47 protein-coding genes (1 of these 47 running past the window's edge) are annotated in these 52,915 nt (G+C 67.8%); 19 read left to right on the top strand and 28 right to left on the bottom strand.

Annotated elements, in window-relative coordinates; all coding sequences use genetic code 11:
• The 4 genes from EB75_RS19165 to EB75_RS19150 form a co-directional block, all read right to left on the bottom strand.
• Nucleotides 1-2,038, bottom strand: a 2,038-nt coding sequence (locus EB75_RS19165) for an acyltransferase domain-containing protein (RefSeq protein WP_073696900.1), incomplete at its 3' end; no start/stop codon positions are given.
• Nucleotides 2,038-3,366: a beta-ketoacyl [acyl carrier protein] synthase domain-containing protein gene (locus tag EB75_RS19160; RefSeq protein ID WP_073696899.1), complete on the bottom strand. Its 1,329-nt coding sequence runs from the start codon at nt 3,364-3,366 to the stop codon at nt 2,038-2,040. The genes EB75_RS19165 and EB75_RS19160, both read right to left, overlap by 1 nt.
• On the bottom strand, nt 3,356-4,114 hold the full coding sequence (locus EB75_RS19155) for a thioesterase II family protein (protein ID WP_073696898.1): 759 nt from the start codon (nt 4,112-4,114) through the stop codon (nt 3,356-3,358). The genes EB75_RS19160 and EB75_RS19155 overlap by 11 nt, the downstream gene beginning before the upstream one ends.
• Complete coding sequence (locus tag EB75_RS19150) at nt 4,111-7,602, bottom strand: non-ribosomal peptide synthetase (RefSeq protein WP_353651655.1); 3,492 nt, start codon at nt 7,600-7,602, stop codon at nt 4,111-4,113. Before EB75_RS19150 ends, EB75_RS19155 begins: the two co-directional genes overlap by 4 nt.
• Nucleotides 7,603-7,706: 104 nt before the next feature.
• Between EB75_RS19150 and EB75_RS19145 the strand changes: the two genes are divergently transcribed.
• Genes EB75_RS19145 through EB75_RS19135 form a run of 3 tightly spaced genes read left to right on the top strand, consistent with a single transcriptional unit; the run spans nt 7,707 to nt 11,445 of the window.
• Complete coding sequence (locus EB75_RS19145) at nt 7,707-9,341, top strand: (2,3-dihydroxybenzoyl)adenylate synthase (RefSeq protein WP_073696896.1); 1,635 nt, start codon at nt 7,707-7,709, stop codon at nt 9,339-9,341.
• 36 nt (nt 9,342-9,377) lie between these two features.
• The gene (locus EB75_RS19140) at nt 9,378-10,043 is read left to right on the top strand and encodes a VC0807 family protein (protein ID WP_073696895.1); all 666 of its coding nucleotides are present in this window, start codon (nt 9,378-9,380) and stop codon (nt 10,041-10,043) included.
• A 43-nt stretch (nt 10,044-10,086) separates the two neighbouring features.
• Nucleotides 10,087-11,445: an acyltransferase family protein gene (locus tag EB75_RS19135; RefSeq protein ID WP_073696894.1), complete on the top strand. Its 1,359-nt coding sequence runs from the start codon at nt 10,087-10,089 to the stop codon at nt 11,443-11,445.
• Here EB75_RS19135 and EB75_RS19130 read toward each other — a convergent pair.
• From EB75_RS19130 to hemW, 5 genes are all read right to left on the bottom strand, one after another.
• Nucleotides 11,383-12,096 (bottom strand): VldE C-terminal domain-containing protein, encoded by a 714-nt coding sequence (locus EB75_RS19130; protein ID WP_286150248.1) that lies wholly within the window; start codon nt 12,094-12,096, stop codon nt 11,383-11,385. The genes EB75_RS19135 and EB75_RS19130 overlap by 63 nt on opposite strands.
• A gap of 100 nt (nt 12,097-12,196) precedes the next feature.
• Nucleotides 12,197-13,540 (bottom strand): salicylate synthase, encoded by a 1,344-nt coding sequence (locus tag EB75_RS19125; RefSeq protein ID WP_073696892.1) that lies wholly within the window; start codon nt 13,538-13,540, stop codon nt 12,197-12,199.
• 97 nt (nt 13,541-13,637) lie between these two features.
• The gene (locus EB75_RS19120) at nt 13,638-14,096 is read right to left on the bottom strand and encodes a hypothetical protein (protein WP_073696891.1); all 459 of its coding nucleotides are present in this window, start codon (nt 14,094-14,096) and stop codon (nt 13,638-13,640) included.
• Nucleotides 14,090-14,380 carry a hypothetical protein gene (locus tag EB75_RS19115; protein WP_073696890.1) on the bottom strand — a complete coding sequence of 97 codons (291 nt, stop codon included), beginning with the start codon at nt 14,378-14,380 and terminating at the stop codon, nt 14,090-14,092. The genes EB75_RS19120 and EB75_RS19115 overlap by 7 nt, the downstream gene beginning before the upstream one ends.
• 470 nt (nt 14,381-14,850) lie before the next feature.
• Nucleotides 14,851-15,993, bottom strand: coding sequence for a radical SAM family heme chaperone HemW (gene hemW, locus EB75_RS19110; protein ID WP_073696889.1), 1,143 nt, complete (start codon nt 15,991-15,993; stop codon nt 14,851-14,853).
• Nucleotides 15,994-16,059: 66 nt separating this feature from the next.
• Between hemW and EB75_RS30200 the strand changes: the two genes are divergently transcribed.
• From EB75_RS30200 to epsC, 7 genes are all read left to right on the top strand, one after another.
• Nucleotides 16,060-16,212, top strand: coding sequence for an Ms4527A family Cys-rich leader peptide (locus tag EB75_RS30200; protein ID WP_353651656.1), 153 nt, complete (start codon nt 16,060-16,062; stop codon nt 16,210-16,212).
• A 123-nt stretch (nt 16,213-16,335) separates the two neighbouring features.
• Entirely contained in the window at nt 16,336-18,000 is a 1,665-nt protein-coding gene (locus tag EB75_RS19105) for a nitrite/sulfite reductase (RefSeq protein WP_142239704.1), read from the top strand.
• An 8-nt stretch (nt 18,001-18,008) separates the two neighbouring features.
• Nucleotides 18,009-18,710 (top strand): phosphoadenylyl-sulfate reductase, encoded by a 702-nt coding sequence (locus EB75_RS19100; RefSeq protein WP_073696907.1) that lies wholly within the window; start codon nt 18,009-18,011, stop codon nt 18,708-18,710.
• A gap of 7 nt (nt 18,711-18,717) precedes the next feature.
• Nucleotides 18,718-19,431 carry a sirohydrochlorin chelatase gene (locus tag EB75_RS19095; protein ID WP_073696888.1) on the top strand — a complete coding sequence of 238 codons (714 nt, stop codon included), beginning with the start codon at nt 18,718-18,720 and terminating at the stop codon, nt 19,429-19,431.
• Nucleotides 19,432-19,733: 302 nt separating this feature from the next.
• The gene (locus EB75_RS19090; protein ID WP_073696887.1) at nt 19,734-21,650 is read left to right on the top strand and encodes a potassium transporter Kup; all 1,917 of its coding nucleotides are present in this window, start codon (nt 19,734-19,736) and stop codon (nt 21,648-21,650) included.
• Between the two features lie 151 nt (nt 21,651-21,801).
• Nucleotides 21,802-22,737: a cysteine synthase A gene (cysK, locus tag EB75_RS19085; RefSeq protein WP_073696886.1), complete on the top strand. Its 936-nt coding sequence runs from the start codon at nt 21,802-21,804 to the stop codon at nt 22,735-22,737.
• Between the two features lie 4 nt (nt 22,738-22,741).
• A complete protein-coding gene (gene epsC / locus EB75_RS19080) occupies nt 22,742-23,338 on the top strand; it encodes a serine O-acetyltransferase EpsC (protein ID WP_073696885.1) in 597 nt (198 codons plus the stop codon).
• Nucleotides 23,339-23,493: 155 nt separating this feature from the next.
• Here the strand turns inward: epsC and EB75_RS19075 are convergent, their stop codons facing one another.
• From EB75_RS19075 to EB75_RS19055, 6 genes are all read right to left on the bottom strand, one after another.
• The gene (locus tag EB75_RS19075; RefSeq protein ID WP_073696884.1) at nt 23,494-24,555 is read right to left on the bottom strand and encodes a sulfate/molybdate ABC transporter ATP-binding protein; all 1,062 of its coding nucleotides are present in this window, start codon (nt 24,553-24,555) and stop codon (nt 23,494-23,496) included.
• 23 nt (nt 24,556-24,578) lie between these two features.
• Nucleotides 24,579-25,391 (bottom strand): sulfate ABC transporter permease subunit CysW, encoded by an 813-nt coding sequence (cysW, locus tag EB75_RS19070; RefSeq protein ID WP_073696883.1) that lies wholly within the window; start codon nt 25,389-25,391, stop codon nt 24,579-24,581.
• Nucleotides 25,388-26,266, bottom strand: a complete 879-nt coding sequence (cysT, locus tag EB75_RS19065) for a sulfate ABC transporter permease subunit CysT (protein ID WP_073696882.1) — start codon at nt 26,264-26,266, stop codon at nt 25,388-25,390. Before cysT ends, cysW begins: the two co-directional genes overlap by 4 nt.
• A complete protein-coding gene (locus tag EB75_RS19060; protein ID WP_061006468.1) occupies nt 26,263-27,303 on the bottom strand; it encodes a sulfate ABC transporter substrate-binding protein in 1,041 nt (346 codons plus the stop codon). The genes cysT and EB75_RS19060 overlap by 4 nt, the downstream gene beginning before the upstream one ends.
• A gap of 119 nt (nt 27,304-27,422) precedes the next feature.
• Nucleotides 27,423-27,515 (bottom strand): Ms4533A family Cys-rich leader peptide, encoded by a 93-nt coding sequence (locus EB75_RS30195; protein ID WP_353651654.1) that lies wholly within the window; start codon nt 27,513-27,515, stop codon nt 27,423-27,425.
• A gap of 121 nt (nt 27,516-27,636) precedes the next feature.
• Nucleotides 27,637-27,831 (bottom strand): hypothetical protein, encoded by a 195-nt coding sequence (locus EB75_RS19055; RefSeq protein ID WP_020102126.1) that lies wholly within the window; start codon nt 27,829-27,831, stop codon nt 27,637-27,639.
• 111 nt (nt 27,832-27,942) lie between these two features.
• Here EB75_RS19055 and EB75_RS19050 point away from each other — a divergent pair, with 111 nt between their 5' ends.
• Complete coding sequence (locus EB75_RS19050) at nt 27,943-29,979, top strand: glycoside hydrolase family 15 protein (RefSeq protein ID WP_142239703.1); 2,037 nt, start codon at nt 27,943-27,945, stop codon at nt 29,977-29,979.
• 61 nt (nt 29,980-30,040) lie between these two features.
• On the opposite strand, the gene EB75_RS19045 is transcribed toward EB75_RS19050, so the two are convergent.
• The gene (locus tag EB75_RS19045; protein ID WP_142239702.1) at nt 30,041-31,279 is read right to left on the bottom strand and encodes a thioester domain-containing protein; all 1,239 of its coding nucleotides are present in this window, start codon (nt 31,277-31,279) and stop codon (nt 30,041-30,043) included.
• 326 nt (nt 31,280-31,605) lie between these two features.
• Between EB75_RS19045 and EB75_RS19040 the strand changes: the two genes are divergently transcribed.
• The 3 genes from EB75_RS19040 (at nt 31,606) to mddA (ending at nt 35,356) form a co-directional block, all read left to right on the top strand.
• A complete protein-coding gene (locus EB75_RS19040; RefSeq protein ID WP_020102129.1) occupies nt 31,606-32,529 on the top strand; it encodes a family 2A encapsulin nanocompartment shell protein in 924 nt (307 codons plus the stop codon).
• Nucleotides 32,516-34,315, top strand: a complete 1,800-nt coding sequence (locus EB75_RS19035) for a family 2A encapsulin nanocompartment cargo protein cysteine desulfurase (protein WP_073696881.1) — start codon at nt 32,516-32,518, stop codon at nt 34,313-34,315. The genes EB75_RS19040 and EB75_RS19035 overlap by 14 nt, the downstream gene beginning before the upstream one ends.
• Before the next feature lie 276 nt (nt 34,316-34,591).
• Nucleotides 34,592-35,356 carry a methanethiol S-methyltransferase gene (gene mddA / locus EB75_RS19030; protein WP_073696904.1) on the top strand — a complete coding sequence of 255 codons (765 nt, stop codon included), beginning with the start codon at nt 34,592-34,594 and terminating at the stop codon, nt 35,354-35,356.
• Nucleotides 35,357-35,412: 56 nt separating this feature from the next.
• Here the strand turns inward: mddA and lepA are convergent, their stop codons facing one another.
• Nucleotides 35,413-37,260, bottom strand: coding sequence for a translation elongation factor 4 (gene lepA / locus EB75_RS19025; RefSeq protein ID WP_073696880.1), 1,848 nt, complete (start codon nt 37,258-37,260; stop codon nt 35,413-35,415).
• 94 nt (nt 37,261-37,354) lie between these two features.
• On the opposite strand from lepA, the gene EB75_RS19020 reads away from it, so the two are divergent.
• Both EB75_RS19020 and EB75_RS19015 read left to right on the top strand, forming a co-directional pair.
• Nucleotides 37,355-37,969, top strand: a complete 615-nt coding sequence (locus EB75_RS19020) for a type II toxin-antitoxin system PemK/MazF family toxin (RefSeq protein ID WP_073696879.1) — start codon at nt 37,355-37,357, stop codon at nt 37,967-37,969.
• Between the two features lie 162 nt (nt 37,970-38,131).
• The gene (locus tag EB75_RS19015) at nt 38,132-38,740 is read left to right on the top strand and encodes a GNAT family N-acetyltransferase (protein WP_073696903.1); all 609 of its coding nucleotides are present in this window, start codon (nt 38,132-38,134) and stop codon (nt 38,738-38,740) included.
• A gap of 112 nt (nt 38,741-38,852) precedes the next feature.
• On the opposite strand, the gene EB75_RS19010 is transcribed toward EB75_RS19015, so the two are convergent.
• The 4 genes from EB75_RS19010 to EB75_RS18995 form a co-directional block, all read right to left on the bottom strand.
• Nucleotides 38,853-39,284: a CBS domain-containing protein gene (locus tag EB75_RS19010; protein ID WP_073696878.1), complete on the bottom strand. Its 432-nt coding sequence runs from the start codon at nt 39,282-39,284 to the stop codon at nt 38,853-38,855.
• A 67-nt stretch (nt 39,285-39,351) separates the two neighbouring features.
• A complete protein-coding gene (locus EB75_RS19005; protein WP_073696877.1) occupies nt 39,352-40,191 on the bottom strand; it encodes a transglutaminase family protein in 840 nt (279 codons plus the stop codon).
• Nucleotide 40,192: 1 nt separating this feature from the next.
• Complete coding sequence (locus EB75_RS19000) at nt 40,193-41,164, bottom strand: alpha-E domain-containing protein (RefSeq protein WP_073696876.1); 972 nt, start codon at nt 41,162-41,164, stop codon at nt 40,193-40,195.
• Nucleotides 41,164-42,831 carry a circularly permuted type 2 ATP-grasp protein gene (locus tag EB75_RS18995; protein WP_502689384.1) on the bottom strand — a complete coding sequence of 556 codons (1,668 nt, stop codon included), beginning with the start codon at nt 42,829-42,831 and terminating at the stop codon, nt 41,164-41,166. Before EB75_RS18995 ends, EB75_RS19000 begins: the two co-directional genes overlap by 1 nt.
• A gap of 227 nt (nt 42,832-43,058) precedes the next feature.
• Between EB75_RS18995 and rpsT the strand changes: the two genes are divergently transcribed.
• Complete coding sequence (rpsT, locus tag EB75_RS18990; protein ID WP_064860034.1) at nt 43,059-43,319, top strand: 30S ribosomal protein S20; 261 nt, start codon at nt 43,059-43,061, stop codon at nt 43,317-43,319.
• A gap of 149 nt (nt 43,320-43,468) precedes the next feature.
• Here the strand turns inward: rpsT and holA are convergent, their stop codons facing one another.
• The 4 genes from holA to EB75_RS18970 all read right to left on the bottom strand — a co-directional run bounded on the left by holA (nt 43,469) and on the right by EB75_RS18970 (nt 48,175).
• Complete coding sequence (gene holA, locus EB75_RS18985; RefSeq protein WP_168176071.1) at nt 43,469-44,410, bottom strand: DNA polymerase III subunit delta; 942 nt, start codon at nt 44,408-44,410, stop codon at nt 43,469-43,471.
• 64 nt (nt 44,411-44,474) lie between these two features.
• On the bottom strand, nt 44,475-45,833 hold the full coding sequence (locus EB75_RS18980; protein WP_073696873.1) for a type I glutamate--ammonia ligase: 1,359 nt from the start codon (nt 45,831-45,833) through the stop codon (nt 44,475-44,477).
• A gap of 30 nt (nt 45,834-45,863) precedes the next feature.
• Complete coding sequence (locus tag EB75_RS18975) at nt 45,864-47,360, bottom strand: ComEC/Rec2 family competence protein (protein WP_073696872.1); 1,497 nt, start codon at nt 47,358-47,360, stop codon at nt 45,864-45,866.
• Entirely contained in the window at nt 47,357-48,175 is an 819-nt protein-coding gene (locus tag EB75_RS18970) for a ComEA family DNA-binding protein (RefSeq protein WP_073696871.1), read from the bottom strand. The genes EB75_RS18975 and EB75_RS18970 overlap by 4 nt, the downstream gene beginning before the upstream one ends.
• A 179-nt stretch (nt 48,176-48,354) precedes the next feature.
• Here EB75_RS18970 and EB75_RS18965 point away from each other — a divergent pair, with 179 nt between their 5' ends.
• Complete coding sequence (locus EB75_RS18965) at nt 48,355-49,416, top strand: NAD(P)H-dependent amine dehydrogenase family protein (protein ID WP_073696870.1); 1,062 nt, start codon at nt 48,355-48,357, stop codon at nt 49,414-49,416.
• Between the two features lie 12 nt (nt 49,417-49,428).
• Here the strand turns inward: EB75_RS18965 and EB75_RS18960 are convergent, their stop codons facing one another.
• The 3 genes from EB75_RS18960 to EB75_RS30010 all read right to left on the bottom strand — a co-directional run bounded on the left by EB75_RS18960 (nt 49,429) and on the right by EB75_RS30010 (nt 50,892).
• Entirely contained in the window at nt 49,429-49,623 is a 195-nt protein-coding gene (locus EB75_RS18960; RefSeq protein ID WP_073696869.1) for a hypothetical protein, read from the bottom strand.
• 148 nt (nt 49,624-49,771) lie between these two features.
• Entirely contained in the window at nt 49,772-50,458 is a 687-nt protein-coding gene (locus EB75_RS30015; RefSeq protein WP_286150247.1) for an NAD(P)/FAD-dependent oxidoreductase, read from the bottom strand.
• Nucleotides 50,353-50,892, bottom strand: coding sequence for an NAD(P)-binding domain-containing protein (locus tag EB75_RS30010; RefSeq protein WP_286150246.1), 540 nt, complete (start codon nt 50,890-50,892; stop codon nt 50,353-50,355). The genes EB75_RS30015 and EB75_RS30010 overlap by 106 nt, the downstream gene beginning before the upstream one ends.
• Before the next feature lie 70 nt (nt 50,893-50,962).
• Between EB75_RS30010 and EB75_RS18950 the strand changes: the two genes are divergently transcribed.
• Nucleotides 50,963-52,915, top strand: partial view of a helix-turn-helix transcriptional regulator gene (locus EB75_RS18950; protein WP_073696868.1) — the 5' portion only. The gene runs 648 nt beyond the window's last position; 1,953 of the gene's 2,601 nt are visible here — the first part of the coding sequence; it begins with the start codon at nt 50,963-50,965; the stop codon falls past the right edge of the window.

Here is a 52,915-nt window from a genome sequence, read left to right as displayed (position 1 = left end):
GCCCGGGGGCCCCCGCCCGCGGGGGGGGGCGGCCCCCCGCCGCGGCAAGGGTCCGCGCGAAATGCAGGCCGACCGCACCGTTGCCGCCGGTGATCACGACGTTGTCCAGCAGACCGGGCGCCGGTGCATCCGCATCCGGCAGGGTCTCAAAGCCTCGTCGGTACTGTTGCGAATCCCGCAGGGCCACTTCTGTACCGGTGCCCAGCATGGTCTCGACGACGGCGGACGCCCCGGGCACGTCGAGTTCCCAGGACGCCAGGTCCAGATGGCGGAAGGACTGGTCGGGATGGTCGAACCCGATGCCGCGGTGCATGGCGGCGAGGGCCGCCTGGGCCGGCAGCGCCACCGGCTCGTCGTCGCGCACGTGCTCGCCGCCGACCGTCACCAACCACACTTCGGTGCATTGCGGCCCAATGGCGTTCGGATAGTCGCACAGACCGTCGCCGATCAGCTCGGCGAGGTCGGTGATCGCCGCCTCGGTATCGGGGTGGTCGAGCATTGGTGCGACGACGATGAGCAGATCGGCGTCGGCCGGCTCGACCAGCACCGTGCCGAGATTGGCCCGCACGCCGTCGCGCAGATGGTCGGCGAGCTCACCGCGCGGTCCCGGCAACTCGAGTACCGCGGCGCGCCGGATGATCAGCGGCACGGTCTCGTCCGGCTGTGGCAGCCACTGCTCGGCGCTGACCGTCAGCCCGGCCACCGGGGGCAGCGGTTCGGGCGTGGCCCAGAGGTGCATCGCCGCCATGGGCGCATGCGGAAATCTGTGCAGCATGGGTTGATTCGGCTCGATGTGCCCGGCCCAGTCGTAACCGGGGTCGGACACGGCCACCGTGGCGATGTTGTCGGACAGCACGTCGGCGAGGTTTTCGTCGCGGCGTCCCGACCCGACGATGACCGGCGCATCGGTATCGGCGAGCGCGTGCAGCAGCGCCGGGTGTGCCGACATCTCGACGAAGGCCTCGACGCCGTTGTCGCGCGCGGCGGCGGCGGCCCGGTCGAAGCGGACGGTGTGCCGCAGGTTCCGGTACCAGTACTCGCCGAATTCCGTACCCGCCACGATGGTCGCGCCGGTCACCGATCCGATGAATGGCACTGTCCCGGCACGGAACTGACCCGCAGGCACACCGGCCAGCAGCTGTGCCCGCAGCGGTTCCAGCGCACTGGTGTGGGCGGGGAAGCTCATGGCGATGACGCGCGCGAAGCGGCCGCGCGATTGCAGGTCGGACACCAGGTCTGCGACCGCGCCGCGGTCCCCCGACACCACCACCGAGGCCGACGAGTTGACCACGGACAGTTCCATCCAGCCGGCGGCGTCCGAAACCGCTTGCAGCGCTTCGTCGACACTCACACCCAGGCTCGCGGCACCGAAATCACCGGCCAGGCTGTCCAATGCGCCCGCCCGGGCGATGACCACGGCGACGGCTTCCGCGAGCGTCATGGCACCGGCGACATATGCCGCGGCGATCTCGCCGAGGCTGTGCCCCAGTGTGACGTCGGGCTCGATGCCCAGGGCCTTCCACACCGACGCCAGGCCCACGGCGTGCGTGAACTGCGCGCTCTGACTGTGGATTTGCGTCCACTCCCGGTCGACCGGGTCCACCAGGAAGGCCAGCGGCGAGTCGATGCCTGCCGCGACGAACGCGTCGGCACACCGGTCGACCGCGGCCCGGTACACCGGCAACTGCCGGTATGCGTCGGTGCCCATCGACGGCCACTGGCCGCCGTTGCCCGGGAACACGAAAGCCGTCCGCGGCGCTGCGGTCCGCGAGGAGACCGCGACCAGGGGATGCTCCTCCCCTGCCGCCAGTGCCCGCAGCGCGGCGGCCAACTCGGCGGCGTCATGGGCCCGCACCACGGCCCGGAACCGGCGTCGACGACGGAGCCGCAACAGCATCGCGGCCACCGCACCCATGCCCACAGCACCGGCCCGGTCCAGGTAGTCGGCGACACCGGTCGCCTCGGCGGCCAGGAGTTCTTCGGTGTGCGCGCTGAGCAGGACGGGTACGCGGCCGTCGGGAAAGCGGGAAAGGCTCATCACGCCACCTGCTCCTCTATCTGGACGGGCATCGCGACGACGACGTGCGCGTTGGTGCCGCTCATGCCGAAAGCCGAGACCGCGGCGAGGCGCTCCCCGTTGACAGCGGGCCAGGGGGTGTGATCGGTGGCGAGCCGCAGTCCCTGTGCGCTCCAGTCGATTTCGGCGCTGGCCTGCGCGGTGTGCAGGCTTGCCGGGATGGTGGCGTGCTCGGCGGACACCAGAACCTTGGCCAGGCCGAGCGCACCAGCGGCGGCCTGGCTGTGTCCGACATTGGATTTCACCGAACCCAGGACCGCGCCCTGGCCGGGTGCGGTGGCACCGTAGGTCTGGGCCAGCGAGTTCAATTCGGTCCGGTCCCCGAGTTTGGTCCCGGTACCGTGCCCTTCGATCATCCCGATCTGGTCGGGCCGGGCGCCGGCGAGATCGAGCGCGCGGCCGAACAGCCGCGCCTGCGCCGGCCCGCTCGGCGCGGTCAATCCGGTGCTGCGCCCGTCCTGATTGAGGCAGCTGGCCCGGACCTCCGCGAGCACGCGGTGACCGCCCCGCTGCGCCACCGACTTTCGTGCCAGCACGAACATGCCGGCGCCTTCGGCCCACACGGTGCCGCTGGCCTGCGCGCTGTACGGCCGGCAGTGTCCGTCGTCCGAGAGGGCGTGCTGCTTGGCGAATTCGACGAAGTAACCCGGCGATCCCATCACGCATACGCCACCGGCCAGCGCCATGCTGCAGTCTCCCGAGCGCAGTGCCTGCACGGCGGTGTGGAACGCGGTCAGCGCCGACGAGCACGACGTGTCGATCGTCAGCGCCGGCCCATCGAGGCCCAGCAGGTAGCCGATCCGTCCGGAGATCACCCCCAGCGACGTCCCGGTGATCAGGTGCCCGGTCAGGTCGGAGTATTCAGCGAGATCGGGGCCGTATCCGGCGCCCGAGGCGCCGATGTAGCAGCCGACGTCATGCCCGGCCAGATCATCGGGGTTGATGCCGGCGTTTTCCAGCGCCCGCCACGTCACGCGCAGCGCGACGCGCTGCTGCGGATCCATGGCCACCGCCTCCCGCGGCGAGATACCGAAGAAGGCGGGATCGAACAGTGCTGCACCGGCCAGGAATCCGCCGCGGTTGTGGATGCGCTTGAACCCGTCGCGGCGTGAGCCCGCGAGCAGGTCGCGCACGGCCCAGCCGCGGTCCTCGGGGAAGGTGCTCAGTGCCTCGCGCCCGGAAGACAGCAACTGCCAATAACTTTCGGCGCTGTCCACGTCGCCCGGGGCTTCGACCGCCATCCCGACGATGACCACCGGATCGTCCGTACTGATCGAGTCAGCCCGCACTGATCACGTCCGCGATCGCATCCAACTGGTCGTTGAGGTAGAAGTGGCCGCCGTCGAACTCCGCGAGGGTGAAGGCACCCGACGTGTGATTCTCCCAGCGCTGCAGCATCTCCCGGTCGATGCGGTGGTCGTCACGTCCGCCGAGGGCATGGATGTCGGCAGCGATGCGGCCGCCGCCCACATACCGGTTGAGGGCTTCGTAATCAGCACCCACGGCCATCAGCAGCAGTTCCACGAAATCCGGGTCGGCCAGCAGCCGTGGGTCGGTGCCGCCGAGATCGACCATCTCGGCGAGCATCTCGCGCGGCCCGGTCGGCAGCGGCGGAGCGTCGACCACGTCGCACGGCGCCTGCCCGGCGGATGCCCACAGGCTGTGCACGGCGGCGCCGTTCTGTTCGGCGACGCGCGCGAACTCGAAGGCCACCACCGCACCCATGCAGTGCCCGACGAGCCGCAGCGGGCCTGCGCCCGCCCAATCGCCCGCGGCGAACAGATCGGCGGCCAACTGTTCGACCGTCGGGTGCGCCGGATGCGCCAACCGGTCGGCGCGGCACGGGTACTGCACGACGTACGTGTCGATGCCCTTGTCCGACAAGGTGGTTGCCAGATCCCGGTAGGCCACCGCGGCGCCGCCGGCGTGCGGGAAGACCACCACGGACCCGGTACCGCCGGAGCCCGGGTAGTGCTTGATCCAAGGCGCAAAGGCGCCAGTGGACTCAGTCGCGGAAGCGGTATCGATCTCGGTCATGACACGGCCGCCGGATCGAGCGCGGTGAGCACGTCGGCGTGGTTCATCTCAGCGATCTCCAGGTAGAGCTCGGCGACCAATTCCAGTCGCCCACTTTCGTCCTCGCGGCCGACGAGCCGCTGGGCCAGCGCCCGCACGGTCCGGGCGGCGAAAATGTCGGGCACACCCACGGTCGGGGTGTCGAGCCACTTGCGAATGCGCGCCACGGTGGCGGTGGCCAGCACCGAGTCGCCGCCGAGCTCGAAGAAGTCGTCGTCAACGCCGGCCTCGGCCGTGAGCAGCTCGGAGACGATGGCCACGAGCGCCCTCTCGAGCATCGTTTCCGGCAGCGCCCGTCCCGCGCCTTCGGCCGACGACACGAGAGCCGCCAGTTGTCCGGCCGCGGCGCGGCGGTCCGTCTTACCTCCGACGGTGAACGGGATCGCCGCAACCACCTGCAGCTGCCGCGGAATCATGTGCGGCGGCACGAGTTCGGCCACCGCCGCTGTGATGCGCTCGATGGTGAGGTCCGGATCGTCGACCGAAACCAGGGCCGCCAGTACGTCGTGGCCGCGCTCGCCTCCCGAGACCACGCCGGCCACTGCCGCGCGGACGCCGGGAACCCGCTGCAGCGCGGCCTCGACATCACCGAGCTCGATGCGGTAGCCGCTGATCTTCACGCGGTGGTCGGCACGCCCGACGAACTCCAGGATGCCGTCCGGCCGGTAGCGCGCCAAATCTCCAGAGCGGTACCAGGTTCGGCCCGCGTAGCGCACGAAGCGGTCGGCGGTCAGGTCGGCCCGGCCGCGGTAGCCCGAGGCGATGCCGCGCCCGGTAAACCACAGTTCGCCGGCCACCCAATCGGGGCAGTCCTGGCCCGCCTCATTGACCACGCGGCACGCGTTGTTGGTGAACGGCACGCCGTAGGGCACCGCCGACCAGGAGTCAGGCAGCTCGCCGGCCTCGAAAATGGTTGCGTGGATGGCGGTTTCGGTAGCGCCGCCGAGGCCGGCCACGCGCACGCCGGGGGCCTGCGCCTGCAGGTGCCGAACCATGGCGGTCCGAACCCAGTCGCCGCCGGTGAGCACGACCCGGACGGTGTCCAGCCGCCCGGCACCGACCTCTACGAGCATCTCCAGCCAGCCCGGCAGGAAATTGAGCACCGTGACGCCGTGTTCGGCGATGAGGGCGGCCCAGCGGTCGGGATCGCGCCGGTACGGCTCGTCGACCACGACGATGCTGCCGCCGGTGGCCAGGGTCGCGAACATGTCGAGCACCGACAGGTCGCATTCCAAGGTGGCCAGCGCCAGGCAGCGGTCCTCCGGCCCGATGTTGAAGTGCCCGTACAGGAATTCCACGGTGTTCATCGCCGCGTCGTGCGTGACCTCGACGCCCTTGGGCTCACCGGTGGAGCCGGACGTGAACAGCACGTAGGCCAGCTCGTGCGGATCGGTGGCGGCCGGGATGAACGGCCCGGCTGCGCGGCGCCCGATGCGCAGCGCCTCGGTCACGGTCAGCGACGGCTTCCAGGACGGCGTCAGATCGCCGCAGTACAAAGCCATCCGGACCCCGCCGGTGGCCAGGATCTTCTCGGTGCGGTCGGCCGGCTGGTCCACGCCGATCGGCAGGTAGACGCCACCCGCCGCGAGGATGGCGAGCAGCGCGATGATCTGGTCGGCGCCCTTGGGACCGAGCACGGCGACGGTGTCCCCCGGCACGATGCCGGCGACCTGCAACGCCGATGCGACGGCCGAAACTTCCTCAGCCAGTTCGGCATACGTCCACTGCCGGGCCTCGGCGATCATCGCCGTGGCAGCCGGCCGGGCGGCAGCCGAAGCGAAGAAGCCGGTGTGCAGTGCCGCGCCGCTCGGCGCCGCGGTGCGGCTGTTGGCCGCATCGCGGACTATGCGCTGCGCCGCCGACATCGGTTCCGGCGTGGGCGCCTCCCATGCGGCGTCGTCGGTGGCCAGGCGCTCCAGTTCGGCGATGTGCCGGGCGAACATGGCGTCGATGACGCCGTCGGGGAAGGCGTCCTCGCGCACGTCCCAGTTCACCAACACGCCACCGTTGAACTCGGTGACCTGGGCATCCAGCATCACCTGCGGCCCTTGGGAATTGATCCAGCCCGGGGTGCCGAACGTCTCGATGACCGCCGAGCCGAACAGTTCGCCGAGGCCCAGTGCGCTGGTGAACACCACCGGCGCGAGCACCTGGGTGCCGCGGTGCCGGCTCAGATCGCGGAGCACCTCGAGTCCGGAGTACTCGGAATGCGCTGCGGCACTGCGGAAGCTCTTCTGCAGCACGCCGCAGCGCGCCGTGGCGGTGGTCGCACCGGTCAGGTCGACGTCCAGCAGCAGCGACGACGTGAAGTCGCCCACGAGCCGGTCGACGTCGGCATGGCGTTGGTCGCGCCCGAACAGCGGCACATTCAGCAAGAAACGTTGCCCGGCCGACCAGCACGCCAGGGCGTCGGAGAATGACGCTGCCAGCGCCATCGCCGGTGTGATGCCGCGCCGGCGAGCGGCGGCATACAGCGCGTCCCGCACGTCGGGGGCCAGCCAGTGAAAACGGCGGGTGGTGTGCCGCGGGTCGTCCTGCTCGGCGACCGGTACCAGCGGCAGCCGGGGCGGGTCAGGCAGTTCGGGGAGTCGATCAGCCCACCACTGCCGGTCCGCGTCGGCCTTGGGGTTGGGCGACGAGGCCGATTGCGCCACGGCCGTGCGGTATTCGCGGTACGTGTAGGCCAGCGGAGTGAGGTCGGCGCCGCCGTACAGCGCGGCGAGATCGGCCATCAGGGTGCGGTAGCTCATCGCGTCGGCGGCCTGCATGTCCAGGTCGACGTGCAGGCGGGTCTTGCCATCCGGGAGCAGGGTCAGGGTCAGTTCGAAGACCTGGTCGGTCAACTGCTGATGCGCCTTGCGACGCTGGGTGGCGGCCAGCTGCGCCGCGATCTGGTCCGCCGGCAGGTCCCGCAGGTCGGTGACCGTCACCGGGAAGTCACCGTCGAGCGCACCGATGCGCTGCGTGCCGTCGGGCAGAAACTGCACCCGTAGCATGGGGTGCCGGGCCGCCAATGCCGTTGCGGCAGCGGTCAATCGCCGAGCGTCCACGCCGTGGCCGTCGAATTCCACGTAGAGATGCCCGGCGACGCCACCCAATTGCTGGTCGTCTTCCCGGCCGATCCACATGGCGTGCTGCATCGGGGCCAGGCCGAACGGCTGGTCGTGTTCCGCATCGGTCCGCGAATCAGATTGCGCTGCGGCCGAATCCGCGCTGTGCAGCCCACCCGCCGCGGACAGCAGCCCCGACCACGCGGCGATGGTGGGCTCCGCAGCCAGCGCCGCGAAATCGATGTCGATGCCCTGCTTACGCCAGCGGCCGGCCAACGACATCATCCGGATGGAGTCCAGCCCCTGGCCGATCAGGTCGGCGCCAGGGTCAAGGGAGTCGGTACGGACACCGAGCAGTTCGGCGACCTCCTCGCGGATGGCCTGCGAATTCACTGCCACGACGCCCACAACACCCTCCCGAATCATTAAAGACAGGCTGTCCTAATTTTGATTAGGCTACCCTATATTGCTGCTACCTCCACGACTACCCCGAGGGATCCGCCGTGACGCGCACCACCGTCTCCACCGAGGCCGATCAGCATTTGCTGAACGGATTCGTTCCGTTCCCGCACGATCGCGCCGAGCGTTACCGCGAGGCGGGCTACTGGGTCGGTAAACCCCTGGACATCCTGCTGACCAATGCCGCACACCAGTGGCCGGACCGCACCGCCGTCGTCGATCCGCGCACGTCACACACGTTTGCTCAACTCGATCAGCTGGCTTCAGAAGCAGCCGCCGGGTTCGCCGCTCTCGGCATCGAGATCGGCGACCGGGTGTTGCTGCAACTGCCCAACACCGCCGACTTCGCCATCGCCCTCTTCGGACTGCTGCGCGCGGGTGCGGTACCCGTGATGTGCCTGCCCGCCCACCGCCGCGCCGAGCTCAGCCATTTCGCGACGGTCAGCGGCGCGGTCGCCCTCGTCATCGCCGACCGGTTCGGCGGCTTCGACTACCGGGACATGGCGCGCGAACTGGTCATCGACCACCCGGCGCTCCGGCAGGTGATCGTCGACGGCGAGGCCGGTGAATTCACCAGCTGGACTTCACTTTTCGGGCGGGCTCCGGTACCCGCACCGACAATCACCACGGCAGAACCCGCGCTGCTCCTGGTATCCGGCGGCACCACGGGTGCACCGAAACTGATCCCGCGCACCCACGACGACTACTACTACAACGCCACCGCCAGCGCCGCCCTGTGCGAAATGACCGGCGACGACGTATATCTGGCGGTCTTGCCGGCAGCACACAACTTCCCGCTGGCCTGCCCGGGCCTGCTCGGCGCCATGTCTGTCGGCGCCAGCACCGTCTTCACCACCGACCACAGCCCTGAGTCCGCGTTCGCCACCATCGCGCGGCACAGCGTCACCGTCTGCGCACTGGTCCCCGCGCTGGCCAACCTGTGGACGCAGGCCTGCGACTGGGAACCGCAGCGCCCCACCACGTTGCGGCTCCTGCAGGTCGGCGGCGCCAAGCTCTCCGCGCCGGATGCCGCAGCCGCCCGCGCCGCTCTGACCCCTGGTCTGCAACAGGTCTTCGGCATGGCCGAGGGCCTGATCAACTACACCCGTCCCGGCGACGATCCCAAACTGCTGGATCACACCCAGGGCGCACCGCTGTGTCCCGACGACGAACTGCGCATCGTCGACGAAGACGGCGTCGACGTTCCTGTCGGCGGCGAAGGCGAACTCCTGGTGCGCGGGCCGTACACGCTGGGCGGCTATTACCGCGCCCCGTCCGACAACGAGCGGTCCTTCAGCCCCGATGGTTTCTACCGCAGCGGAGACCGGGTGCGCCGCCGGTCCGACGGCTATCTCGAGGTCACCGGACGCATCAAGGACGTCATCCACCGGGGCGGGGAGACCATCTCGGCGCTCGATCTCGAAGAACACCTCCTCACGCACCCGTCGATCCGGGCCGCTGCCGCGGTGCCGCTGCCCGACCCGTATCTGGGCGAAAAGATCTGCGCGGTGGTCGTTTTCAGTGGACCAGCCGTCAGCCTCAGCGACCTCAACAGCCATCTCGACGACCGCGGTGTCGCCGTGCACAGCCGGCCCGACACCCTGATCGCGCAGCCGTCACTGCCCGTGACCGCGGTCGGCAAGGTCGACAAGAAAGCCATCATCGCGACCCTCGCCTGACCCTCGACCACCCCCAGCAGCAAGGAGCCAGCCTCAATGTCCGACACCCCGAAGACCCTGCGCGAGTACATCGTCAACACCGCGATCAACACCGTGCCGCCGCTGATCGCGTACTACGTGCTGCGCATGTTCGACTTCGAGCCGTACCTGGCGCTGGTCGGCGCCATCATCACCGCCGCCGCGCAGGGCGCGCTGACCATGGTGCGCAAACGGCAGGTCGAGCCCGCCAACGTCATGGTGATCGTCGGCGCCGTGTGCTCGCTGACCATCGCGCTCACCACCAGGAACCCGCGCATCGTCCAGGCCCTCGAACTCGTCCCCATGTCGCTGCTGGTCTGGTCGTTCGCCATCAGCGGGCTGCTGCGCAAGCCGAATTCGAAGAAGGTCGCCGGCGTCATCTCCCCCGCCCTCGCCGAGGCGGTCCTGCCCGACCGGGGCTGGACCGAGCAGAGCATCCAGGAATGGCACAGCCTGCACACCCAACTGTGCGTCGGACTCGGGCTCCTCTGCGGGTTCTATCCCGCCTTCGCGCTGTACATGATCTTCAACTACCCGGTCGACCTCTCGCAGTTCGTCATCGTCGCGACCGGCCCCACCCTCGTGGTGCTCTGCATCGTGTTCGCGGTGGCCCGCATCCGCCGATTCGTCGGGCAGCACGACGCTGCCGTCGACGCCGTGGCGGTATCCACGGGTTCTGAGTAGTCACACTCATCCGCGCCGCGCTGCGCTGGGGCATCATCAGCTCATGCCGAAACTCCTGCCCGACTTCCGCACCGTGATCGACGGCACCGCGCCCGACCGTGACCGCAGCATCGATGTGGCGCGGCTCGGGGCGCTGCTGGTGGTGATGTTCGGCCACTGCACCCTGCTGCTCGCCACCATCACCTCGGGCGGCGTCCAGATCGGCAATACGCTGGGCGCCGTCCCCAGCCTGCAGCCGGCCACCTGGGTGCTTCAGGTCATGCCGCTGTTCTTCTTCGCCGGAGCCGCGGCCGGCGTCTACAGCTGGCAGGACGGCACGCCTTGGGGGACATGGCTTTTCACCCGGGCGCAACGCCTGTGCCGACCGGCACTGTGGTATTTGGGCGCCTGGACGGTCGCCCTGATCGGAGTGCGGTTCACCATGGGCGCCGAATCGGCAGCGGCCCTGGGCAACGAGGCGGTGGCGCTGCTGTGGTTCCTCGGCACGTATCTGATCGTGCTGGCGTTCGTCCCGGCACTGGCCCGCTTGCGCACGGGCCGGTCGGCGGCGCTGGTGGTCGCGGCCCTCATGGCCGTCGCCGCACTCGGTGACTGGGTCCGCATCAGCACTCACACCTTGGAGGCGGGCGCCGCGAATCTTGTTGTGGTCTGGCTGATTCCGATGGTCATCGGCGCGGCCTACGCCCACCGTCTCATCTCGCCCCGCACCGCGCTGATGATCGCCGCCGTCGCGCTCGCCGTGCAGGTGCTGGTTGCCACGTACGGCCCGTACGACGTGTCACTGGTGGTCACCGGGATCGAACGGATGTCGAACGTCACCCCGCCCACACTTCTGCTTGCACTGCAATGCATCTGGATGCCCAGCCTGTTCATCGCCTGTGCCGCTGCGGTCGGCCGCTGGGCGCAGCGGCCCCGTGTCTGGTACCTGATCGTGGTGGGCAACAGCGGGGCGATGACGTTGTACCTGTGGCACATCGCGGCCATCGCGATCGCGACGTTCGGCCTGCATGCGGTCGGATTGGATGCCTACGACCCTGCCGACCCGCAGTTCTGGCGCAACATCGCGATCCGGGCACTGGTCTTCGCGGTGGTCATGACGATCATGTTCCTGGCACTGTCCCCGCTCGAGCACAACCCGTTGCGGTGGTGGGACGCCCGGGTCCGGGCGACCGGAATCCCGTCGACCGTGGCCGGCGCGCTGGTGTGCGCTGCCGGGGCGGCGCTCCTGCTGATGGCGAAGTACGGGCTGGGTACCACAACAGGATGGATCCTGTTGGCGCTCTTCACCCTTGCGCTCGCGGCAGCCAGGGTCAGCGCCGGGCGGGCGGACGTGGCGGACTCAGTGCGCGCTGACGAAGACCGCGTTCACGGCGCCGCCACTCTTGACGAGACTCGGTCCTGACGCCGACATGATGTAAGCCTCGTTGCCGGTCGGGTAGCCCCCGCCGTTGGTCGAGATGTGCACGTGGGTGTAGTGGTTGGCGTCGGGCCCGCCGTAGTCCGGCATCCGGTGGGCGGTGCCGTCGGGGAAATAGATCGCCTGGCGCCAGATCACGTGGTTCAGATCGAACCGCTTCGCATTGGCCAGTACGTACGCCAGGATGCGGTCCCCCAGCGCCTTGCCGGCGGACGACCCGTAGTTCGGCACCATCACGTCCAGCGCCAGACCTTCGGGGTGCCAGCGCAGCGCGTCCGGGCGGACCCCGGTCATCGTCGTGATCTCCGGGAACGTCGCACTGACGGCCCGTTCCGCGAGAATGGTGTCGACCTGCAGCCCGCGCTCGGCGGCGATACCCACCGGCAAAGCGATGGTGCGCGCCATGGCGCGTGAGCTCTCGGCCGCTTCGGCGACGATCAGCGAACTCGGATGCGGCGCCGTCGGCCCAGCCAGGACCACCTGCGCGCAGCAGACATCGACGTCAGCGGCCGTGGTGAGCGTCTGCGTCGCGGTACCGGCGGTGAGGAACGCCGCAGCCGGCATCACCACCGCTGCCAGGGCCACCGACCAACGGCGCCGGGAGCGCGTCGCGGTAGCTAATCCGGCCTTGTCCACCGGTGCACCATACCCCGCAGGTCACTTTTTGGTAACGACTTCGCATCAGCAGCGCTATAAAGGGCGGCAGCCGACGTCCCGGCGGCGCTGATCTGCCAGGTCAGCGACGCGGCACCAGATAGGGCGCGAGCGTCGTCAGCTTCTCGCAGGTCTCCTCGAACTCGCGTTCCGGAGTCGACTCGGCGATGATCCCGGCACCGGCGCGCAGCCAGGTGTGGCCGTCGGCCTCGTAGGCCGAGCGCAGCGTCAGCGCCGCATCCATGCCACCGTCGGCGCTGAACATCACGACCGCGCCCGAATACAGTCCACGCGGTGCCTCGTCCAGCCGCAGGATGGCCTCGACGCTCTCGGCCTTGGGAATGCCGGAGGCGGTCACCGCCGGGAACAGCGCCTCCAGCGCATCCATCCGGTTCATGTGCTCCGACAGCTCCCCGGACACCGTCGAGCCCAGGTGCTGCACGCTGCCGCGCTCGCGCACCGTCATGAAGTCACTCACCACCGTGGTGCCCGGCTTGGCCACCTCGGCGATCTCCTGTTGCGAGCTGCGCACCGAAATCGCGTGCTCGACAATCTCTTTGGAGTTCGATTCCAGGTCATCACGGGCCGCGCGGTCGTGATCGACGCCGCGGCCGAAGGCGCGGGTTCCGGCCAACGGCTCGGTGACCACGGTGCCGTCGGCGCGGACGGCGGCCACCAGCTCCGGGCTGAAGCCGAGGGCGCGAATCCCGCCCAGCCGCAACAGAAACGACCGCACCGGGGTGTTGTTGGCCCGGCCCACCCGGTACGTCGCCGGGAAGTCCACCGCGAACGGCACCTCGAACCGTCGCGACAGAATCACCTTCTGATAGTCGCCGGCAACGATCTCGCCGACCGCAGCGGCAACCCGAGACCGGTAGTCGCTGCCGTCGACGCTCACATCGACGGCACGAATGACGCCGGCCGCCGGAATCCCGTTCTGCAGCACCCGTTCCAGCGCCTCCACCACGACGTCCCCGTCGCCCGAGACACGAACCTCTCCGTCGGTGACCACGACCTGGGTGTGCGCACTGAACACCCGCGCCAGCGGGGTCCCCGCGGGCAGACGCTGCTGCAACCCGAACCGGTAGGCCCCGAATTCGAAAGCGACCCAACCGAACAGCCGATCGGTCTCCAGCAGCAGTCGGTCGACGGCGTCGCCGAGCACCTCACCGGGCCGGCCGCTCCACTCCTGACGGGCGACGACGCCGCCCGCGTCGATGATCCGCAGCTCGTCGCTGTCGAGTTCGATGGCGGTGCGCACGCCGATGGCCAGCGCCGACTCACCCGCATGCTCGTAACCGACGTAATCGACGCCGGAGCGCTCCGGGATTTCAGCCGCGAGATACGCGACCAGATCGGCCGGAGCAATGTCGGATGGCAACGCGATACGCGTCTCGGAGGCCGTTTCGGTGGCTTCAGCGGTCACAGAAGTTAATTTAGCCTAACCTCAGAATAATTGCCCACGTACCCCCGGACGACCGCTTTCGACGCCGGTTCACCACGCCCGACATGTACCACCGCGACTAGGTGCTCGAGCACATCCTCCAGCCATGCGGACCACGACCGAACTTGGCCGTAAATGGTTTGGGCACAGCATCATTCGCATACATCTGAGTTCCGCTGACATCGGCCTGCGTGCCGCGCACCAGAACCGAGTCGACCGTGAACTGCATGACGCCGTGGTCGCGTCGGAACCGCATCCAGACGCGCTCCAAGCCTGCGTTCCATTGCGACCGGGCCGGCGCGCACAACAGCAGCTGCGCACTCCTGACGTCCTGCCGGTTGTACGAGTCCGAGATCGCCCGCAGCGTGTCCCGAATCTGATCCTCGTCTGACCTGCCCATCCGGTCAGCCGGCTGCGCTTCGCCGGTCACCACCCGCACCACTCTCGGCAGGCCACCGGGTGACGCACCCGCGGCCACGAGCGGCAGGATCAGCAGGACTGCGACGGTTCCTCGGCGGACGTGCCGGCCAGTCAGCAAGGACGACCGTCATAAGGACGTGGGATGGCCGGGTTCGCCGGGTCGGGCGGGCACACACGGCCGCACTGCATGCCTCCGAATCCCAGCACTGTCACGTTGGCGCAGTGGTCGTAGCTACCGTCGCCGTAGGTCTGACCGTCGCAATAGCTGCCACCGCCCCACGGGCTCCAACCGCCTTGACATCCTGACGGCACCGCCGAGGCCGGGCCGGCGACCACAATCCCCGCGGTCACGCCCCCGACCAGGGCTGCGGTACCGAACAAACCAGCGACCTTCTTGTTCATGAGATACTCCAAAACCGTTGACATACAAGCTTTTTGACGCGCGGTAAGACCTACGCGCCACACAGGGAGCACCGACACAGGCAGCACTGCCGTCCACTGGTGAGCGGTTCAGACCCACCGCTGACCGGGTCGGGACGCATGACGGCGTCGGGACAGGCAGACTCATCGACTGGGCGGTCCGCCGGTAACGAAGAGCTATCGATCAGCTTCGGTCGAGCACAACTGCGCGCCGCCGAGAATCGACAGAGTGAATTTGAGTGCTGTCAGCACTTCGTCGAGTTAGCTGTTCTCCAAGTCAGACCCCTTTGGATCTCCGCTCAACAGATGCCTCGATCAGAGGCGTACGAGCCATATTACGATTTGGCACCGAATCCACCATCACCCGTTCGGACGACATGAAACAACGCCAATCATCAACGGGTAGTGCGTATTTCAACTTGTGAGGCACATGTGACGCAAGAGCACAAACCTCAGTCCAGAACTGCGCGTACCACGGCGTCCGCCAGCAGGCGACCCGGATCGGTCAACACCAGCCGGTCTTCGCTGACTGTCACCAGGCCGTCAGCCACGGCCCCCTGAGCCCGGTCGCGTTCCGCCGGGGTCAGCACGGCAACCGGCAGCCCGGAGCGCAGCCGCAACCGCAACATCACGTCCTCGATGTGCCGGGTGGCGTCGTCGAGCTCCTCGAAGTCCGCGACGGGGAGCCGGCCGCCGGCCAGCGCCTCGGCATAAGCGTTGGGGTGCTTGACATTCCACCACCGCCGCACCCCGACGTACCCGTGCGCTCCCGGTCCGGCACCCCACCACTGGCCGCCGTCCCAGTAGCCGAGATTGTGCCGGCATTCACCACCGGGACGGCTCCAGTTCGACACCTCGTACCAGTCCAGCCCGGCCCGGCTCAGGTGCGTGTCCAACAGCTCGTAGCGGGTCGCGAGCACGTCGTCGTCGGGGGCGGGGATCTCGCCACGCCTGACCTTGCGGGCCAGCGCGGTGCCGTCCTCGACGATCAGCGCATACGCCGAGACGTGGTCGACGCCGGCCTCGATCGCGGCATCGGCCGACCGGCGCAGATCGTCGTCGGACTCCCCCGGCGTGCCGTAGATGAGGTCGAGGTTGACGTGCGCGAACCCGGCCGCCAGTGCCTCCCGCGCAGCTGCCGGCGCGCGGCCGGCCGAATGGGTCCGGTCGAGTGCCGCCAGCACGTGTGGCGCCGTCGACTGCATGCCCAGGGAGACCCGCGTGTAGCCGGCGTCCAGCAACTCGGTGAAGAACTCGGGCGACGTCGACTCCGGATTGGACTCGGTGGTCACCTCGGCGCCGGGGCTGAGGCGGAAATTGTCCCGCACCGCGTCGAGCACGGCCCGCAGCCCCGAACCACCCAGCAGGGACGGGGTACCGCCGCCGACGAACACCGTGTCGACCGGCAGCTCGACCTGGGCCCCGGCCATCGCCAGCTCGGTGCGCAGCGCGCTGAGCCAGCCCTCGGGACTGGCCCCGCCCAGCTCACTGGCGGTATAGGTGTTGAAGTCGCAATAGCCGCAGCGGGTGGCACAGAACGGCACGTGAATGTAGATGCCGAACGGCCCGGTAGCGCTGGTTTGGGCGTCGGTCATGGCAACCAGTGTCCCATCGTGCGATTGGCGAGCGATGTGCGTGGCAGGGGCACCTTTTTGCTCGCGATGATTTCGAACCTGGCCCGGTTAGGCCGAATGTCCTGTTCGTGGCAGAATGGCCGGGTGTCCGCCAGCCTCAACCGCACCCTCGGTTCCGCATTGGTAATGCGGCGGCATGTCGACTTCAAGCGCGTATGCAGCTGTTGCTGTCTGCCTTGATGCCCGCCTTGATGCCTCAGCTCTGACAACCAGATCTTTCAGCCGGCACAGGATCGGCAGTGCCGGACAGCCCCCGGCGTACGCGTGATCCAACGCCTGCTCTTGCGCGAAGGAAACCCCCCAGTGACAACAGCAAAACCCGCCAAGACCCGCGACGAAGGCCAGTGGGCATTGGGCAATCGTGAACCGCTGAACCCCAACGAGGTGTTCAAGCAGGAGGACGACGCCCTCAACGTGCGGCAGCGCATCATCGACGTCCACTCCAAGCAGGGCTTCGAGTCGATCAGCAAGGACGATCTGCGCGGGCGCTACCGTTGGATGGGTCTGTACACCCAGCGCGAGCAGGGCTACGACGGCACCTACACCGGCGACGACAACGCCGACCTGCTGGAGGCCCCCTACTTCATGATGCGGGTGCGCTGCGACGGCGGGGCCCTGACCAGTGCCGCGCTGCGGACCATCGGCGAGATCTCGGTCGAGTTCGCGCGCGACAGCGCCGACATCACCGACCGCGAGAACATCCAGTACCACTGGATCCGCGTCGAGGACGTGCCGGAGATCTGGCGTCGCCTCGAATCGGTCGGCCTGCAGACCACCGAGGCCTGCGGCGACTGCCCGCGCGTCGTGCTCGGCGGCCCGCTGTCGGGCGAGGCCCTCAACGAGGTGCTCGACCCGAGCTGGGCCGTCGACGAGATCGTCAAACGCTACGTCGGCAACCCCGAGTTCTCGAACCTGCCGCGCAAGTACAAGACCGCCATCTCGGGTCTGCAGGACGTCGCGCACGAGATCAACGACATCGCCTTCATCGGCGTCAACCACCCCGAGCACGGCCCCGGTCTGGACGTCTGGGTCGGCGGCGGCCTGTCCACCAACCCGATGCTGGCCCAGCGCCTCGGCGCCTGGGTGCCGCTGGCCGAGGTGCCCGACGTCTGGGAAGGCATCACCAAGGTCTTCCGCGACTACGGCTACCGCCGCCTGCGGTCCAAGGCCCGCCTGAAGTTCCTGATCAAGGACTGGGGCGTCGAGAAGTTCCGCGAAGTTCTCGAGACCGAATACCTCGGCCGCAAGCTCATCGACGGCCCGGCGCCCGAGCAGGTGCCGCACACCATCGATCACGTCGGTGTGCAGAAGCTCAAGAACGGCCTGAACGCCGTCGGCGTCGCAGCCATCGCCGGCCGCTCGTCGGGCACCATCCTGACCAAGGTCGCCGACCTGGCCGCGGCCGCCGGCTCCGATCGGATCCGCCTGACCCCCTACCAGAAGCTGGTCATCCTCGACGTGCCCGACGACAAGGTCGAGGAACTCGTCGCCGGCCTGGACGCGCTGGGCCTGCAGACCCGGCCGTCGCACTGGCGCAAGAACCTCATGGCCTGCACCGGTATCGAGTACTGCAAGCTCTCGTTCGCCGAGACCCGGGTCCGGGCGCAGACGCTGGTCCCGGAGCTCGAGCAGCGGCTCGCCGACCTGAACTCGCAGCTGGACGTGCCGGTCACCATCAACCTCAACGGCTGCCCCAACTCGTGCGCGCGAATCCAGATCGCCGACATCGGCTTCAAGGGCCAGATGATCGACGACGGCAACGGTCCCGAGGAGGGTTTCCAGGTGCACCTGGGCGGCAGCCTGGGCCTGGACAGCGGCTTCGGACGCAAGCTGCGCCAGCACAAGGTGCTGGCCACCGAGCTCGGTGACTACATCGACCGTGTCGTGCGCAACTTCGCGAAACAAAGGGAGGCCGGAGAGCGTTTCGCCCAATGGGCCGTTCGGGCCGACGAAGCTGACTTGAGGTGACCGCTGACATGACAGACGTATCGGAAGCTGACCTACGGGAACTGGCCGAGCGCGGCGCTGCCGAACTGGCCGACGCCACTGCTGAGGAACTGCTGCGCTGGGTCGAGGAGAATTTCTCCGGCCGGTACGTCGTGGCGTCCAACATGCAAGATGCCGTCCTGGTCGAGATGGCGGCCAAGGTCCGTCCCGGCGTCGACGTCCTGTTCCTGGACACCGGCTACCACTTCGCCGAGACCATCGGCACCCGCGACGCCGTCGAGGCCGTCTATGGCGTGCACGTGGTGAACGTGACGCCCGAGCACACCGTCGCCGAGCAGGATCAGCTCCTCGGCAAGGACCTGTTCGCGCGGGATGCGGCGCAGTGCTGCAACCTGCGCAAGGTGCAGCCGCTGTCCAAGGCGCTCAAGGGCTACTCGGCGTGGGTGACGGGCATCCGCCGGGTGGAGGCGCCGACGCGCGCCAACGCGCCGCTGATCAGTTTCGACGAGGCGTTCGGTCTGGTGAAGATCAACCCGATCGCCGCGTGGAGCGACGAAGACATGCAGGCGTACATCGAAGCCAACGGCATTCTGGTGAATCCGCTTGTGGAGGAAGGCTATCCGTCCATCGGCTGTGCCCCGTGCACCCAGAAGCCTGCCGAAGGTGCTGACCCCCGCAGCGGTCGCTGGGCCGGTCTGGCCAAGACCGAGTGCGGTCTGCACGCGTCCTGAGATTCCTGTGCAACTGATCCTCACCGCGCACGGCAGTGCCGACCCGCGGTCCGCGGCCAACGCCCGCGAGGTGGCTCGAACGGTGGCTGCCCTGCGGCGCGACGTCGACGTCAAAGTGGCGTTCTGTGAGCAGAATTCGCCGAATCTGCGCGATGTGCTGGCCGATTCGCCCGCGGGCGGTGTGGTGGTACCGCTGCTGTTGGCCGACGCCTATCACGCCCGCGTCGACATCCCGGAGATGATCGCCGACGCGAATCCGGCGGTCCGGCAGGCCATCAAACTGGCGCCGGTTCTCGGCGAGGACGACCGGCTCATTCATGTTCTGGGCCAACGGCTCACGCACGCCGGCGTATCCCGGCTGGACTCGGGCGTCGGCGTCCTGGTGACGGCCGTAGGGTCGTCGTCGGCGGCCGCCAATGAGCGCACCGGTACGGTCGCCACCGGACTGGTCGCGGGTACCCACTGGCAGGCGACGACGGCCTTCGCCACCGGCCCGCAGGCCAACCTGGCCGAAGCCACCGCCCTGTTGCTCGATCAGGGCGCGACGCGGCTGATCATCGCGCCATGGTTCCTGGCCCACGGCCGGATCACCGACCGCGTCGCCGAATTCGCCGCGGCACACCGGATTCCGATGGCGCAGCCGCTGGGCTCGCACCGACTCGTCGCCGACACCGTGCTGGACCGCTTCGACGCCGTCGTCGCCGCGCGCGCCGCCGCGTAACCCGAGGCCATCTGAATCCCGGCAAGACCGGGGCGCTCGCCGTATGGATTCCGTATGGATCGTGGCACCGGAACACCGGTGCCGGTTGACTCGGGTTCATGCGAATGTCCGGGACCGCCGATGTCTGACCTGCTGCAATTGCTGTCCATGCTGGCGCTGCCGGCAGCCGTCCTGCTGATGTGCCGCCGCGTCAACCGACGCAACCCGGCATCCCCCGCGCTGCGAACCTGACCGCGTCCGGCGCCCAACTCGCCTACCATCCGGATCGTCGACCAACGATCCGGACCAAGGAGGCACCGCGCGTGGGCACACACCCCGACACCGGTCGGCATGGGCTGGGAGTGGGCCTGGCCGTCAGCGCGCTGGGCGTCGTTTTCGGTGACATCGGGACAAGCCCGATCTACACCATGCAGACGCTGTTCAATCCCGATGACCCGCATCCGGTGCCGATCAGCCGAGACAACATCTACGGCGTCGTCTCCCTGGTGTTCTGGTCGGTGATGCTGATCGTCACCATCACCTACGTCAGCCTGGTGATGCGGGCCGACAACGACGGCGAGGGCGGCGTCATGGCGCTGATCACCCTGGTGAAACGGTCGTCGAACAAGCTCGGTAAGCGCACCGCGGCGTTCCTGGCAGCGCTCGGAATTCTCGGTGCCGCACTGTTTTTCGGTGACTCGATGATCACCCCGGCCATCTCGGTGCTGTCCGCCGTAGAAGGTGCGAAAACCCTCGACCCCGGCCTCGCCGACTGGGTGGTGCCGATCACCGCGGTGATCATCATCGCCCTGTTCAGCGTGCAACGCCACGGCACCGCGGTCGTCGGCAAGTTCTTCGGCCCGGTGATGATCCTGTGGTTCACGGTGATCGGCGCGTGCGGCGTCAGCGGGATCACCAGGGAGCCCGAGATCCTGCGCGCGCTGAACCCGATGTACGCGCTGGGCTTCATGGCGGGGCATTTCCACATCGCATTCTTCGCGCTGGCCGCCGTCGTGCTGTCGGTAACGGGCGCCGAGGCCCTCTACGCCGACATGGGCCATTTCGGCCGCAAGCCGATCACGTTCGCCTGGCTGCTGCTGGTCTTCCCGGCATGCATGCTGAGCTATTTCGGTCAGGGCGCGCTGCTGCTGCAGAACCCCACGGTTCACGACGCCCCGTTCTTCCTCCTGACACCCGAGTGGGGCCGGCTACCGATGGTGCTCCTGGCCACCGCAGCCACCGTGATCGCGTCACAGGCGGTGATCACCGGAGCGTTCTCCGTCGCGGCCCAGGCCGCCCACCTCGGGTACCTGCCGCGGCTGCGCATCCTGCACACATCGGCGTCGACCATGGGCCAGATCTACGTGCCCTGGATCAACAGCATGCTGCTGATCGCCGTACTGACGCTGGTGTTCGCCTTCCGCAGCTCGGCGGCACTCGGCTACGCCTATGGCATGGCGGTCACCGGGACCATCACCATCACCACGCTGCTGTTCCTCAACATCGCGCGCGCCAGGTGGAACTGGCCCCTGTGGTCGGTGATCGCGATCGGGGCCCCGCTGCTCACTGTGGACCTGTTGTTCCTCGCCGCCAACCTGACCAAGCTGGTGCACGGGGCCTGGCTGCCGCTCCTGATCGGGCTCATCGCGTTCACGGTGATGACCACGTGGCAGGAGGGCCGCGTGGTGGTGACCCGGGCCCGCGACAAGGTCGAGGGCCCGCTGCGCCAGTTCGTCGACTCGATCGTCTCCAGCGAGCCGCCGCTGACCCGGGTCCCGGGCACCGCGGTGTTCCTCAATCGCGGCATCGAGACCGCGCCACTGGCCATGCGCGCCAACGTCAAGTACAACCGGATGCTGCACGAGCACGTGGTGGTGCTGTCCCTGACGACGGCGACGGTGCCGCGCGTCACCGATGCCGACCGTTTGTCGGTCGATGATCTGGGCTATACCGACGACGGCATCATCCACGTCACCGCGACGTACGGATACATGGACCGGCCCAACGTGCCGGCCGCGCTGGCGCTGCTGGACTCGGCCCGCACCGAGGGTCCGCTCGACCTCGCCGGAGCCACCTACTTCCTGTCCAAGGTCGATCTGGTGATGGGCAAGGAACCCTCCATGGCACCTTGGCGGACAAGGCTTTTCATCGGTACGTCGTACATCACATCCGACGCCGCGGCCTATTTCCAGCTGCCGCCCGACCGCACGGTCATCCTGGGTTCCCGCATCGAGGTATGAAATACCCACCCGTAGGGAACGCGTTGTCTCGAGCAGATAGATTTTGTGATGATCGAAACCCTTGACGGAGCACCTGCGATTCAGCAGATTCGGCAGGTGCCCGCGCGGGCACGCACAATTTCACCAAGCTAGCGCTGACGAGAGGTCACCAATGGGCAAGATCTACGCCGATGTCACCGAATTGGTCGGGCGCACCCCGCTGGTCCGGCTGAACCGGTTGACCGAGGGCGCTGGTGCTCAGGTTGTCGCGAAGCTGGAGTTCTACAACCCGGCCAACAGCGTGAAGGACCGTATCGGCGTGGCGATCGTCGACGCCGCCGAGCAGTCCGGCGAACTCAAGCCCGGTGGCACCATCGTGGAGGCCACCAGTGGCAACACCGGCATCGCGCTGGCGCTGGTCGGTGCCGCCCGTGGCTACAAGGTCATCCTGACCATGCCGGAGACCATGTCCCTGGAACGCCGGGTGATGCTGCGCGCCTACGGCGCCGAGATCGTGCTGACGCCGGGCGCCGAGGGCATGGCCGGCGCGGTCGCCAAGGCCAAGCAGATCCTCGCCGAGACCCCGAACTCCGTCGCGGCCGATCAGTTCGCCAACCCGGCCAACCCCGCGATCCACGAGAAGACGACAGCCGAGGAAGTCTGGGCCGACACGGACGGTGAGGTCGACATCTTCGTCGCCGGCATCGGCACCGGCGGCACCCTCACGGGTGTCGGGCATGTCCTCAAGGCCCGCAAGCCCGATGTGAAGATCGTCGGCGTCGAGCCCGTCGACTCCCCCATCCTCACCGGCGGCCAGGCCGGGCCCCACAAGATTCAGGGCATCGGCGCGAACTTCATCCCCGAGGTCCTGGACCGCGAGGTCTACGACGAGATCATCGACGTCTCCTTCCCGGACGCCATCGAGGTGGCACGAGCGCTGGGCGCCGAAGAGGGCATCCTGGGCGGCATCTCGGCGGGCGCCAACGTCTGGGCGGCACTGCAGCTGGCCGAGCGCCCCGAGAACGCCGGCAAGCTGATCGTCGTGATCGTCCCTGATTTCGGCGAGCGGTACGTCTCCACGGCGCTGTACGAACACATCCGGGACTGAGGGTATGGAGCTGTTCTCTGGCCTGTTCTCCACTCTCCGTGAGGACCTGGACAACGCACGCAGCCACGACCCGGCAGGGCGCGGAGACTTCGAGAACGCCCTGGTGTACTCCGGCCTGCACGCCATCTGGTCGCACCGCCTGGCCCACAAGCTGTGGGCCCGGCCGGCCGGGCGCGGGCCGGCCCGGGTACTGGCGCAGCTGACGCGGTTCCTCACGGGCATCGAGATTCACCCGGGCGCGACCATCGGCCGACGGTTCTTCATCGACCACGGCATGGGCGTCGTCATCGGCGAGACCACCGAGATCGGCGACGACGTGATGCTGTATCACGGCGTCACGCTCGGCGGCCGCAGTCTCAACAAGGGCAAGCGCCACCCCACCATCGGCAACCGGGTGACGGTCGGCGCGGGCGCCAAGGTGCTCGGTCCCATCCGTGTCGGTGACGACTCCGCCGTCGGCGCGAATGCCGTTGTCACACACGATGTCCCGGCGGATTCCATTGCGACGGGCATTCCCGCGATCGTGCGTCCGCGCACCGAGAAGCAGCGTGAGCCCGCCGTCGACCCGACGACCTACATCGACCCGGCGATGTACATCTGACGTACGGCTGGCATTCGGCCCAGTGGCGTTGACCCTGTAACCAGGGTCAACGCCACTCGCACTTCTACGCCCTCAGCGCAGGCTCAACGCAAAACACCGCGGCCGGGCAACCAGATCATCTGGTTGCCCGGCCGCGGTGCGAAAACCCTTGTGGCTCAGGCCCTTGCGAGGACCGCCTCGACTTCTTGCGTCTGTCCCGCGATCGGGGGGATGCGAGTGGCCCGGACGTACACGGTGTCGCCCTCGAGCAGGCGCAGCGCTTCGGCGTCACCGCGGGTGATCTGTGCGGTGAACGGCGTGTGGTCCGCGGCGGTCGTCAGCTCGACGCGAACCTCGAAGCCCAGCACCACAACTCGGTCGACCTTCGCCCGGAGCACTCCGGTGGCCGCGACGTCGTCGTCGGCCTGCGAAATGGCCATGTCGGGATTCCGGCCGACGCGGATGTCGTGGGGCCGCACCAGCGTCCCGTTCAGCGTCGACACCGCACCGAGGAACGACATCACGAACGGATTGGCCGGGCTGTCGTAGACCTCGGTGGGCGACCCGACCTGCTCGATGCGGCCCTTGTTGAGCACCGCGATCCGGTCGGCGACGTCGAGCGCCTCGGCCTGGTCGTGCGTGACGAGCACGGTGGTCACGTGGACCTCGTCGTGCAGGCGACGCAGCCAGGTCCGCAGGTCGTCACGCACCTTGGCGTCGAGGGCACCGAACGGTTCGTCGAGCAGCAGCACCTGGGGATCGACCGCGAGGGCGCGAGCCAGCGCCATGCGCTGACGCTGACCGCCGGAGAGCTGGCTCGGGTAGCGCGTCTGGAAACCGGCCAGGCCCACGACCTCCAGCAGGCTGTCGACCTTCTCCTGGATCTCGGCCTTGGGCTTCTTGCGGATCTTGAGCCCGAACGCGACGTTCTCGCGGACGGTCAGGTGCTTGAAAGCGGCGTAATGCTGGAACACGAAGCCGATGCCGCGCCGCTGCGGCGGCACGCCGGTGACGTCGTTGCCCTTGATGGTGATGGTGCCGGTGTCCGGGGTGTCGAGCCCCGCGATGGCCCGCAGCAGCGTCGACTTGCCCGACCCACTGGGGCCCAGCAGCGCGGTCAGCGAGCCCTCGGGCACGTCGAAGTCGACGTTGTCGAGCGCCGCGAAGTCGCCGTAGTGCTTGTTCGCGCCGCGCACGGTGATGGCGGGAACGCTGCCCTGCTTGTGCTCGTCACTCATGTTCGGTTCTTCCTATCGAAAAGCTATTGTGCCGCCCGGACCCGCCGGGCGTCGAGGATTACCTGCACGATCAGCACGATCACCGCGACCGCCATCAGCACTGTGGACATGGCGTAGGCGCCGTATTCGGCGCCGCGGCTGTACCGGTCGGACACCAGCAGGGTCAGGGTCTGGGATTGGCCGGGCAGGTTGGAGGACACCATGATGACGGCGCCGTATTCTCCCAGCGTGCGCGCGACGGTCAGCACGACGCCGTAGGTCAGGCCCCAGCGGATGGACGGCAGCGTGATCCGCCAGAACGTCTGCCACCACTGCGCGCCCAGGGTGGAGGCCGCTTCTTCCTGGTCGGTGCCGAGCTCGTGCAGCACCGGTTCGACTTCGCGGATCACGAAGGGAACCGTGACGAAGATGCTCGCCAGAACGATGCCGGGGAAGCCGAAGATGATCTTGAATCCCCAACTGTGCTCGACGAAGCCGAGCAGTCCGGCCGAGCCCCACAGCAGGATCAGGGCCACACCGACCACGACGGGCGACACCGCGAACGGCAGGTCGATCACAGCCTGCAGGACGCTCTTGCCGCGGAACCGGTTGCGGGCCAACACCAGTGCGGTCGGCACCCCGAACAGCACGTTGAGCGGCACCACGATGGCGACGACGAGCAGCGAGAGCTGCAGCGCGGAAATGGCTGCCGGCGTAGTGATCTGGGTGAAGAACTCCCCCAGACCGGGCTGGAAGGTGCGCCACAGGATCAGGCCGACGGGCACAATGACGAGCACCGTGATGTAGGCCAGCGCCACGTACCGGGCCAGGTAGCGAACCAGCGGCGAGAGGGTCATGGAGCCAGCTCCTGACGCTTGGCCGCCCGCGACCCGATGACCCGCAGCACGAACAGCACGACGAACGAAATCACCAGCAGCACAATCGAGATCGCGGCCGCACCGGTACGGTCGTCGTTCTCGATCAGGGTGCGGATCCACTGCGACGACACCTCGGTCTCGCCGGGCACCGCGCCGCCGATCAGCACCACCGAACCGAATTCGCCGATGGCGCGGGAGAAGGCCAGACCCGCGCCCGACAGCAGTGACGGCAGCAGCGCCGGTAGCACCACCTTGGTGAAGATGACAAAGTTGTTGGCGCCGAGCGACGCGGCCGCCTCTTCGGTCTCCTGGTCGAGTTCGAGCAGGACCGGCTGCACCGACCGCACCACGAACGGCAGCGTGACGAACAGTAGCGCGACGCCGATGCCCCACTTGGTGTGCTGCAGATGCAGGTTCACCGGGCTGGCCGGACCGTAGAGCGCGAGCATCACGAGGCTGGCCACGATCGTGGGCAGCGCGAACGGCAGGTCGATGACGGCGTCCACCAGTCGCTTACCGACGAAGTCGTCGCGCGTCAGCACCCACGCCACCAACAACCCGAAGACCAGGTTGATGAGCGCGACGGCCGCCGACACCTCGAGCGTCACCCGGAACGAGGCGAGTGCTGAATTCGATGTGACCGCGGACCAGAAGTACCCCCAGCCGCCGCGGGCGGATTGGACCAGGATCGCGGCGAGCGGCAGCAGCACGATGACGGACAGCCAGATGCTCGCCGCGCCCACGCGCAACGACGTCGTGCCCAATGCGTTCCTCACGCCGGGGCCCGGCCCGGCCGAGTCACCATTGGACTCGGGCCGGGCCGGGACGCCGTCGAACTGAACAGTGCTTGTCATCCAGTGGCCTGCTTGTAGATCTTGGTGATGCTGCCGTTTTCCTTGTCGAACAACGCCGGATCGACGGTCTTCCATCCACCCAGGTCAGCGATGGTCCACAGCTTCTCCGGCGTCGGGAAGTCCTTGGCGAACTCAGCGGTCACGGCCGGATCGACCGGGCGGAACCCGGCCTGCGCCCACAGCTTCTGGCCGTCCGCGGTGTAGAGGAAGTTCTTCAGCGCGTTGGCCTTGTCCTGGTGCGGGCCCGACGTCACGACAGCCACCGGGTTCTCGATCTTGAAGGTCTGCGGCGGGTTGATGTGCTCGACGTCCTTGCCCTGCCGCTCGACGTTGATGGCTTCGTTCTCGTAGCTGATCAGCACGTCACCGGTGCCGTGCAGGAAGAGGTCGGTGGCTTCCCGGCCCGAACCCGGACGGGTCTTGATGTGCTCGACGACCAGCTGCCGCACGAAGTCGATGCCGGCCTGGGCGTCCTTGCCGCCGTTGCTCTTCACGGCGTACGGCGCCAGCAGGTTCCACTTGGCCGAACCCGAGCTCAGCGGACTGGGCGTGACGACCTCGACGCCCGGCTTGAGCAGGTCGTCCCAGTCCTTGATGCCCTTGGGGTTGCCCTTGCGCACGACCAGCGACACCACCGAACCGAACGGGATGCCCTTCGTGGCGTCGGCGTTCCAGTCCTTGCTGACCTTGCCGGCCTTCACCAGGCGGGTGACGTCGGGCTCCACCGAGAAGTTGACGATGTCGGCGGGGGCACCGGACTCGACCTTGCGCGACTGATCACCGGAGGCACCGTACGACGTGGTCACAGCGACACCCTTGCCCTCAGGGGTGGCGGCGAATGCCGGGATGATCTTGCTCCAGCCGGGCTCCGGCACGGCGTAGGCCACCAGGGTCAGGGTGGTGTTGGCACCCGACTGTGCACCGCCACCGCCGGCGACGTCACTCGCTCCGCCACCGCAAGCGGCGAGCACCGTGGTGCTGGCCACGACGGCAGCGACCGCGGTGGCGGGCCGCCAGTTCTTGATGATCTTGTGCATTGATGGGCCTTCCTTGCTGGTTTACGGATGGACTACCCGTCACACGGCAAGGTGATCGATCAGCACGTGGGCATAGCAGAAGCCGACGCCGATCCCGGAAACCGCGGACGGAAACGGGGTCAGCGACAACAGGCGACGTCAGCAACAGCGCGGGTACCCACGGCAATGAGGGCCAGGATGTGGCCCTCGGTTGTGCCGGACGCTGCGTACATGGCCGGAAGAATATCAGAGGCCGGCTCGTAGCCACTGCTCAGCGAGTCAGCAGCCACGTGACGATGACGAGCACCACCAGCAGCACCAGGATCAGCGTCACCCGTGACTGCGGCAGTCCGTTCACAGTGCGTCCTCCTCGACGTGGCGGGCCCGGTGCAGCAGCGTGATGGAGTAGCCCAGCGCCACGTCGAGCAGCACTGCCAGGCCATATGCGAGTGCCAGCACCACGGGCATCACGATGATCGTCTGCACCACGAACGACAGACCGGACAGCCACAGTTCGACGCCGTCCCACCAATTCAGAATGCCGTTCATCGATTCTCAGCCTACGGTGTGTGCCCTTTCGAATCGCGCTGGGTCGAATCCGGCAGGCCCCGTCAGGGCTTTCGGTGGACGGCAACCGTAGATGCAGTCGATGATGTGCGAATGGTGCTGCCACAAACGGACAAGTCGGGCCAATCCAGCGACCCAGGCCACATCCTGGCGAACGGCCACGGGATTCCTCACCTCGCCGCAGCGGGCGACGATTCACTGACCGGCGGTGCGATCTCGACCGCGGTCCGCACGCCGTTTCCGCCGATCGCGGATTACGCCTTCCTGTCCGACTGCGAGAACACCTGCTTGATCTCTTCGGCGGGCTCCGTCGAGTGGATGTGCGTGCCGCGGCCGGACTCCCCCAGCGTCTTCGGGTCGATCCTCGACCGCGGCGCCGGGCACTTCCGGTTGGCGCCGTACGGCGTGACGGTGCCGTCGGCGCGGCGGTACCTGCCGGGCTCGCTGATCCTGGAGACCACGTGGCAGACGCACACCGGCTGGGCCATCGTGCGCGACGCCCTCGTGATGGGGCCGTGGCACGACATCGAAACCCGTTCCCGCACGCACCGTCGCACTCCGATGGACTGGGACGCCGAGCACATCCTGCTGCGCACCGTGCGCTGCGTGAGCGGCACCGTCGAGTTCGTCATGAGCTGTGAGCCGTCGTTCGACTATCACCGCGAGAGCGCGTCGTGGGAGTACTCGGCCGCCGCGTACGGCGAGGCCATCGCCCGCGCCAACAAGAACCCCGAGGCGCACCCGACACTGCGCCTGACCACCAACCTGCGGATCGGCCTGGAAGGCCACGAGGCGCGGGCCCGGACCCGGCTCACCGAGGGCGACAAGGTGTTCGTCGCGCTGTCGTGGTCCAAGCATCCGGCGCCGCAGACCTTCGACGAGGCCTCCGACAAGATGTGGAAGACCAGCGAGGCGTGGCGGCAGTGGATCAATGTCGGCGACTTCCCGGACCACCCGTGGCGGTCGTATCTGCAGCGCAGTGCGCTGACCCTCAAGGGGCTGACCTACTCCCCGACCGGCGCGCTGCTGGCAGCGAGCACCACATCGCTGCCGGAAACGCCTCAGGGCGAACGGAACTGGGACTACCGGTACTCGTGGATCCGGGACTCGACGTTCGCCCTGTGGGGCCTGTACACGCTCGGCCTGGACCGCGAGGCCGACGACTTCTTCTCGTTCATCGCCGACGTGTCGGGCGCCAACAACGGTGAGCGCCACCCGCTTCAGGTGATGTACGGCGTCGGCGGCGAACGCAGCCTCGTCGAAGAGGAACTGCATCACCTGTCCGGCTACGACTACTCGCGGCCCGTCCGGATCGGCAACGGTGCCTACAACCAGATGCAGCACGACATCTGGGGCACGATGCTCGACTCGGTGTACCTGCACGCCAAATCCCGCGAGCAGATTCCCGAGATGCTCTGGCCGGTGCTGAAAAACCAAGTGGAAGAAGCGATCAAGCACTGGAAGGAACCCGACCGCGGCATCTGGGAAGTGCGCGGCGAACCGCAGCACTTCACCTCCAGCAAGATCATGTGCTGGGTGGCGTTGGATCGCGGCTCGAAACTCGCTGAGCTGCAAGGGGAAAAGTCCTACGCGCAGCAGTGGCGCAAGATCGCCGACGAGATCAAGGCCGATGTCCTGGCCCACGGTGTCGACAAGCGCGGCGTGCTGACCCAGCGGTACGGCGACGACGCCCTCGATGCCTCACTGCTGCTGGCGATCCTCACCCGGTTCCTGCCGGCCGACGACCCGCGGGTGCGCGCGACGGTGATGGCCATCGCCGAGGAGCTCACCGAGGAAGGTCTGGTGCTGCGCTACCGCACCGAGGAGACCGACGACGGATTGTCCGGCGAGGAAGGCACTTTCACCATCTGCTCGTTCTGGCTGGTGTCTGCGCTCGTCGAGATCGGTGAGGTGAGCCGGGCCCGGCACCTGTGCGAGAAACTGCTGTCGTTCGCCAGCCCGCTGCACCTCTACGCCGAGGAGATCGAGCCGCGTACCGGCCGGCACCTGGGCAACTTCCCGCAGGCGTTCACCCACCTGGCATTGATCAATGCCGTCGTGCACGTCATCCGCGCCGAGGAGGAAGCCGACAGCAGCGGGGTGTTCCAGCCCGCCAACGCGCCGATGTAGTGAGCGATTTGTGCACGTTTTTCCGCGGGCCGCGCGGAAAAACGTGCACAAATCCCAGGGGTCAGAAGATCAGCTCGAAGTCGATGACGGTCGGCGTCGGCACCGCGAGGGCGACGGGCGTCAGGCCGCTGTCGTACGCCACCCCGGTGATGACCCGGCCGCCGAAACCGTTCTGTGCCGCAGGCACACTCGCGGTGACGGTCACCCGACGGGCACCGGACACCGGACGCAGATAGATGTCGCTGCCGGGGACCACGGGCGCGGTGATCGGCTCCCCCGCCGCGTCGACGATCGTGCCACCCGCGGCCGTGAGTGCCGCCGCGTCGGTGGCCTCGAACCGGAACGGGCCCACGATATCGCCGACAACCGCGCGGTCGGCGATCAGCCGCGGCACGACCGTCAGACTCCGTGCCGCTTCGGCACCGGCGACGAGGTAGTTGTACAGCGCGACCACGCGTTCGGCGTTGCGGTAGGTGCCCGACCCGTTGAGGGTGAAGCTGACGTCCTCGATGTCGACGAAGGCGTCGGTGTCGGCCACCACCTGCAGGCGGTAGTAGCGGTACCCACGGTGCTGACGGCCCGGCCGGCTGTCCGAGGCGGTGGCCCCGACGCCGATGCTCCGGCGGTGCCGACCGTATCCTGCCGCGACGTTGAGTCCCGACGCGGCGACATCGCGCCACGAGATGCCGTCGACCGACTTCTGCAGCACCAGCGAGACGGCCGCGTCGCTGGTCAATTCGACTGTGTAGCTACCCAATTGGGGTTCACCGTCGAATTCGAAGGTGACCGCCCCCGGCTCCGGGGTCACGGCGACGGGCACATTGAGCGGGCGGTTGTCCAGGCGCAGGCCATTGGTGAAGTGCCAGATCGCGGCCTGCGTCGCAGCGATGGCCTCATGCTCGGCCAGGTGTGCGTCACCGATGAGATGGCCGGCCGCCCGAGCCCGGCGGCTGAGCTCGACGGTGCCGAGCGTCGGGTACGAGTTGCGGATGATCCAATCCACCTCGGCCTCGAACGCCCGAGCTGCCTCGTTGGACACTGCCGACCAGTTCGCCGGCCGGTACTGCGACGGCCGGGTCGGCGCGATGCCCTGAAAGTCCAGCGAGTATGCGTCGATGTTCGGGTTGAGCCGGATCAGGTCGGTGCGCGCCGTCGTCCCGTCGGCGAACACGACGGTGTCGACGGTCGGCGAGTAGGTGCCGCCGCGGTACCGGGTCATCCGGGTGATCTCGGCGTCCCGGCGCACAGTACGGCGGACCGCGACGGACGTGCGGGTGAGTACGAGCTGAGGGGAGAACATTGCTGTGTTGCTTTCTGGAGGCTGTGAACAGCGCGTTTATGGGCTCCGCCAGAAGATGGGCGGGCATAACGCAGAGGGCCGGCGTCAGAAAATCAACAACAACAACACAGCACGACGAAGCAGCGCCGCATGGGCATGCGCAGCGATCCGTCGTGGGTCATGCCGCCTACCATACGGCACTCGCCGAGAAAAACCACGCCGACTTCGTCACAGCGTCATAATCGAACGGGTTTTAACCGCGGTGCGCGCTAAGGCTGTGTGGGCTGCAGTGAAGCCGTATCGTGGCCGCCGCATCCCACTCACCAACCCGTCGGAGGTAGCCCCCCATGACGTCTGCGCAGAACGAATCGCAGGCCCTCGGCGATCTCGCCGCAAGGCAGCTAGCCAATGCCACCAAGACAGTTCCGCAACTGTCGACCATCACGCCGCGATTCCTCCTGCACCTGCTGAGCTGGGTGCCCGTCGAGGCCGGTATCTACCGCGTCAACCGCGTGGTGAACCCCGAGCAGGTCGCGATTGCAGCCGAGCAGGGTTCGGGCAACGAGGATCCGCTGCCGGAGACCTACGTCGACTACGAGACGAGTCCGCGCGAGTACACGCTGCGCTCGATCTCGACGCTGCTCGACGTGCACACCCGGGTGTCGGATCTGTACTCCAGCCCGCACGACCAGGTCGCCCAGCAGCTGCGCCTGACCATCGAGACCATCAAGGAACGCCAGGAGTCCGAGCTGATCAACAACCCGGAGTACGGGTTGCTGTCGCAGGTCACCCCCGAGCAGACCATCCAGACGCTGCGCGGCACCCCGACCCCGGATGACCTCGACTCGCTGATCACCAAGGTGTGGAAGACCCCCGCGTTCTTCCTGACCAACCCGCTCGGTGTGGCGGCGTTCGGCCGGGAAGCCACCCGTCGCGGCGTGCCGCCACCAGTCGTCAGCCTGTTCGGCGCCCAGTTCATCACCTGGCGCGGCATCCCGATCATCCCGTCGGACAAGGTGCCGGTCGTGGACGGGAAGACCAAGTTCATCCTGGTCCGCACCGGCGAGGAGCGTCAGGGCGTGGTCGGCCTGTTCCAGCCGGGACTGGTCGGCGAGCAGGCCCCGGGCCTGTCGGTGCGCTTCACCGGCATCAACCGGTCGGCCATCGCGTCCTACCTGGTCACGCTGTACTCGTCGCTGGCGGTGCTCACCGACGATGCGCTGGCGGTCCTCGAGGACGTCGGAGTGGACCACTTCCATGAGTACAAGTGACCTGCCGCTGAGCGAGGACGACCTGTCGGCACTGGCCAGCCAGCTGTTTGCGACCAGCTTCCGGCCCGGTCCGGACAGCCCACCGGTGACCACCCAGGTGGCACCGCGCGGGGTGGCCCCGGATGCAACCACCACGACGTCGGCGGCCGCCACCGCGGCCGGTCTGGCGCATCCGGGCACGCCGGGCGAGTTCGTATCGGTGCCGGAGCTGTTCGCGCCGGCACCGACGTCGCCCGGGCCGGAAGGGATTCCGCCGGGGACGGCGCCAGTGGCTCCCCGCGGTAACGCGGTGAGTCCGGTGGCGCCGTTCGGTGGGCTGGAGGCGTTCGCGGTGCCGTCGGGTCTGGTCCCGACGGTGCCGGGGGTATTGGCGTCGGGTCCGCCGTCGGCTCCCGCGGCACCGCGGGGGTCCGCTCCCACGTGGCCGGGCACCGTGCCCTCGGTACCGGAACTGAACTGGTCAGGCGCTCCGGCTCCATCGGAAGATGCCGGGAGTTACTACTTCCTGCAGCCTCAGGCGGAATCCGTTGCTGCCGAACCGGTTCCGGTGGTGCCCGACGACCATGAGGTCTTCGACGTCAACGCGATCAGAGCCGATTTCCCGATCCTCAAGGAGACGGTCAACGGCAAGCCGCTGATCTGGTTCGACAACGCGGCCACGACACAGAAGCCGCAGTCGGTCATCGACCGGCTGGCGTACTTCTACGCTCACGAGAACTCGAACATCCACCGGGCGGCGCACGAGTTGGCGGCCCGGGCCACCGATGCCTACGAGGATGCCCGCGAGGCAGTACGACGGTTCATCGGCGCGTCGAAGACCGAGGAGATCATCTTCGTCCGCGGCACCACCGAGGCCATCAACCTGGTGGCCTACGCGTGGGGTGGCAAGCACCTGGGCCCGGGTGACGAGATCGTCATCACCCACCTGGAGCATCACGCCAATATCGTTCCGTGGCAGCTGATCGCGAAGCAGACGGGCGCGGTCATCAAGGTCGCCCCGGTCGACGATGCCGGCAACCTGCTGCTCGGCGAGTTCGAGGACCTGCTGGGTCCGCGGACGAAACTGGTTGCGGCCACGCAGGTTTCGAATGCCTTGGGCACGGTGACGCCCGTCAAGACGATCGTCGAGCTGGGTCACCGCTACGGGGCCAGGGTGCTGATCGACGGGGCGCAGTCCATCCCGCACATCCCGATCGATGTGGCCGAACTCGGCGCGGATTTCTTCGTGTTCTCCGGGCACAAGATCTACGGCCCGACGGGCATCGGCGTGCTGTATGGGCGCGAGGACGTCCTTGCCGAAACCCCGCCGTGGCAGGGCGGCGGCAACATGATCGCCGACGTGACACTGGAGCGTTCGGTGTTCCAGGGACCGCCCAACAAGTTCGAGGCCGGCACGGGCAACATCGCCGACGCGGTCGGCCTCGGCGAGGCGATCCGCTACGTGGAACGTGTTGGTATCGAACGGATTGCGGCCTACGAGCACGCTCTGCTGGAGTACGCCACCCCGCGGTTGGCGGCCATTCCGGGAGTGCGGCTGGTCGGCACGGCCGACGAGAAGGCCAGCGTGCTGTCCTTCGTGTTGGCCGGGCACGAACCGTTGGAGGTCGGCAAGGCGCTCAACGCCGAAGGTATCGCGGTGCGGGCCGGGCATCACTGCGCCCAGCCCATCCTGCGGCGCCTGGGACTCGAGGCGACGGTGCGTCCGTCGTTCGCGTTCTACAACACGTTCGAGGAGATCGACGTGTTCATCGATGCGGTCCGCCGCATCGCCGAGGGCTCGCCCTAACCCTCACGAGCAGTCACGAAAACCCCCAGTTTTCCGCGGAAAACTGGGGGTTTTCGCGTGTCGCCGGCCAGGAATATCAGGAATATATTGGAAGGGTGACCAGGGGCTGCGGCGCCAGGCATGACTTCGCGGACCGGCAGTGCGCCGGCCCCCACCCCGACTTCGGGCTCATTCGTTTCCGACATCCAGGCCGCACCTAGGGCCCTGCCCGATGCTGCGTGCAAGTCGACCGGTGCGGACGGCGTCACCGGACCATTCCGAGAATCGGAGGACACGATGAAGCGCTATCTGACACTGGGTTACGGCGTGCTGTGTTACGCCGTGTTCCTGGCCTCGTTCCTCTATGCCATCGGCTTCGTGGGCAACGTCGTGGTGCCCCGCACCGTCGACCACGGGATCACCGCGCCCATCGCCGAGGCGGTGATCGTCAACCTGATCCTGCTCAGCCTGTTCGCGATGCAGCACAGCGTGATGGCGCGGCCGGCGTTCAAACAGCGCTGGACGCGCGTCGTGGCATCGTCGGTCGAACGCAGCACCTACGTGCTGATGTCGAGCCTGCTGCTGGGGCTGCTGTTCTGGCAATGGCGGACCATGCCACAGGTCATCTGGCACGTCGGTGCACCCGCGGGTCGCTTCGTGCTGCTCACCCTGTTCTGGGCGGGCTGGGCGATCGTGCTGCTGTCGACGTTCATGATCAGCCACTTCGATCTGTTCGGGCTGCGCCAGGTATACCTGGCATGGCGCGGAGAACCCTACCGGGACATGCCTTTCCGGACCACGATGTTCTATCGCGTGGTGCGGCACCCGATCATGGTCGGATTCCTCATCGCCTTCTGGGCCACGCCGACGATGACGGCCGGGCACCTGATGTTCTCGCTCGCCACCACCGGTTACATCCTGATCGCCATCCAGCTCGAGGAACACGATCTCGTGGCCAACCTCGGCGACTCGTACCGGAACTACCAGGCCGAGGTACCGATGATGATCCCCGGGCTACACCACCACGGCGGCCACTCCACCGGCCCGCACCACGCGGCGTAACCCTGCGATTTGTGCACGATTTTCCGCGGCGACCGCGGAAAATCGTGCACGAATCCCTACTTCTTGGGCTTGTCTCCGGCAGCATCAGTTGACAGTGCGGCGACGAAGGCCTCCTGCGGAACCTCAACCCGGCCAATGGTTTTCATGCGCTTCTTGCCCTCCTTCTGCTTCTCGAGCAGCTTGCGCTTACGGGTGATGTCACCGCCGTAGCACTTGGAGAGCACGTCCTTGCGGATGGCCCGGATGTTCTCGCGCGCAATGATTCTCGAGCCGATGGCAGCCTGCACCGGCACCTCGAACTGCTGACGCGGGATCAGTTCCTTGAGCTTGGTCGTCATCTTGTTGCCGTAGGCCGACGCGCCGTCCTTGTGCACGATGGCGCTGAACGCGTCGACGGCTTCGCCCTGCAGCAGGATGTCGACCTTCACCAGATCGGCTTCCTGCTCGCCGGCCTCTTCGTAGTCCAGCGACGCGTAGCCGCGGGTGCGAGACTTCAGGGAGTCGAAGAAGTCGAAAATGATTTCGCCGAGCGGCATGATGTACCGCAATTCGACGCGTTCCGGGGACAGGTAATCCATGCCCTGCAGTTCACCGCGGCGGGACTGGCACAACTCCATGATGGTGCCGATGAACTCGCTGGGCGCGATGACCGTCGTCTTCACCACCGGCTCGTGGACGGCGCGAACCTTGCCCTCGGGCCAGATCGACGGGTTGGTGACGATCAGCTCGGTGTTGTCTTCCTTCTCCACCCGGTACACCACGTTGGGCGACGTCGAGATGAGGTCGAGGTTGAACTCGCGCTCCAGGCGCTCGCGGGTGATCTCCATGTGCAGCAGGCCCAGGAAGCCACAGCGGAAGCCGAAGCCGAGCGCCACGGAGGTTTCCGGCTCGTACGTCAGCGCGGCGTCGTTGAGCTGCAGCTTGTCGAGCGCCTCGCGCAGGTTGGGGTAGTCCGACCCGTCTACCGGGTACAGGCCCGAGTAGACCATCGGCTTGGGTTCGCGGTACCCGGTGAGCGCCTCGGTGGCACCCTTGCGGGCCGTCGTCACCGTGTCACCGACCTTGGACTGACGGACGTCCTTCACACCGGTGATGAGGTAACCCACCTCGCCGACGCCCAGCCCCTCCGAGGCCTTGGGCTCGGGCGAGACGATGCCGACCTCGAGCAGTTCGTGGGTGGCCCCGGTGGACATCATGGCGATCTTCTCGCGCGGGACGATCTTGCCGTCCACCACACGGACGTAGGTGACCACGCCGCGGTAGATGTCGTAGACCGAGTCGAAGATCATGGCGCGGGTCGGGGCGTCCGGGTCACCGGTCGGCGCGGGGACCAGCCGGACCACCTCGTCGAGCAGCTCGGTCACGCCTGCACCGGTCTTGCCGGACACCCGCAGCACGTCCGTCGGCTCGCAACCGATGATGTGCGCGATCTCGCCCGCATAGCGGTCCGGGTCGGCGGCCGGGAGGTCGATCTTGTTGAGCACCGGGATGATGGTCAGTCCGCGGTCCAGCGCCAGGTACAGGTTGGCCAGGGTCTGCGCCTCGATGCCCTGCGCGGCGTCGACCAGCAGCACGGCGCCCTCACAGGCCTCCAGCGCGCGTGACACCTCGTAGGTGAAGTCGACGTGGCCCGGGGTGTCGATCAGGTGCAGGACGAACTCTTCGTCGCCGACCTTCCACGGCAGGCGGACGTTCTGGGCCTTGATCGTGATGCCACGCTCACGCTCGATGTCCATGCGGTCCAGGTACTGCGCGCGCATCGACCGGTCGTCGACGACACCGGTGAGCTGCAGCATGCGGTCGGCCAGGGTGGACTTGCCGTGGTCGATATGGGCGATGATGCAGAAGTTCCGAATCTGCGCCGGCGCAGTGAACGTCTTGTCGGCGAAACTGCTGATGGGAATCTCCTGGTGACGATGGGTCTGTGCGCATCACGCGCAGCTACCAGGGTATCCAGCCAGGACCCCGGCGACTAAATCGCGGCCCGGAAACTCCCCTATGCTCGATGCCATGGCGTCGCAGTGGAGGACGTTCCAGCGTCTCGCGGAACAACTGGTGTTCAACGAGGCGCCCAAGCTCATCCGCAACTTGCAGCAGCCCGACGGGCTCTCCCGAACCATCCAGCAGGGGATCCGGTTCGGTATCGAGGTCGGCCTGACCGCGCTCGGCGCGGTGCCGCTGGAACAGCAGACGGCGATCACGGCCGGCCGGCCGGTCACCGAGAACATCGTCCCCACCGCGCACCGCGCCCGTCGCATCGTCTACGCGCCCGACCTGGACGGCCAGGCCGACCCGGGCGAGATCGTGTGGACCTGGGTCGTCTACGAGGACGACCCGACCCGCGGCAAGGACCGTCCGGTCCTGGTGGTGGGCCGCGACCGCAGCACCCTGCTGGGCCTGATGTTGTCGAGCCAGGACCGCCACCAGGGCGATCCGGACTGGGTGGGCATCGGCTCGGGCAGCTGGGACTACGAGGGACGCGCCAGCTGGGTGCGCCTCGACCGGGTGCTCGACGTCCCCGAGGAAGGCATCCGCCGTGAAGGCGCGATCCTCGAACGCGACAAGTTCGAGATCATCGCCGCCCGTCTCCGGGCCGCCTACTCCTGGAGCTAGGCCGCTCCCCGCTTCCTCTCTCCCGCGAGCGGCCGTGTCTGTACGGCGACACACCGCTGTTGGCGTGCATTTTGAGGCCGCTCACGCCCGACGAGCGTGCGCGGAGTGCACAAATCCAGATGCCCGGTGTACAACCGGGCCTCCTCACGGGAAGCAGGCGTCATGCGTGACATCCCGACTCGACCAGCCACTCGTTCTGACCTCGGTGCTCTCGCGCAGACTCTCGCACGGGCTTTCGCCGACGATCCGGTGATGTGCTGGATGATCCCGGACGCACGAGTACGACGGAGGCGACTCCCCCGCCTGTTCATGACGCTGACCCGGTACCACCACATGGACCACGGTGGCGTGGAGATCGCTGCGTCGGCAGACGGCATCGGCGCGGCGGCGCTGTGGGATCCGCCGGGCAAGTGGCAGCAGACACGGACCGCCGAGCTCCGGTCGCTGCCGGCGATGCTGATGACGTTGGGAACCGCCGCACTGCGCGGGCAGGCCGCCGCGGAGTTGATGAAGGAGCATCACCCGGAGGAGCCGCACTGGTACCTCGCGGTGATCGGCAGCGATCCGACGGTGCGCGGCGGTGGGTACGGGCAGGCCCTGATGCGGTCCCGGCTGGACCGGTGCGACGCCGAGCACGCGCCGGCCTATCTGGAGTCGAGCAATCCGGTGAACGTGCCGTATTACGAGCGGTTCGGGTTCGAGGTCACCGGTGAGATGGTGCTGCCGAACGGCGGGCCGAGCCTGATCCCCATGTGGCGGTCGGCGCGTTAAGACACGCTCTGCCCGCTCGCGGCCGGTGAACGGCCCCAAACTGCACACCAACAGCGGCGTGTCGCCGTGCAGACACGGCCGCTCGCGGGAAGTGCCCCAGCTCGCGGGAAGGTCAGCGGCTCTGGGTGATGTAGTCCTGCAGGTGCTGCTGCTCGGTTTCGAGCTCCTGCATCCGGGTCTTGACGACGTCGCCGATGCTGACGATGCCGGCCAGCCGGCCGTCATCGAGGACGGGCACGTGCCGGACCCGGTTCTGCGTCATCAGCACCACCAGGTGGTCGACGGTGTCGCGCGGCGTGCACGTCGCCAGGACCGTCGTCATGATCTCCGAAACCGGCTGGCCCAGCAGGCCTCCGCCGCGCTCGTGCAGTTTGCGCACCACGTCACGCTCGGACACGATGCCGAGCAAGCCGTCCGGCCCGACCACCACCATGGCACCGATGTTCAACGCCGCCAGGCTGGCCAGCAACTGGGACACCGTGGTTTCCGGAGAAATGGTCGCTACGGCGGCACCCTTGCTACTCAGTACGTCCGCGATCCGCATCGCCCGCCTCCGATCGTGATCCAACTCACATCCATGGTAGTCGGCGGCGGGCGATAGGACTGGGAGGTCAAGCGAGCCGGGTGATTTCCACGACGACGTCCAGATCGGTGGATCCCTCGCCCGAGTAGATGCCCTTCAGCGGCGTCACGTCCGAGTAGTCCCGTCCCACCGCAACGGTGACGTACTGCTCGTTGATCTCGACGTCGTTGGTCGGGTCGTAGTCCCACCAGCCGCCGGTCCAGGCCTGCACCCAGGCGTGGCTCTGCCCTTCGATGGTGTCGCCGACCTCCGCCCGGCGCTGCGGGTGCAGATAGCCGGACACGTACCTGGCCGGAATTCCCATGCTGCGCAACAAGATCAGTGTCAAGTGCGCGAAGTCCTGACAGACGCCCTTGCCTTCGCGCAGCGCATCGAGCCCCGACGAGTGGACGCCGGTGGTGCCCGGTACATAGTCCAGTTCGGTGTTCACCCAGTTCGCCGCGGCGATCACCGCCTCCTGCGGGTCGTAGTACTTGATGATCCGCTGGCCGACACGCTGCAGCCGCTTGCTCACCGGCGTGTACCGCGTGGGGACGAGCAGTTCGTCGAACCGGTCCCGCACACCGGCGCCCGCCAGATCGTCCCAAGTGACCAGTTCCGCAGGCATTTCGCCCTTGTCGGTCTCGACGACCGAGGACGACGTCACCTCCAGTTCGGTGTGCGGTGCGTGCAGATCGAAGGCCGTCACCGCGGTGCCCCAGTAGTCGATGTACCGGTACGACCGGGTGGCCGGTGTGGTCTCGACGCGGTTGAGGACGACGTTCTGCCGCGAGTCCGAGCGCGGCGTCAGCCTGGCCTCGTTGAACGATGCCGTCACCGCCGACTTGTAGGCATAGCCGGTGGCATGGACAACCCTGAGCCGCCACATATCAGATCTCACCTTCTTCGATGACCGACACCGGGTGCCCGGCGTCGGTCCATGCAACCCACGGCGCTGAGTGAAAGTACTCCAGCGCCAATGCTTCTCCGATGTCCCGGCAGCTGCGCTGCAGACCCGCCAGACGGTCCTCCAGGGAATCCAGCAGCAGACCCGGCTGCAGGAACTCGAGCTCACTGCGCGCCCGGCCCAGGAGCCGCTGCGCCTCGCCGGTGGCCCCTACGCGGTCATGTGACCGGTTGTGGAGTTCATCCAGATGCTGTTCGGCCTGCCGCAGTGAAAAGAACACCGACCGCGGAAACAGCCTGTCCAGCAACATGAATTCGACGACGCGGCTGGCGTCGAGCACACCCCGGTAGGTGCGCAGGTAGGTGTCATGCGCACCGGCCGACCGCAGCACCGTCACCCACGCCGGCGACGACGCACTGTCACCGACGCGGGCCAGCAGCAGACGCACCGTCATGTCGACGCGCTCGATGGCCCGGCCCAGCACCATGAAGCGGTAGCCGTCGTCGCGCGACAGTGTCGAGTCGGCCAGGCCCGCGAACATCGCCGCCCGGCCTTCCACGTAGCTCAAGAACTCGTGCGGCCCAAGCCTTTTGGCCGCCCGCTCCCGCTCGGCCAGGGCGTTGTACGTGGTGTTGAGGCACTCCCACATCTCACTGGAGGTGACTTCCCGTGCGCCGCGGGCATTTTCGCGGGCCGCCGAGATCGACTCAACGATCGAGTTCTGGCCATCGCCGCGCCCGAACGCGACCAGATCGGTCAACGACCACATGTCCAAAGGCGCTACCGGTGGGGCGATCCCCAAGACCCGCAACAAAGTTCGTGACGCCAGGTCGGGGTCGACGCTCGAATCCTCCAACAACTGGTGCACGGTGACATCGAGGATGCGGGCGGTGTCGTCGGCCCGTTCGACGTAACGGCCGATCCAGTACAACGATTCCGCGTTGCGCGCCAACATCAGTACATCACCGCCTGTTGCTGTTGTTGCTGTTGCTGTTGCTGTTGCTGTTGAGCAGATTGCGTGGATTGCTGCGCGGGCCCGTCATCGGCAATCTGACTGGCGGACGGCAGCGAGCGGACGACTTCGGCTGCCGCCAGCTCACGATCGGCGGTCGAGGCCCTCGACGCGAGCACCCAGGTGTCCTTCGATCCGCCGCCCTGGCTCGAGTTGACCACCAGCGAGCCCTCCGGCAACGCCACGCGGGTCAGACCGCCCGGCAGCACCCACACATCGTTGCCGTCGTTGACCGCGAACGGCCGCAGGTCGACGTGCCGCGGGGCCAGTTTGTCGCCGATGCGCGTCGGCACCGTCGACAGCTGCACCACCGGCTGGGCGATCCAGCCGCGCGGGTCGGCCCGGACCTTCTTCGAGATCGCGGCGATCTCTTTCTCGGACGCGTCCGGACCGAAGACGATGCCGTAGCCACCTGACCCCTCGACCGGCTTGATCACCAGCTCACGGACCCGGTCGAGCACTTCCTCGCACTCGTCTTCGAGCCAGCACCGGTAGGTGTCCACATTCGCCAGCAGCGGTTTCTCGCCCAGGTAGTACTCGATGATCGTCGGCACGTACGTGTAGACCAGCTTGTCGTCACCGACGCCGTTGCCCACCGCGCTGGAGATGACGACGTTGCCGGCACGTGCGGCGTTGAGCACGCCGGCGACGCCGAGTACTGAGTCCGGCTTGAACTGCATCGGATCCAGGAATTCGTCGTCGATGCGCCGGTAGATGACGTCCACCTGGCGCTCGCCTTCGGTGGTCCGCATGTAGACCGTGTTGTCGCGACAGAACAGGTCACGACCCTCGACGAGCTCGACGCCCATCTGCCGGGCCAGCAGCGAGTGCTCGAAGTAGGCGGAGTTGTAGACGCCCGGGGTGAGGACCACCACCGTCGGGTCGGCCTCGTTGGAGGCCGCCGCGTTGCGCAGCGCCCGCAGCAGATGCGACGAATAGTCGCCGACCGCCCGGACGCGGTGGGTCGCGAACAGGTTGGGAAAGACGCGGGCCATGGTGCGCCGGTTCTCCATCACGTACGACACCCCTGACGGCGAGCGCAGGTTGTCCTCGAGCACCCGGAAGTCGCCCTTGTCGTCGCGGACCAGGTCGATGCCCGCCACGTGGATGCGGACGCCGTTGGGCGGGACGATGCCGGCAGCCTCGCGGTGGAAGTGCTCACACGAGGTCACCAACCGGCGCGGGATCACTCCGTCACGCAGGATCTCCTGGTCGCCGTACACGTCGTCGAGGTACATCTCCAGCGCCTTCACCCGCTGCTTGATGCCCTTTTCGAGCTTCGACCACTCGGCAGCCGAGATGACCCTGGGCACCAGGTCCAGCGGGAACGGCCGCTCCTGACCGGACAGCGAGAACGTGATGCCCTGGTCGATGAAGGCGCGGCCCAGGGCGTCGGACCGAGCTGCCAGTTCCGATGCATCGGACGGCGCCAGCTCGGCGAAGACACCCTTGTACAGCCCGCGGACCGTGCCCTGAGCGTCGAACATCTCGTCGTACGCCTCGGCGTAGCTGTCGACGTCGCCATAGCCGTCGAACACCCCGTCGTAGCGATTTCCTGGGGTGGTGGGCCGTGATCGAACGGCCCCACTGCGCGATGTCCGTGGGCTCATGGCAGACATGCTGCATCAACCTGGCAGTTTCGGCAGGACAACTGCCATTCACCGATAAGCTGAGGGCCCACCGCCAGCCAGTGCGCGCACGCCGCGCTTTGGGGATTTCGCATGGACGCTGGTAACCTGAACAGTCGCTGCCCGTTGACGGGCGAAGAGCGCAGACTTAAGACCGAGCATGTTCCTCCCGAACGTGCCCAATTTGAGATTTAGAAGGAACGACACGCGTGGCCAACATCAAGTCGCAGGAAAAGCGCATCCGCACCAACGAGCGTGCACGTCTGCGCAACCAGTCGGTGAAGTCGGCGCTGCGTACGGCCATCCGCGGCTTCCGCGAGGCCGTCGAGGCGGGCGAGAAGGACAAGGCCGGCGAGCTGCTGGTCGCCACCAACCGCAAGCTGGACAAGGCCGCCACCAAGGGTGTCATCCACAAGAACCAGGCCGCCAACAAGAAGTCGGCGCTGACCCTGGCCTTCAACAAGCTCTGATCTGAGCCTGTAGATTTCGCGACACCGCGGCCCGTTGACCGGGCCGCGGTTTTGTTGTGTCTGGGAGATGCTCAGTTGAGCGTGCATCCACGCCGATCCTCACTCGGACGTCGTCTGCGTGGGCGCACACTCGATCGGGCGCCGCAGTGTCAGTTGTCGGCGAGCTCGGCGACGCGACGCACGGCCGATTCCAGCGCATAGTCGGCATTGGCCGCCGCGCCCTTGACGTCGGCGTTCAACGACGCCACCACGCGCAGCGCCTCGGCCACGGTGTCCCGGGTCCAGCGCCGCGCCTGCTTCTGCGCCTTCTGGACCCGCCACGGCGGCATACCCAACTCCCCCGCGAGCCGGTACGGGTCACCCGACTGCCCACCGACGCGCGCGATGGAATGCACGGCCTCGGCCAGCGCATCGGCCAGGACGACGTGCGGCACGCCACCGGCCATGGCCCAGCGCAGCGCCTCGGCAACGCCGCTGACGTCACCCGAGACGGCCTTGTCAGCGATGTCGAAGCCGTTCACCTCGGCCTTGCCGGAGTGGTAGCGCCGCACGGCCGCCACGTCGATCTGCCCGCCGGTGTCGGCCACCAGTTGTGAGCAGGCCGCGGCCAGTTCGCGGATGTCCGAACCGACGGAGTCGAGCACGGCGTTGATGGCGTCGTCGCCGACCTTCACCTTCAACGACCGGAACTCCTTGCGGACGAAGTCGGCGCGCTCGGCGGCCTTCGCGATCTTCGCGCACGGATGCACCTCGGCGCCAAGCTTTTTCAGCTGATCCGCCAGGGCCTTCGCCCGGCCTCCGCCGGAGTGCACGACGACCAGCATGGTGCCGCCGGGCAGGTCGGCAGCGGCGTCGGCGATGAGGGCGACGGCGTCCTTGCCCGCTTCGGCGGCGGCCTCGAGGACCACCACGCGTTCCTCGGCGAACAGCGACGGGCTCAGCAGTTCGGCGAGCTCACTGGTGGAGACATCTCCGGCGCGCAGCCGGTCAACCGGGACATTGTCATTGCCGGCCTGCTTGCGCGCATTCCGCAAAACGTCCGCGACGGCACGCTCGACCAGCAGTTCCTCGTCGCCCAGCACCAGATGCAACGCCTCGGTCGATCCACTCACCCGTTGATCGTTTCATGGCGCGCCGACAGGCACTCGCACGCACTCACACACTCCAAGCCAAACGGAACTTCTCGGCCAGTTCGGCGTCGGACAGATCGCCGTAGTTCTGCTGCTCGTAGCCGCGCACCCCCAGGACGGCGTCGGTGGCCGCGTCACCGAGGATGTCGCGAACCACAGCGCTGGTTCGTAGGGCGTCGAGGACTTCGGCCTGCTTGGTCGGCAGCGTCACCACCCCGGCGTGCTCGCGTTGCGCTGCGGTCAGAGACCCTGGGTCGACGGTGACCTCGGGCGGCAGCGGCAGTCGCCGGGTGATGCCGTCGAGGGCCAGCCCGAGGATGGTCGCCGACGCGAGGTACGGACTGGCCGACGGGTCGACGATCTTCACCTCGACGTTGGCGCCGTACGGATTACCGGAGGCGGCACTGACGAAGCGGACGGCGGCCTCCCGGTTCTCGGTACCCCAACAGACGTTCGCGCCGGACCAGCTCCCCGGCTGGATGCGCAGTCCTGACACGATCGAGCCGCACAGGACGCCCTGCGCGCCCGGCAGGCCGGACAGTAGCCCTGCGACGGCCGACTCGCCTGTAGCGGTCATGCCGCGCGCTCCGCACCCGCCGGAGAACACCGGCGCGCCATCGTGAGTCAGCGAGAAATGTTGATGCGCACCAGAACCCACACTGCCGGCGAAGGGCACCGGAGACAGGCTGACGCGCAGCCCGTACCGGCGCGCCATCCGGCCGATGAGGATGCGTGCGAACACCAATTGGTCGGCCGCGGCCACCGGGTCGAGCGGCTCCAGCGAGAACTCGAATTGGTTGGCCCCGTATTCGGGATGGAACTGTTCGATGGCCACACCCGCGGCGTCGGCGGCGTCCATCACACCCCTGACGAATCCTTCGAATTCGAGCACACCGGCCAGGCCGTACTGCGCCCACAGAGCAGCCGGGAGCTGCGCACCGTCGGGCCCGACGAGCACGAACTCGACCTCATGCCCGACGGCCGCCGTCAACCCGGCCGCGGCCAGCCGCTGCGTAACCCGTTGCAGCACACCGCGACCGCAGTACAGGTCCGGGTTGCCGTCCTGCGTGAAGAACGCGCCGGGCGCCCAGGCCAGTCCGTCATCGAGGATGCGTAGACCCGCCAGGTCGACGTGTACCCGCCGATCCCCGGTCACCCCGGTCTGCTCGCTGAACACGATGCCCGTCTGGTCGATGGCGAACACGTGCCACGTCGGACTGGTGCCCAGGCCGTGCTCGGCGAACACTGCCACCCGGTTCAGCGGAACCACCTTGACCTGCGTCAGGCCCGCGGCATTGACCACCGTGCCGATCAGGGTGCCGACGCCGCGTGCTTCGAGTGCCGCCACCGTCGCCGCCACGGACCCGGTTGAATCATCATTCACGTCAATAAGTCTGCACCGCGGCGCCGGGGTTTACGGGCGTATCGCAGGTCCGCCGTCGGCGGCCAGCGGATTACCGCCTCGTCGGCGCCGCCAGGCCACCAGCAACAGCACCACCCCCACCGTCGTCCCTGCGAGCAGCAGCGCGCCACCCCACCCCGACGGGACGCTCACCGCGGCGCCGGGCACCGCGGCACTCCAGCGCGCGACATGCAGGAGCCACCACAGCTCCGGCCCGGTGAACCGGATCAGCAGCTGCGCCGCGGCGGGCCAGCACCACGCCATTGCCGCCGCCGCGGTCCCGAGAATCGTGATGGGCGGGATCACCGGCGCCACAAGCAGATTGGCCACCACCGCGATCAGGCTCAGGCTTCCGGATATCGCCGCCACCAACGGCGCCGTCACCAGCTGGGCGGCGACGGCCACGCACAAGGCGTCAGCGATGAGCTTCGGCCAGCCCCGGCCCACCAATCGGCGCGACCACCCCGGCGCGATCACCACAAGTCCCGCCGTCGCCACCACCGACAGCGCGAAGCCGGCATCTACGGCGAGCGCGGGAGACATCACCATCAACACCAACACACTGGCCGACAACGCGGGGATGGCCTGCCGACGCCGGTGCACCAGCAGGCCCATCAGCATCACCGAACCCATTGCGGCGGCGCGCAATACGCTCGGCGACGGCTGCACGATGACGACGAACGCGAACAGCGTCACCGCCGCCAACCCCACCGCGATCCGCGGGCCGACCAATGCCGCGCTGAGCAGTACCGCGCCGCACACGATGGTCACGTTGGCCCCCGATACCGCGGTCAGGTGCGTCAACCCGGCTCGTCGGAATGCGGCAGTGGTGTCCGACTCGATGGCCGACACATCGCCCAGGACCAGCCCCGGCAGCATCGCGGCCTGATCGGGCGGCAGCGCCAATCGCGCCGCGTCGCCGAACTCAGCCCGCACGTGCGCCGCCGCGCGCTGCCCCGTCGAGGCGGTCCCGAACCGCGGCGTGCCCACCGCGGCCAGCACGGCCACCGACAGGTCGCGCCGCTTCGGTGGGGTGACCCTGGCCCGGAACGCCATCGGGCGGCCCACGCTGACTTCCGAATAGCCCACAGCCGGCGCGAAAACCATGACCCGCCCGGATGATTCGGCGTCCTGCAGCCGCTGCAACGACGCCGAGAACATCAGCCGGCCACCCTGGATCGTCTTGGGCGACTCGGTGGGTGTGACGGTCACCGCCACCGTCGTGCCGAACCGGGACGCGAGCGGATGCGTCTCGACCACATGCACTCGCACCGTCGCGACGATCGCGAACGCCGCCCCCACCGCCGCCACGGCGAGCACCGCGGGCCAGCGCACACCACCCACCCGCAAGCCGATCCCCACGACGGCCGCCACCGCCACCACGACCGCCGCCAGCGCAGCCCAGGCGCCCCACCACACCCCGGCCGCTGTCACCGTCCAGCACGTCAGAGCGGCCGGCACCAGCCGCAGGTCGATGCCCCGGACGTCCGGCGCGGGAGTCGCCGTCACACCCTGACCAAGTCACGCAGTTTCTCCAACCGGCTCGGCCCGATGCCGTCGACCTCACCGAGCTGATCGACGTTCGCGAACCGACCGTTGGCCTGACGCCACGCCACGATCGCTTTCGCCATGACGGGACCAATGCCGGGCAGACCGTCGAGCTCCTCCTCGGTAGCGGTGTTCAGATCGACCGGTGCTTTTGCCCCGGAACCCTTTCCATCGCCGGACGGCCCCTTCTCCGGCGAAGCGGACGCCGCGCCGGCCGAACTGCGCATACCCGCCGAGGCCCCCACGGGAGCGGTGATGCCGACCAGAATCTGCTCGCCGTCGGCCACCTTGCGAGCCATGTTGAGCCCGACGAGGTCGGCACCGGCCAGCGCTCCCCCGGCGGCCGTGACCGCGTCCGCGATGCGGGCGCCGGCGGGGAGCGTCACCAAACCGGGCTTATGGACCAGGCCTGCCACGCTGACCACGACGTCCTCGGCCGTGGCCGGCGCCGTGGACGGCGCCGGCGTGCTGGACGAAACCATCTGTACCGGAGGCAGTTTCGCCGCCGTCACGGGTGGCTTGTCATCACCGAGCACGGCGATCACGGTCACCAGGACCGCGACCACGCCCACCACCGCAAGCGCGATCACCCCGGCTCGCCCGGGGTCGGCCCGCACCGACGCGAGCCACCCCGGACTACCCGACACCGAGTCGGGCAACCACCGCGACAGCGAGGTGTCGTCGTTCGGATCGGATTCGTCGTCGGCGTCCGTCGCGTCTCCGGGCTGTGCGGTCAGGCGCCGCTGAGCCCGGTCGACGGGTGTCTGAGTGACCATGCCCGCGACGTTAGGCACCGGCACCGACGGCGCCGCCCCGAAAATGCGCGCGTACGGGACCCCCTGTGGATCAATTGCGTTCTGTGGATAACCGTCCGGACACCGGGACCCCCGAGGGCGGGTAGACACCTGCGGCATAGTGTCTAGCGAAAGCGCACCGCCCCAATGAGGAGGCCTCCATGACCGGCACACCGAATGACACCCGACCACTCCGCGTCATCCAGTGGACCACCGGCAACATCGGCAAGCGGTCGCTGCACGCGATCATCGCTCGCGACGACATGGAGCTGGTGGGCGTCTACGCATACGGCGCAGAGAAGGTCGGTGTGGACGCCGCCGAGCTGGCCGGCTGGCCCGAGCCGACCGGCATCAAGGCCACCAACGACATCGAAGAGCTGGTCGCCCTCAAGCCCGACGCTTGCTGTTACAACCCCATCTGGCCCAGTGTCGACGAGCTGGTCCGCCTGCTGGAGTCCGGCATCAACGTCTGCTCCACTGCCGCCTGGATCACCGGCGGCAAGCAGTCCCCCGAGGATCTGCCCCGCATCCAGAAGGCTTGCGAGGCAGGCAATTCCACGATCTTCGGCAGCGGCGCGCACCCCGGCCTGACGAACATGATGGGCATGGTGCTCTCCAGCGCATGCGAGAGCGTCGATGAAATCCGCATCACCGAATCGGTCGACTGCGGCGTCTACGAATCAGCCGGCACCATGGCGGCGATGGGCTTCGGCAAGGACCCCGAGACGCCGGGCCTGGCCGAGAGCGTGCGCCTGGAGAGCGAGGTGTTCGCCGAGTCCGCCGCGATGATGGCCGACGCCATCGGCGCCAAGCTGGACCGCATCGACTTCGACGTCACGTTCACCGCGGCCACGGAGGACTCCGACCTGGGCTTCATGCAGATCCCGAAGGGCACCGTGGCCAGCGTCTACGGCTACCACCGTGGCTGGGTCGGCGACAAGAACGTCGTCAGCGTCGGCTTCAACTGGATCATGGGCAACCACGTCACGCCGCCGAAGCCGGTGGCGCACGGTCACGTGATCCAGGTGTTCGGTGTGCCCAACATGCGCACCGTGATCTACTGTCTGCCGTCGAAGGACTGGAGCGAGGTCAGCCTCAACGGCCTCGGCATGATCTACACCGCGCTGCCGGTCACCAACGCGGTACCCGCGGTCGTCGCCGCCGCGCCGGGCATCCTCACGCTCAAGGACCTGCCGCCGGTCACGGGCCGGTTCCGGGGCTGAGCCCAAAACCGTTCACAGCCGATACATTTCGCGCGCCATCAGCGCGTCCTCGATGTACTCCACGTGCGTGTCGTAGATGGGGTGCTCTTCGCCCAACCGATGCACCGCATTGCCGATGGCATGCTCCGCGTTGGTGAGCCAGTGGGGCGTGGCAGGTGCGTGAACTGCCAGGGCGTGAGGCCAACTGAGGTGCAGTGTGTGGCTCATCGTCGTCACCTTTCGGTCGGGTCAGCGGCCAAGGGGTGCCGCTCGTGATTTCAGGGTGCGGCCCGCGCGACAGCTGAGCGCGAGTAGACGGGTACTCGAAACCGACACCGAGTGGCGGGCCGTTACCTGCGTAGTTCGGCAGTAACTCTCAGCGCAGGCCGGCTGCAATGTCGCGCGCGATACGCCGGGAGCGCCTGCACGCGTAGCCGAACTGCGATGGCCTCGGCTGGTATCCCAGGAACCGAAGTCCGTCGAGAACTACTTCGCCGTTACGCGCCAATGGCGCTCCGCGCGCGTCGAGGACGCCCAGGTGCCCGACGAGCCCGTCCAAACCGCGCCGATACCCGGTCGCACAGATCACCGCGTCGGGATGTACCCGCGTTCCGTCTGTCAGTCGGACCGCGTCCCCGTCGAAAGACGCGGGCGCCGAGACCACCTCGATGCGCCCGGCCTTGATGGCATCGATCACGTCCATGTCGACGATCGACGGCGCGACGCCGAGCCGCGCGGACCGGGCGAACGGACCCTCCTCCGGTATCGGGAGCCCGAACGACGCCAGGTCCCCGACAGCTCTGAGTCGTGCGATGCGGGCGATCTTGTCTGCGATACGCGTCGGAAGGTGGTACAGCGGCGTCGCGATAGCGTTCCCGGGTACGCCCGCCGGACCGGTGCGCAGCAGAATGTTCGGCGGCGTTCGAGTGGCCATCCAGACCTGCGACGCCCCGCCGGTCACCAATTCGTTGGCGATTTCCATTCCCGACGATCCGCAGCCGACCACCAGCACCCGAGCGCCGACGAAACGGCTGGCGCTGCGGTACCCGGACGAGTGCAGCACGTCTCCGGTGAACGTTGTGCACCATCCCATTCCGGGATGTACGGGGTGTGGTCGTAGCCTGTCGCGACGACGACATTCGGAGTATCGACCACCCCGGTCGACGTCGTCAGTCGCCAGCCCAAAGGCAGGCGGTCGATCCGCTCGGCGACCGTGTTGAATCGGATGTCCAGGCCTTCGGCACCGGTTTCGAGATGTTCGACGATTTCATCGCGTGAGGGGAATGTCGATGTGCGCCTTGGGTATCGGATGCCTGGCAGGTGCGACGAGTGTTTCCCGGTGTTGAGACGAAGACCGTCGTAGCGGGCGCGCCACGACCCACCGACGCGTTCGCCACGCTCGATCACCAGGGCGTTGATTCCGCGGTCGCGCAGACTCAGTGCCATCGCGACGCCGACCGGGCCTGCGCCGACCACCACCGCTGGATACTCGAGCACGGCACCTCCCCGAGGCACATGGTCAAGCTGAGTCTAGAACCGCCGCGCCGGTCGCGCCTACGCTGTCTTCGTGCGCCTGACGTGGCCACTTACCGGCCGCAATGAAGAACTTGCGGCCATTCACGCCGCGATGTCCGACCCCGACTCGTCCGGCGTCGTCCTCCGCGGTGCCGCCGGCGTCGGCAAGAGCCGGATCGCACAAGAGGTCCTCGCGCAGGCCGCCGACGCGGGCCGCACGACGCGGTGGGCGGTGGCCACCGCGTCGGCGCGTGCCCTGCCGCTCGGCGCATTCGCCGCCTGGGTGACGGCCGACATGGACGGCCCGCAACTGGTTCGGCTCGTGGTCGACGCCCTGACCGCCACTCCGCCGGGCGGGGCGGTCATCGTCGGCGTCGACGACGTCCATCTGCTCGATGATCTCTCGGCTTTTGTCCTGCATCAGATCGTGCGGCGGCGGACGGCAAAGCTCATTCTCACCCTCCGCGATGGAGAGACGGTTCCCGTTGGTGTTCAAGAGATTTGGAGTGCGGGCGAGATCCAACGCATCGACCTTCAACCGCTGTCGTCCGAAGAGACGATCAGCCTCCTCGGCGCCACACTCGGCGGCGTCATCGATCCAAACGCGGGGCGCCGGCTGTGGAGCCTCACGCGCGGCAACGCGCTCTATCTGCACCACATCGTGGAACAGGAAGTCTCCGCCGGGCGCCTGGCAGCCGACCACGGGTGCTGGCGCTGGACCGGGAGTGTCGCCGTCGCTCCGGCTCTGGTGGAACTGATCGAGTCCCGGATGGGTGCGCTGCCCTCTGCGGTCGGAGACGTGATCGACGTCCTGGCGGTCGGCGAACCGATGGACATCCGGTTGCTCGCGCGCATCGCCGATCCCGCGGCGATCGAGGAGGCCGAGGCACGCAACCTCGTGACCCTCGATGACAGGGACGGCGGGGCAAAGGTGCGGCTGGCGCATCCGTTGTATGGCGAAGTACGGCGTGAACGCGCACCGGCGATCCGGCTCCGGCGGCTCCGCGGCCTTGTTGCAACATCATTGGCTGCCGGTACCGACCGTGACGACATCCGGGTCCTCGTACGTCGTGCCACCCTGGCGCTCGATTCCGACCTGGCACCTGATCCGGAACTGTTTCTGTCTGCCGCCAAATCAGCTGTCCAACTGCTGGATACGCCGCTGGGCGGGCGGCTGGCACTCGCCGCGGTCGAAGCCGGCGGCGGCATACCGGCGCAGATCCAACATGGCTACTGCATGGTCTGGTCGGCCCGCGCCGCGGAGGCTCAACAGGAGCTGGCCGCGCTCGCCGAACACACGCAGACCGATCTCGAGGCGGCGCAGGTCGCCGCCCTCCGCGGACACAACACCTATTGGACCCTTCGCCGGCCGGCGGCCGCCGAGGCGATCCTCGACGAAGCCGAGGCCACCGTTCACGATCCGGCGGCCCAACGGATTCTGGCGGCGCAAAGCGCTACTTTCCACGCCGATCTCGGACGGCCACACGCCGCGGTACGGACGGCTGCCGAGGCCCTCGGCGGGCCACTGCCCGACGAGGATGCGGCCATTGCCTCCTGGGCCATGGTCGGTGGGCTGGCGATGTTGGGCCGGGTCGCCGAGCTGGACGCTGCTGCCGCGCGCGGCCAGGTTGCGGCCACCGCCGCACAGAACGCCGCGGTGCTGCGCAACGGTCTCAGCTACCGGCACATGATCGGCCTCAAACTGGCCGGTCACCTGCATCGCGCCGAGGAAGTCGCCCAACAGGCCTGGCGCGACATCGAGGACACGTGGTTTCCGCATGGTGGCCTGGTCCACCTCGGGCAGGCCCAACTCGCCCGAGGACAGGTCACTGAGGGGCTGAGTCGTCTGCAAAGGGCGCTCACGGCGTTGGCCGCCGGCCACGAAATGGGTGGCTGGCTTTTCCGCTGCCGGCTGGGCGTGACGCAGGCACTGGCGTTGACCGGCGATGCAGCGGCCGCCAGAGGCGCGATGACCGAACTCGATGCCGACCGGCATCCCGGATTG

It is taken from the genome of Mycobacterium sp. ST-F2 (genome assembly GCF_001905655.1).
GTDB lineage: Bacteria > Actinomycetota > Actinomycetes > Mycobacteriales > Mycobacteriaceae > Mycobacterium.
This window is presented reverse-complemented; position numbering and strand designations above follow the sequence as displayed.

What these genes read in the sequence shown, in the direction of transcription:
- EB75_RS18995 (WP_502689384.1), bottom strand. Translation starts at nt 42,831, where the DNA reads ATGAGCCCACGGACATCGCGCAGTGGGGCCGTTCGATCACGGCCCACC.
- EB75_RS18965 (WP_073696870.1), top strand. Translation starts at nt 48,355, where the DNA reads ATGACCGGCACACCGAATGACACCCGACCACTCCGCGTCATCCAGTGG.
- EB75_RS19115 (WP_073696890.1), bottom strand. Translation starts at nt 14,380, where the DNA reads ATGAACAAGAAGGTCGCTGGTTTGTTCGGTACCGCAGCCCTGGTCGGG.
- EB75_RS19050 (WP_142239703.1), top strand. Translation starts at nt 27,943, where the DNA reads ATGGTGCTGCCACAAACGGACAAGTCGGGCCAATCCAGCGACCCAGGC.
- EB75_RS19020 (WP_073696879.1), top strand. Translation starts at nt 37,355, where the DNA reads ATGCTCGATGCCATGGCGTCGCAGTGGAGGACGTTCCAGCGTCTCGCG.
- EB75_RS19000 (WP_073696876.1), bottom strand. Translation starts at nt 41,164, where the DNA reads ATGTTGGCGCGCAACGCGGAATCGTTGTACTGGATCGGCCGTTACGTC.
- epsC (WP_073696885.1), top strand. Translation starts at nt 22,742, where the DNA reads ATGGAGCTGTTCTCTGGCCTGTTCTCCACTCTCCGTGAGGACCTGGAC.
- EB75_RS19010 (WP_073696878.1), bottom strand. Translation starts at nt 39,284, where the DNA reads ATGCGGATCGCGGACGTACTGAGTAGCAAGGGTGCCGCCGTAGCGACC.
- mddA (WP_073696904.1), top strand. Translation starts at nt 34,592, where the DNA reads ATGAAGCGCTATCTGACACTGGGTTACGGCGTGCTGTGTTACGCCGTG.
- cysK (WP_073696886.1), top strand. Translation starts at nt 21,802, where the DNA reads ATGGGCAAGATCTACGCCGATGTCACCGAATTGGTCGGGCGCACCCCG.
- cysT (WP_073696882.1), bottom strand. Translation starts at nt 26,266, where the DNA reads ATGACAAGCACTGTTCAGTTCGACGGCGTCCCGGCCCGGCCCGAGTCC.
- EB75_RS19060 (WP_061006468.1), bottom strand. Translation starts at nt 27,303, where the DNA reads ATGCACAAGATCATCAAGAACTGGCGGCCCGCCACCGCGGTCGCTGCC.
- EB75_RS30200 (WP_353651656.1), top strand. Translation starts at nt 16,060, where the DNA reads ATGATTTCGAACCTGGCCCGGTTAGGCCGAATGTCCTGTTCGTGGCAG.
- EB75_RS19055 (WP_020102126.1), bottom strand. Translation starts at nt 27,831, where the DNA reads ATGAACGGCATTCTGAATTGGTGGGACGGCGTCGAACTGTGGCTGTCC.
- EB75_RS19135 (WP_073696894.1), top strand. Translation starts at nt 10,087, where the DNA reads ATGCCGAAACTCCTGCCCGACTTCCGCACCGTGATCGACGGCACCGCG.
- EB75_RS19140 (WP_073696895.1), top strand. Translation starts at nt 9,378, where the DNA reads ATGTCCGACACCCCGAAGACCCTGCGCGAGTACATCGTCAACACCGCG.
- EB75_RS19155 (WP_073696898.1), bottom strand. Translation starts at nt 4,114, where the DNA reads ATGACCGAGATCGATACCGCTTCCGCGACTGAGTCCACTGGCGCCTTT.
- EB75_RS19075 (WP_073696884.1), bottom strand. Translation starts at nt 24,555, where the DNA reads ATGAGTGACGAGCACAAGCAGGGCAGCGTTCCCGCCATCACCGTGCGC.
- EB75_RS18960 (WP_073696869.1), bottom strand. Translation starts at nt 49,623, where the DNA reads ATGAGCCACACACTGCACCTCAGTTGGCCTCACGCCCTGGCAGTTCAC.
- EB75_RS30195 (WP_353651654.1), bottom strand. Translation starts at nt 27,515, where the DNA reads ATGTACGCAGCGTCCGGCACAACCGAGGGCCACATCCTGGCCCTCATT.
- EB75_RS19100 (WP_073696907.1), top strand. Translation starts at nt 18,009, where the DNA reads ATGACAGACGTATCGGAAGCTGACCTACGGGAACTGGCCGAGCGCGGC.
- cysW (WP_073696883.1), bottom strand. Translation starts at nt 25,391, where the DNA reads ATGACCCTCTCGCCGCTGGTTCGCTACCTGGCCCGGTACGTGGCGCTG.
- EB75_RS18970 (WP_073696871.1), bottom strand. Translation starts at nt 48,175, where the DNA reads ATGGTCACTCAGACACCCGTCGACCGGGCTCAGCGGCGCCTGACCGCA.
- EB75_RS19045 (WP_142239702.1), bottom strand. Translation starts at nt 31,279, where the DNA reads ATGTTCTCCCCTCAGCTCGTACTCACCCGCACGTCCGTCGCGGTCCGC.
- EB75_RS19005 (WP_073696877.1), bottom strand. Translation starts at nt 40,191, where the DNA reads ATGTGGCGGCTCAGGGTTGTCCATGCCACCGGCTATGCCTACAAGTCG.
- EB75_RS19015 (WP_073696903.1), top strand. Translation starts at nt 38,132, where the DNA reads ATGCGTGACATCCCGACTCGACCAGCCACTCGTTCTGACCTCGGTGCT.
- EB75_RS19035 (WP_073696881.1), top strand. Translation starts at nt 32,516, where the DNA reads ATGAGTACAAGTGACCTGCCGCTGAGCGAGGACGACCTGTCGGCACTG.
- hemW (WP_073696889.1), bottom strand. Translation starts at nt 15,993, where the DNA reads ATGACCGACGCCCAAACCAGCGCTACCGGGCCGTTCGGCATCTACATT.
- EB75_RS19040 (WP_020102129.1), top strand. Translation starts at nt 31,606, where the DNA reads ATGACGTCTGCGCAGAACGAATCGCAGGCCCTCGGCGATCTCGCCGCA.